General features: G+C 61.3%; 55 protein-coding genes (2 of these 55 only partly in view). 18 read left to right on the forward strand and 37 right to left on the reverse strand.

What is annotated here, in order from left to right; all coding sequences use genetic code 11:
* The 9 genes from ACR0FG_RS09255 to phnF all read right to left on the reverse strand — a co-directional run.
* Nucleotides 1-194: the 5' end (the start) of a 2Fe-2S iron-sulfur cluster-binding protein gene (locus ACR0FG_RS09255; RefSeq protein WP_480892295.1), read on the reverse strand. The gene continues 880 nt to the left of window position 1, outside the view; the window shows 194 of its 1,074 coding nt (coding positions 1-194); its start codon is at nt 192-194; its stop codon lies beyond the left edge, outside the window.
* A gap of 14 nt (nt 195-208) precedes the next feature.
* Entirely contained in the window at nt 209-667 is a 459-nt protein-coding gene (gene paaD / locus ACR0FG_RS09260) for a 1,2-phenylacetyl-CoA epoxidase subunit PaaD (protein WP_480892297.1), read from the reverse strand.
* 96 nt (nt 668-763) lie between these two features.
* A complete protein-coding gene (gene paaC, locus ACR0FG_RS09265; RefSeq protein ID WP_480892299.1) occupies nt 764-1,522 on the reverse strand; it encodes a 1,2-phenylacetyl-CoA epoxidase subunit PaaC in 759 nt (252 codons plus the stop codon).
* The gene (gene paaB, locus ACR0FG_RS09270; RefSeq protein WP_480892302.1) at nt 1,522-1,806 is read right to left on the reverse strand and encodes a 1,2-phenylacetyl-CoA epoxidase subunit PaaB; all 285 of its coding nucleotides are present in this window, start codon (nt 1,804-1,806) and stop codon (nt 1,522-1,524) included. The genes paaC and paaB overlap by 1 nt, the downstream gene beginning before the upstream one ends.
* An 18-nt stretch (nt 1,807-1,824) precedes the next feature.
* Nucleotides 1,825-2,817 (reverse strand): 1,2-phenylacetyl-CoA epoxidase subunit PaaA, encoded by a 993-nt coding sequence (paaA, locus tag ACR0FG_RS09275; protein WP_170713224.1) that lies wholly within the window; start codon nt 2,815-2,817, stop codon nt 1,825-1,827.
* Nucleotides 2,818-2,830: 13 nt separating this feature from the next.
* A complete protein-coding gene (gene pcaF / locus ACR0FG_RS09280) occupies nt 2,831-4,033 on the reverse strand; it encodes a 3-oxoadipyl-CoA thiolase (protein ID WP_480892305.1) in 1,203 nt (400 codons plus the stop codon).
* A 229-nt stretch (nt 4,034-4,262) separates the two neighbouring features.
* A complete protein-coding gene (locus ACR0FG_RS09285; protein ID WP_480892307.1) occupies nt 4,263-5,081 on the reverse strand; it encodes a cyclase family protein in 819 nt (272 codons plus the stop codon).
* 124 nt (nt 5,082-5,205) lie between these two features.
* Nucleotides 5,206-5,895: a ribulose-phosphate 3-epimerase gene (rpe, locus tag ACR0FG_RS09290; RefSeq protein WP_480892309.1), complete on the reverse strand. Its 690-nt coding sequence runs from the start codon at nt 5,893-5,895 to the stop codon at nt 5,206-5,208.
* Nucleotides 5,896-6,065: 170 nt separating this feature from the next.
* Nucleotides 6,066-6,776, reverse strand: coding sequence for a phosphonate metabolism transcriptional regulator PhnF (gene phnF / locus ACR0FG_RS09295; protein WP_480892312.1), 711 nt, complete (start codon nt 6,774-6,776; stop codon nt 6,066-6,068).
* 105 nt (nt 6,777-6,881) lie between these two features.
* Here phnF and phnG point away from each other — a divergent pair, with 105 nt between their 5' ends.
* Genes phnG through ACR0FG_RS09335 form a run of 8 tightly spaced genes read left to right on the forward strand, consistent with a single transcriptional unit; the run spans nt 6,882 to nt 12,129 of the window.
* Nucleotides 6,882-7,340, forward strand: a complete 459-nt coding sequence (gene phnG / locus ACR0FG_RS09300; RefSeq protein ID WP_480892602.1) for a phosphonate C-P lyase system protein PhnG — start codon at nt 6,882-6,884, stop codon at nt 7,338-7,340.
* Nucleotides 7,337-7,912 (forward strand): phosphonate C-P lyase system protein PhnH, encoded by a 576-nt coding sequence (phnH, locus tag ACR0FG_RS09305; protein WP_480892314.1) that lies wholly within the window; start codon nt 7,337-7,339, stop codon nt 7,910-7,912. Before phnG ends, phnH begins: the two co-directional genes overlap by 4 nt.
* A 3-nt stretch (nt 7,913-7,915) precedes the next feature.
* Nucleotides 7,916-9,007 carry a carbon-phosphorus lyase complex subunit gene (locus ACR0FG_RS09310; protein WP_480892317.1) on the forward strand — a complete coding sequence of 364 codons (1,092 nt, stop codon included), beginning with the start codon at nt 7,916-7,918 and terminating at the stop codon, nt 9,005-9,007.
* Nucleotides 9,004-9,264 (forward strand): hypothetical protein, encoded by a 261-nt coding sequence (locus tag ACR0FG_RS09315; protein ID WP_480892319.1) that lies wholly within the window; start codon nt 9,004-9,006, stop codon nt 9,262-9,264. The genes ACR0FG_RS09310 and ACR0FG_RS09315 overlap by 4 nt, the downstream gene beginning before the upstream one ends.
* Nucleotides 9,251-10,111, forward strand: a complete 861-nt coding sequence (locus ACR0FG_RS09320; protein ID WP_480892321.1) for an alpha-D-ribose 1-methylphosphonate 5-phosphate C-P-lyase PhnJ — start codon at nt 9,251-9,253, stop codon at nt 10,109-10,111. Before ACR0FG_RS09315 ends, ACR0FG_RS09320 begins: the two co-directional genes overlap by 14 nt.
* Entirely contained in the window at nt 10,108-10,878 is a 771-nt protein-coding gene (phnK, locus tag ACR0FG_RS09325) for a phosphonate C-P lyase system protein PhnK (protein WP_480892323.1), read from the forward strand. Before ACR0FG_RS09320 ends, phnK begins: the two co-directional genes overlap by 4 nt.
* Nucleotides 10,879-10,900: 22 nt before the next feature.
* Nucleotides 10,901-11,584: a phosphonate C-P lyase system protein PhnL gene (gene phnL / locus ACR0FG_RS09330; protein WP_480892326.1), complete on the forward strand. Its 684-nt coding sequence runs from the start codon at nt 10,901-10,903 to the stop codon at nt 11,582-11,584.
* Nucleotides 11,581-12,129: an AAA family ATPase gene (locus tag ACR0FG_RS09335; RefSeq protein WP_480892327.1), complete on the forward strand. Its 549-nt coding sequence runs from the start codon at nt 11,581-11,583 to the stop codon at nt 12,127-12,129. Before phnL ends, ACR0FG_RS09335 begins: the two co-directional genes overlap by 4 nt.
* Here the strand turns inward: ACR0FG_RS09335 and ACR0FG_RS09340 are convergent.
* Nucleotides 12,111-12,794 (reverse strand): DUF1045 domain-containing protein, encoded by a 684-nt coding sequence (locus ACR0FG_RS09340; RefSeq protein ID WP_480892330.1) that lies wholly within the window; start codon nt 12,792-12,794, stop codon nt 12,111-12,113. The genes ACR0FG_RS09335 and ACR0FG_RS09340 overlap by 19 nt on opposite strands.
* A 53-nt stretch (nt 12,795-12,847) precedes the next feature.
* On the opposite strand from ACR0FG_RS09340, the gene ACR0FG_RS09345 reads away from it, so the two are divergent.
* Nucleotides 12,848-13,990: an alpha-D-ribose 1-methylphosphonate 5-triphosphate diphosphatase gene (locus ACR0FG_RS09345; RefSeq protein WP_480892332.1), complete on the forward strand. Its 1,143-nt coding sequence runs from the start codon at nt 12,848-12,850 to the stop codon at nt 13,988-13,990.
* On the opposite strand, the gene ACR0FG_RS09350 is transcribed toward ACR0FG_RS09345, so the two are convergent.
* Genes ACR0FG_RS09350 through ACR0FG_RS09380 form a run of 7 tightly spaced genes read right to left on the reverse strand, consistent with a single transcriptional unit; the run spans nt 13,991 to nt 20,488 of the window.
* Nucleotides 13,991-14,467, reverse strand: coding sequence for a class I SAM-dependent methyltransferase (locus tag ACR0FG_RS09350; RefSeq protein WP_480892333.1), 477 nt, complete (start codon nt 14,465-14,467; stop codon nt 13,991-13,993).
* A complete protein-coding gene (locus ACR0FG_RS09355) occupies nt 14,464-15,237 on the reverse strand; it encodes a polysaccharide deacetylase family protein (protein ID WP_480892335.1) in 774 nt (257 codons plus the stop codon). Before ACR0FG_RS09355 ends, ACR0FG_RS09350 begins: the two co-directional genes overlap by 4 nt.
* Complete coding sequence (locus ACR0FG_RS09360) at nt 15,234-16,376, reverse strand: glycosyltransferase family protein (protein ID WP_480892337.1); 1,143 nt, start codon at nt 16,374-16,376, stop codon at nt 15,234-15,236. The genes ACR0FG_RS09355 and ACR0FG_RS09360 overlap by 4 nt, the downstream gene beginning before the upstream one ends.
* On the reverse strand, nt 16,376-16,957 hold the full coding sequence (locus ACR0FG_RS09365) for a histidine phosphatase family protein (protein WP_480892339.1): 582 nt from the start codon (nt 16,955-16,957) through the stop codon (nt 16,376-16,378). Before ACR0FG_RS09365 ends, ACR0FG_RS09360 begins: the two co-directional genes overlap by 1 nt.
* Nucleotides 16,954-18,030: a glycosyltransferase family 4 protein gene (locus ACR0FG_RS09370; protein WP_480892342.1), complete on the reverse strand. Its 1,077-nt coding sequence runs from the start codon at nt 18,028-18,030 to the stop codon at nt 16,954-16,956. Before ACR0FG_RS09370 ends, ACR0FG_RS09365 begins: the two co-directional genes overlap by 4 nt.
* Nucleotides 18,030-19,277, reverse strand: a complete 1,248-nt coding sequence (locus ACR0FG_RS09375; RefSeq protein WP_480892345.1) for a glycosyltransferase family 4 protein — start codon at nt 19,275-19,277, stop codon at nt 18,030-18,032. Before ACR0FG_RS09375 ends, ACR0FG_RS09370 begins: the two co-directional genes overlap by 1 nt.
* Nucleotides 19,274-20,488, reverse strand: coding sequence for a hypothetical protein (locus tag ACR0FG_RS09380; protein ID WP_170713181.1), 1,215 nt, complete (start codon nt 20,486-20,488; stop codon nt 19,274-19,276). The genes ACR0FG_RS09375 and ACR0FG_RS09380 overlap by 4 nt, the downstream gene beginning before the upstream one ends.
* Before the next feature lie 311 nt (nt 20,489-20,799).
* Here ACR0FG_RS09380 and ACR0FG_RS09385 point away from each other — a divergent pair, with 311 nt between their 5' ends.
* The gene (locus tag ACR0FG_RS09385; RefSeq protein ID WP_480892347.1) at nt 20,800-23,166 is read left to right on the forward strand and encodes a mechanosensitive ion channel domain-containing protein; all 2,367 of its coding nucleotides are present in this window, start codon (nt 20,800-20,802) and stop codon (nt 23,164-23,166) included.
* 93 nt (nt 23,167-23,259) lie between these two features.
* On the opposite strand, the gene ACR0FG_RS09390 is transcribed toward ACR0FG_RS09385, so the two are convergent.
* From ACR0FG_RS09390 to ACR0FG_RS09410, 5 genes are read right to left on the reverse strand one after another with little or no spacing between them, the layout of a single operon-like run.
* Complete coding sequence (locus ACR0FG_RS09390) at nt 23,260-24,603, reverse strand: CoA transferase (protein WP_480892350.1); 1,344 nt, start codon at nt 24,601-24,603, stop codon at nt 23,260-23,262.
* Complete coding sequence (locus tag ACR0FG_RS09395; protein ID WP_170792855.1) at nt 24,600-25,754, reverse strand: ABC transporter permease; 1,155 nt, start codon at nt 25,752-25,754, stop codon at nt 24,600-24,602. Before ACR0FG_RS09395 ends, ACR0FG_RS09390 begins: the two co-directional genes overlap by 4 nt.
* The gene (locus tag ACR0FG_RS09400) at nt 25,751-26,779 is read right to left on the reverse strand and encodes an ABC transporter permease (protein ID WP_170713170.1); all 1,029 of its coding nucleotides are present in this window, start codon (nt 26,777-26,779) and stop codon (nt 25,751-25,753) included. Before ACR0FG_RS09400 ends, ACR0FG_RS09395 begins: the two co-directional genes overlap by 4 nt.
* Before the next feature lie 15 nt (nt 26,780-26,794).
* Nucleotides 26,795-28,708, reverse strand: a complete 1,914-nt coding sequence (locus tag ACR0FG_RS09405; protein ID WP_480892352.1) for an ABC transporter substrate-binding protein — start codon at nt 28,706-28,708, stop codon at nt 26,795-26,797.
* The gene (locus ACR0FG_RS09410) at nt 28,701-30,473 is read right to left on the reverse strand and encodes an ABC transporter ATP-binding protein (RefSeq protein ID WP_170713165.1); all 1,773 of its coding nucleotides are present in this window, start codon (nt 30,471-30,473) and stop codon (nt 28,701-28,703) included. The genes ACR0FG_RS09405 and ACR0FG_RS09410 overlap by 8 nt, the downstream gene beginning before the upstream one ends.
* 231 nt (nt 30,474-30,704) lie before the next feature.
* Between ACR0FG_RS09410 and ACR0FG_RS09415 the strand changes: the two genes are divergently transcribed.
* The 5 genes from ACR0FG_RS09415 (at nt 30,705) to ACR0FG_RS09435 (ending at nt 36,562) form a co-directional block, all read left to right on the forward strand.
* On the forward strand, nt 30,705-31,202 hold the full coding sequence (locus ACR0FG_RS09415; protein ID WP_480892355.1) for a class I SAM-dependent methyltransferase: 498 nt from the start codon (nt 30,705-30,707) through the stop codon (nt 31,200-31,202).
* Nucleotides 31,203-31,212: 10 nt separating this feature from the next.
* Nucleotides 31,213-31,842, forward strand: coding sequence for a glutathione S-transferase family protein (locus ACR0FG_RS09420; protein ID WP_480892357.1), 630 nt, complete (start codon nt 31,213-31,215; stop codon nt 31,840-31,842).
* A 110-nt stretch (nt 31,843-31,952) separates the two neighbouring features.
* Complete coding sequence (locus tag ACR0FG_RS09425; protein WP_480892359.1) at nt 31,953-34,355, forward strand: GcvT family protein; 2,403 nt, start codon at nt 31,953-31,955, stop codon at nt 34,353-34,355.
* 2 nt (nt 34,356-34,357) lie between these two features.
* Nucleotides 34,358-35,887: a trimethylamine methyltransferase family protein gene (locus ACR0FG_RS09430; RefSeq protein WP_480892362.1), complete on the forward strand. Its 1,530-nt coding sequence runs from the start codon at nt 34,358-34,360 to the stop codon at nt 35,885-35,887.
* On the forward strand, nt 35,888-36,562 hold the full coding sequence (locus tag ACR0FG_RS09435; protein WP_480892364.1) for a TetR/AcrR family transcriptional regulator: 675 nt from the start codon (nt 35,888-35,890) through the stop codon (nt 36,560-36,562).
* Here ACR0FG_RS09435 and ACR0FG_RS09440 read toward each other — a convergent pair.
* A complete protein-coding gene (locus ACR0FG_RS09440; RefSeq protein WP_480892367.1) occupies nt 36,538-39,960 on the reverse strand; it encodes an indolepyruvate ferredoxin oxidoreductase family protein in 3,423 nt (1,140 codons plus the stop codon). The genes ACR0FG_RS09435 and ACR0FG_RS09440 overlap by 25 nt on opposite strands.
* 138 nt (nt 39,961-40,098) lie before the next feature.
* On the opposite strand from ACR0FG_RS09440, the gene ACR0FG_RS09445 reads away from it, so the two are divergent.
* The gene (locus tag ACR0FG_RS09445; protein WP_480892370.1) at nt 40,099-40,560 is read left to right on the forward strand and encodes an Lrp/AsnC family transcriptional regulator; all 462 of its coding nucleotides are present in this window, start codon (nt 40,099-40,101) and stop codon (nt 40,558-40,560) included.
* Nucleotides 40,561-40,563: 3 nt separating this feature from the next.
* Here ACR0FG_RS09445 and ACR0FG_RS09450 read toward each other — a convergent pair whose 3' ends face one another.
* Nucleotides 40,564-40,953 (reverse strand): DUF3307 domain-containing protein, encoded by a 390-nt coding sequence (locus ACR0FG_RS09450; RefSeq protein ID WP_170713150.1) that lies wholly within the window; start codon nt 40,951-40,953, stop codon nt 40,564-40,566.
* 214 nt (nt 40,954-41,167) lie between these two features.
* Between ACR0FG_RS09450 and ACR0FG_RS09455 the strand changes: the two genes are divergently transcribed.
* The gene (locus ACR0FG_RS09455) at nt 41,168-44,164 is read left to right on the forward strand and encodes an ABC transporter transmembrane domain-containing protein (RefSeq protein ID WP_480892605.1); all 2,997 of its coding nucleotides are present in this window, start codon (nt 41,168-41,170) and stop codon (nt 44,162-44,164) included.
* On the opposite strand, the gene ACR0FG_RS09460 is transcribed toward ACR0FG_RS09455, so the two are convergent.
* The 9 genes from ACR0FG_RS09460 to ACR0FG_RS09500 all read right to left on the reverse strand — a co-directional run bounded on the left by ACR0FG_RS09460 (nt 44,161) and on the right by ACR0FG_RS09500 (nt 52,343).
* Nucleotides 44,161-44,457, reverse strand: a complete 297-nt coding sequence (locus ACR0FG_RS09460; protein ID WP_480892607.1) for an ArsR/SmtB family transcription factor — start codon at nt 44,455-44,457, stop codon at nt 44,161-44,163. The genes ACR0FG_RS09455 and ACR0FG_RS09460 overlap by 4 nt on opposite strands.
* Nucleotides 44,458-44,571: 114 nt before the next feature.
* Complete coding sequence (locus ACR0FG_RS09465; protein WP_480892372.1) at nt 44,572-45,804, reverse strand: mandelate racemase/muconate lactonizing enzyme family protein; 1,233 nt, start codon at nt 45,802-45,804, stop codon at nt 44,572-44,574.
* 19 nt (nt 45,805-45,823) lie between these two features.
* On the reverse strand, nt 45,824-46,918 hold the full coding sequence (locus ACR0FG_RS09470) for a Zn-dependent alcohol dehydrogenase (protein ID WP_480892373.1): 1,095 nt from the start codon (nt 46,916-46,918) through the stop codon (nt 45,824-45,826).
* Between the two features lie 66 nt (nt 46,919-46,984).
* Nucleotides 46,985-48,202, reverse strand: coding sequence for a TCR/Tet family MFS transporter (locus ACR0FG_RS09475; protein WP_480892375.1), 1,218 nt, complete (start codon nt 48,200-48,202; stop codon nt 46,985-46,987).
* Nucleotides 48,203-48,286: 84 nt separating this feature from the next.
* Nucleotides 48,287-49,000, reverse strand: coding sequence for an alpha/beta fold hydrolase (locus tag ACR0FG_RS09480; RefSeq protein WP_480892376.1), 714 nt, complete (start codon nt 48,998-49,000; stop codon nt 48,287-48,289).
* A complete protein-coding gene (pcaD, locus tag ACR0FG_RS09485; RefSeq protein WP_480892378.1) occupies nt 48,997-49,800 on the reverse strand; it encodes a 3-oxoadipate enol-lactonase in 804 nt (267 codons plus the stop codon). The genes ACR0FG_RS09480 and pcaD overlap by 4 nt, the downstream gene beginning before the upstream one ends.
* A gap of 58 nt (nt 49,801-49,858) precedes the next feature.
* The gene (locus tag ACR0FG_RS09490) at nt 49,859-50,833 is read right to left on the reverse strand and encodes a threonine ammonia-lyase (protein WP_480892379.1); all 975 of its coding nucleotides are present in this window, start codon (nt 50,831-50,833) and stop codon (nt 49,859-49,861) included.
* The gene (locus tag ACR0FG_RS09495; protein WP_480892381.1) at nt 50,830-51,657 is read right to left on the reverse strand and encodes an alpha/beta fold hydrolase; all 828 of its coding nucleotides are present in this window, start codon (nt 51,655-51,657) and stop codon (nt 50,830-50,832) included. The genes ACR0FG_RS09490 and ACR0FG_RS09495 overlap by 4 nt, the downstream gene beginning before the upstream one ends.
* Nucleotides 51,657-52,343, reverse strand: a complete 687-nt coding sequence (locus ACR0FG_RS09500) for a haloacid dehalogenase type II (RefSeq protein WP_480892382.1) — start codon at nt 52,341-52,343, stop codon at nt 51,657-51,659. Before ACR0FG_RS09500 ends, ACR0FG_RS09495 begins: the two co-directional genes overlap by 1 nt.
* A 126-nt stretch (nt 52,344-52,469) precedes the next feature.
* On the opposite strand from ACR0FG_RS09500, the gene ACR0FG_RS09505 reads away from it, so the two are divergent.
* Entirely contained in the window at nt 52,470-52,898 is a 429-nt protein-coding gene (locus ACR0FG_RS09505; RefSeq protein WP_480892385.1) for an FKBP-type peptidyl-prolyl cis-trans isomerase, read from the forward strand.
* A 5-nt stretch (nt 52,899-52,903) separates the two neighbouring features.
* Here the strand turns inward: ACR0FG_RS09505 and ACR0FG_RS09510 are convergent, their stop codons facing one another.
* The 4 genes in view from ACR0FG_RS09510 to fabA are tightly spaced (at most 59 nt apart) and all read right to left on the reverse strand, a layout consistent with a single transcriptional unit that may run on beyond the window.
* Nucleotides 52,904-53,098, reverse strand: a complete 195-nt coding sequence (locus ACR0FG_RS09510; protein ID WP_480892387.1) for a hypothetical protein — start codon at nt 53,096-53,098, stop codon at nt 52,904-52,906.
* 59 nt (nt 53,099-53,157) lie between these two features.
* Nucleotides 53,158-53,949 (reverse strand): enoyl-ACP reductase FabI, encoded by a 792-nt coding sequence (locus ACR0FG_RS09515; RefSeq protein ID WP_170713126.1) that lies wholly within the window; start codon nt 53,947-53,949, stop codon nt 53,158-53,160.
* Nucleotides 53,950-53,954: 5 nt separating this feature from the next.
* Nucleotides 53,955-55,184, reverse strand: a complete 1,230-nt coding sequence (gene fabB / locus ACR0FG_RS09520; protein WP_170713124.1) for a beta-ketoacyl-ACP synthase I — start codon at nt 55,182-55,184, stop codon at nt 53,955-53,957.
* 47 nt (nt 55,185-55,231) lie between these two features.
* Nucleotides 55,232-55,394 carry the end of a bifunctional 3-hydroxydecanoyl-ACP dehydratase/trans-2-decenoyl-ACP isomerase gene (gene fabA / locus ACR0FG_RS09525; protein WP_170713122.1) on the reverse strand. 347 nt of this gene lie beyond the right edge of the window, so only the last 163 of its 510 coding nucleotides appear in the window; its start codon lies beyond the right edge, outside the window; it ends in the stop codon at nt 55,232-55,234.

Genomic DNA, 55,394 nt, shown 5'->3' on the forward strand with positions numbered 1-55,394 from the left:
TCATCCTTGCCCGCGCAAATCGAGTAGGAGCGGCGCAGTTCCTCGCCATCGAATTCACGGCGGAAGGTCAGATACTGGCCCTGCGTGAACTCGAATTCGCTGGCCGAGCCGTTCACCGGTTTCAGCGTCACCACCACCGCGTCGCGGATGGTCTTGTGAATATCGGTGACTTGCAGATCGTGAAAGCGTGCCATCCGGTGATCCTCCCTCAGATGCACTTGAAATAGTCAAAAGGTTCCAGGCAGTCGGTGCAGCGCCAATGCGCCTTGCACGGGGTCGAGCCGAACTGGCTGACCTTTTCAACCGCTCTGCTGTGGCAGAGCGGGCAGCGTTCGGGGCCGCCTGCGGGCTGGGGTGGGGCGATGCCGTATTCTTCCAGTTTGGCGCGGCCTTTGTTGCTGAGCCAATCGGTGGTCCAGGCAGGGGCGATGCTGGTTTCGATCTGCAGATCGTCAATGCCGTGATCGCGCAGGGCGGTTTCGATGTCCATGCTGATGACCGAGGTCGCCGGACAGCCCGAATATGTTGGCGTGACCGTCACCTTCAATATGTCGCCATCCCAGCGCACGTCGCGCACGATGCCCAGATCAACGACCGAGATCACCGGGATCTCGGGGTCGGGAACGGCATCCAGCCATGTCCAGATCTGTTTTATGCTTGCCTGCATCGTTTCGCGTGCCTTGCTTGTTGTGCGGGTGGCAACCTGGGTGCGGAATTTTGAAAAAATTCCTGTTTGATTTCTTTTGAAGAAATCAATCCAGCGTCACCATTTCGCGCCGGGATAGGCGCGTTGTAACCACTGCATCTGCGTCAGAAGGTGGCCCAGATGTTCCGTATGCATCTGCCCATCGCGCCCGCCTTTGTGGGCAAAGCGGCTGTCGGGAATGATCAACGTGGCTTCGGTCAGAACCCGCCCGACCAGCGCGTCGTACTCCTCGCGCAAATCAGCCGGATTGGGCGCGATCCCGGCTTTGACCATCTCGGCATCCACCGCATCGCCGGCAAACATCTCGCCAACGTAAGGCCACAGATAGTCCAGCGCTTCTTGCATCCGCGTATGGCTTTCCTCGGTCCCGTCGCCCAAGCCCACAACCGTGTCGCCCGAGCGTTCAAGGTGATAGCTGACCTCTTTGCTGGCCTTCGCGGCAATCGCAGCGACCCGTTCATCCGAGGATTTCATCAGACGCCCCAGCATGATCGAATGCCACGCATCGAACAGGAACTGACGCATCAGCGTGCGCCCGAAATCCCCATTCGGCGCCTCTACCAGCAGCACGTTGCGGAAATCCCATGCGTCGCGCAGAAAGGCCAGATCATCGGCGCTTTGGCCACCGCTGACCTCTCCGGCAAGGCCCAGCCACATCTGGGTCTGGCCGATCAGGTCCAGCGCTGTGTTGGCCAGCGCGATGTCTTCTTCCAGTACCGGTGCATGACCGCACCATTCGCTGACGCGATGGCCAAGGATTAGGGTGTTGTCTCCCATCCGCAGCAGGAACTGCTGAAACGCTTCATCCCGTGTCATCACATCGCCCCCACTTCGTCAGGGATGTCGAAGAATGTCGGGTGGCGATAGACCTTGCTTTCGCTGGGTTCATAAAGCGGGCCCTTGTCGCTGGGTGATGAGGCGGCGATGTTGTTGGCCTCGACCACCCAGATCGACACGCCTTCGTTGCGGCGCGTGTAAACATCGCGGGCATTCTTGATCGCCATCTCTGCGTCCGGTGCATGCAGTGAGCCAACATGGCGGTGGCTTAACCCATGCTGACCGCGGATAAAGATTTCCCACAGGGGCCATTCATTGCTCATAGTGTGTCCTCCTCGGGTTTATTCTGCCGCCAGATTGCGGGCGCGTTTCTTGCGGGCATGTGCCAGTAACCCGTCGCGCACCCATTTGCCGTCGTTCCAGGCCTTATTGCGTGCGGCAAGACGGTCTGCATTGCAGGGGCCATTGCCTTTGAGCACGTCATAAAACTCGGACCAGTCCGGATCGGTGTAATCATAGTGACCCCGTTCCTCGTTCCATTTCAGATCGGGATCAGGAATGGTGAGGCCCAGATATTCGGCTTGCGGCACGGTCTGATCTACGAATTTCTGGCGCAGTTCGTCATTTGTGTTGATCTTGATCTTCCAGGCCATGGATTGGGCAGAGTGCACGCTGTTCTTGTCCGAGGGTCCGAACATCATCAGCGACGGATACCACAGCCGGTTCAACGCATCCTGCGCCATTCTGCGCTGTTCGGGCGTGCCCTCGGCCATCTTGCGGATCGCGTCATATCCCTGCCGCTGATGGAACGATTCTTCCTTACAGATACGGATCATCGCACGCGAGTAGGGGCCGAAGGAGGTTCGCTGCAGCGGCACCTGATTCATGATCGCAGCCCCATCAACCAGCCATCCCACAGCGCCGATATCGGCCCAGTTCAGGGTCGGATAATTGAAGATCGACGAGTATTTCATGCGCCCATCCAACAGCATCTCGGTGATCTCGTCGCGGCTGACACCCAGCGTTTCGGCGGCGCAGTACAGATACAGCCCATGCCCGGCCTCATCCTGCACCTTGGCCAGCAGGATCGCCTTGCGTTCCAGCGTGGGTGCGCGCGTGATCCAGTTGCCTTCGGGCAGTTGGCCGACGATCTCGGAATGGGCGTGTTGGCCGATCTGGCGGATCAGGGTTGCGCGGTAGTCATCTGGCATCCAGTCCTTGGGCTCGATCTTGATATCCGCGTCGATCTTGTCCTGAAAGGCGCGTTCCTGCTCGGACATCTCTTCGCGGGACTTTACGCCGGTTCCGGCGGATTTCACCATCTGTGCATACATTCCGGTTTCCTCCTCAGATACGTTCGATAATCATTGCCGCACCCTGGCCGACACCCACGCACATAGTGCACAGTGCATATCGGCCACCGGTCCGGCGCAGTTGATAGGCGGCGGTCATCACCAGCCGCGCGCCCGTCATGCCCAGCGGATGGCCGATGGCAATCGCGCCGCCATTGGGGTTCACATGCGGTGCGTCGTCAGGCACACCCAGTTCGCGTAGCGTGGCCAGCCCTTGTGCGGCAAAAGCCTCGTTCAATTCTATCACATCCATCTGATCGATGCTTAGTTCTGCGCGGGCCAGTACCTTGCGGCTGGCCGGAACCGGGCCAATGCCCATCACGCGCGGTTCGACCCCGGCGACGGACATGCCAACGATGCGGGCAATCGGGGTCAGCCCGTTTTTGGACGCGGCGCTTTCGTTTGCCAGCAGGATCGCCGCTGCACCATCATTAACGCCCGATGCGTTCCCAGCGGTGACGGTCATATCTGGACCGTTTATGCCTTTGAGCTTGCCCAGTGTTTCAACGCTTGTCCCCGGACGCGGATGCTCGTCGTCTTGAACGACGATCGGATCACCCTTGCGCTGCGGGATCGTGACCGGGGTGATCTCCTCCTGAAACACCCCGGTCTGGTGCGCCGTGGCCCAGCGGGCCTGGCTGCGTTCGGCGAAAGCATCCTGGTCTTCGCGGCTGATGCCGTAAGTTTCCGCCACGTTATCTGCTGTTTGAGGCATCGAGTCGATACCATATTTTTGCTGCATCTTCGGGTTCACAAAACGCCAGCCGATTGTCGTGTCGTAAACCGAATTATCGCGGGTAAACGCGCCCGAGGCTTTGGGCATCACAAAGGGCGCGCGGGTCATGCTTTCCACACCGCCGGCGATGGCCATGTCGTAGTCCCCCGCCCGAATTGCCCGCGCAGCCATGCCGACTGCATCCATGCCGCTGGCGCACAGACGATTAACCGTGGTGCCCGGCACATCCACCGGCAGACCCGCCAGCAGGGCGGCCATGCGGGCGACATTCCTGTTGCTCTCTCCGGCCTGATTGGCGTCGCCGTAGATCACGTCGTCCAGACTTGCCCAATCGACCTGAGTGTTCCGGGCAACCAAAGCCGCAATAGGTATCGCGGCCAGATCATCCGTGCGCACCTGGCTCAGGCTACCGCCATATCGACCGATGGGGGTGCGTTGGGCGTCGCAGATAAAGGCGTCCATGCTCAGAACTCTCCGAAGTCAGGTCGCCTCGATTAGGCGACCGATGGGTCGGTTAATACGATTTCACGCGATTCGCGGCAAGAAAAATGTAACACGAAAAATGAAAGATCAGAAAAACGGTAACATGACCTGTGATGTCAGTGTGAAATCAACGCGTCAAAACAGCAGTTTTGCCCGGGCGATCCGATTTATCGCCCGAGCTGCATGACCGGTCATCGCGACCCGCCAATTAAACCATGGCAAAGATCCGCGCAGGGCCGCCCGATCCGCCCCGATGGGCCGGAGCGCCGACGATCAATGTGGCCCCGCTGGCTGGAACCTTGTCGAGATTTGCCAAATTCTCGATCCCATAGCGGTTTGTTGGCAGCCACGCATAATGGGTGGCAAAATCGCCCGACGGGCCATGATCCAGTGACAGGGAATCCACCGCCAGCGCGACAGCTCCGGTTTCATCCATCAGCATCTGCGCCGCTTCGACATGAAAGCCGGGAAAATGCATTTTGCCTTCGTCATCGGCATTGCGGAAATCGGGTGTCGCGGTTTTCGCGCCCCAACCCGAATGCATAGCCACGCAGGCACCATCAGGAATTGGTCCGTTGGCATCGATCCATGCTTTCAGATCGTCCGGGGTAACCTGAGCATCCGCATCCTCGGCAGCCCGCGCAGCAATATCCACAACGCAGAGCGGGCAGACTAGGTTCGAAACCGGGATCTCATCCACCGATTGCCCGTCTGCTGAGAAGTGAAGTGGCGCGTCAATATGGGTTCCGGTGTGCTCGTTTACGGCAAGATTGAACAGGTTGAACCCGTTCTCGGCAAAATTGAACGCTTGATTTGTTTCTATTCCGGGCTGGCCAAAATAAGTGGGGAACGCGTCGTCGTAGACATGGGTCATGTCGACAACTTCGCCGTGACCGGCTGCCATGGCGGGCGTTGTCGCCGCAGTTCCCAGCGCCACGCCCGCGGTCGCTGCGGCCCCGGCCTTGAAAAAGGAACGCCGCGAGATCATGCGATCCTTGACCACATTCATCACACATACATCACACATTGAGTCACTCCCTGTCTGGTTATGGCCCCGTCACCTGAACCGGTTCGGGATCCATCTGGCACGTTAGCACAGGTTTTCACCTAGTGTTCCAACATGCCGGGACAAATGAGAGGTCACATATGTGTTAGCGCAGGGCGTTTTCCGCTGCCGTCCGCACGGCGCGAATATTCTGTCCATAGACATCTGGTGCATCAACCGATCCACCTTTGAACACAGCGGATCCCGCCACCAGAACGTCTGCGCCTGCGGCCGCAACCAGCGGTGCCGTCTGCGGATCAACACCGCCATCGATTTCGATGTGAACGGGACGGTCGCCAATCATCTGCCGCAGGCGGCGCACTTTGGCCGTCATGTCGATGAACTTCTGCCCGCCAAAACCGGGGTTCACTGTCATGACGCAAACCAGATCCGCAAGATCCAGCAAATGCTCGACCGCTTCGGCAGGGGTGCCCGGATTCAGCGCAACGCCCGCCTTCATCCCCGCCGCCCGGATGGCCTGCAAGGTGCGATGCGTGTGCGGTCCGGCCTCGACATGCGCGGTCAGGATGTCGGCTCCGGCGTCGGCATAAGCCTGAATGTAGGGATCGACAGGAGCGATCATCAGATGCACATCCATGACGGTTTTGACATGGGGCCGAAACGCTTTGACGGCAGGTGGACCAAAGGTGAGATTCGGAACAAAATGACCATCCATCACATCAACATGGACCCAATCCGCGCCCTGTGCCTCAATCGCCTGAATCTCCTGCCCGAAATTGGCGAAGTCGGCTGACAGGATCGACGGGGCGATCTTGATGGAACGGTCAAAGCTCATGGCAGGCCTCGTAAGGATTGTAGACTCGGGACGGCGTATATCTGCGATCCCCACCAAAGTGTAGGCCCTACCGCGCAATTCGGTATCGACGAATTGCGGGCTCGACGCGGCGCGTGGCGCAATGGGATCAAGCCCCCGAAGGAGGTCGAGGACAAGCGGGAGTGCTGTAGTCAGCCCTCGTTGATCGTCAGGGTCACGCGGTCGCCGGCAAAAACCGTTTTTCCAAGCTCCACCTGTTGCCCATTGGGGTCGGCATTGACCCCCAGCGAATGCAGAACCGGGGCACCTTCGGTCAGGCGCAAATGCACCGCCTGCGCCGCGCTTGCTGACCGGGCCGTCAGACGCGTGGAAATCCGGGTGTAATCCTCGACGCCACACAGTTGCAGGGCGCGCGTGACCGAGCCGGTTTGGGTCAGGGCCTGCAGGATACCGGGCAAGCGATCGGCTGGAAAGATGCTTTGAAACAGCGCAATCGGCTGCCCGTCGGCCAGAGATAGCCCATCGTACACATGTACCGGATCGCCGGGCAGCAGATCTAGCGCCTCAGCTTCAGTCTCGTCTGCCGCCCTTGTTGTCAGGGCCAGTATTGTCTTGCCCGGAATTTTTCCACTGGCCGAGATGCTTTTGTGGTACCGAACCCGCTTGCCGATGGGATAGTCGGTCGGGCGCGCAGCCACAAACACACCGGCACCGCGGCGGGCGTGAACCAGACCCTGATCTGACATGTCGGCCAGCGCGCGTCGTACGGTGTGGCGGTTGACCCCATGTCGGGCCGCAAGCTGGGCTTCGGTCGGCAGGCGATCCCCAGCCCCATATCGCCCCTCTGCAATATCCGTCGTCAGGCCAATGGCAATGCTTTTCCAGATCGGGGTTTTGCTCAAGTTGCAGGCTTCCACAGCATAACGGATTGCGTCATTCGCGCAGCATCAGTATAATTTGTCTAGTTGTATAGTATAAGCAGACAAATTCGCCAAGGGGTTTCGATGATGGATCAGACAGATGTTTCTAACGCGGCGCGGCGCGTGTGGATGGGTCTTCTGGCGCGGGCACCTCTGGACGCGCTGCAAGCCCTTTGGGGCAAGGCCAGCCTCGAGCCATCCTTTGAGTGGCTGCGCGCGCCCGAAGTTGGGGGCGTAATGGTCAGGGGGCGCACCGGCGCGACCGGTGCGCCTTTCAATCTGGGCGAAATGACCGTCACCCGCTGCACGTTGGTGCTGCAGGACGGAACGGTTGGTCATGGCTATGTGCAGGGCCGGTCCAAGCCGGGGGCCAAGGTGGCCGCGCTTGTGGATGCCCTGATGCAGACAGAGGCGGCCGATCAGGTCCGCGATCACGTCCTCAATCCGCTTGAACAGCAGATGATCGCAGCGAAATCGACGCGGGCGGCCAAGGCGGCCGCCACGCGGGTCGAGTTTTTCACGTTGGCGCGCGGAGAAAACAAATGAATGCGCAAACGCAGTTTTCGGGCGGGTTTCGGAATGCACCGATTGATGCCGCCCACGCCTTTCGCGCTGCCATGACGGCTATGGCCCGCCCGGGTGAGACACACCCAATAACCGGCGCGCAACCACCTGCGCCGCTTTCGGTCGCGGCAGGTACGCTGCTGTTGACACTATGCGATCCCGATACGTCGATCCATCTGGCGGGGCAGACGGACTCGGATGATGTACGCCGTTGGCTTTCCTTTCACACCGGCGCGCCGATTACAGCGGCAGAAAGGGCCGATTTTGCGATTGGAGACTGGAGCGACCTGATGCCTCTGACCCGGTACCGCATCGGAACGCCCGAATACCCGGACCGATCCGCAACCCTGATCGTGGAATGCGCAGAGCTGACCCAAAGCGGAGCCGTGCTGAGCGGGCCGGGCATCAAAGGCACCCGTCGGTTCTGTGTGCCTGACATTGCCGCCTTACAGGCGAATGCGCAGCTTTATCCGCTGGGGTGTGACTTTTTCTTTACCGCAGGCGATCAGGTCGCGGCCGTGCCGCGCAGCACCCAGATAGAGGCCGAGGGTTAGGCGATGTATGTAGCTGTCAAAGGCGGTGAGAAAGCCATCGAAAACGCCCATGCCTGGCTGGCCGAAGAACGTCGCGGATCGCGCGATGTTGCAGAACTCAGCATATCGCAAATCCGCGAGCAGCTGGGCCTTGCGGTCAACCGGGTCATGGCCGAAGGGTCGCTCTATGATCCGGAGCTGGCGGCATTGGCGATCAAACAGGCGCGCGGCGATTTGATCGAAGCGATCTTTCTGATCCGCGCCTATCGCACAACCTTGCCGCGTTTCGGCTATTCGCACCCGGTCGAGACATCCGACATGGCGTGTGACCGCCGCATCTCGGCCACGTTCAAGGACGCGCCGGGAGGGCAGGTTCTTGGGCCGACCTTCGACTACTCCCACCGTTTGCTGGACTTCAAACTGGCGGCAGAAGGAGACCCGGCGAAGGCCCCCGAAGAAACCGCGCAACCCGGTCCGACGCCGCATATCACCGGGTTTCTCAAGGAAGAGGGCATCATACAGGACGAGCCCGACAGTGACGTCCTCCCTAGCGACCTGACGCGCGAGCCGCTGCAGTTCCCGTCGAACCGCCCTTTGCGCCTGCAATCGCTGACGCGCGGAGATGAGGGGTTCGTTCTGGGCATGGCCTATTCAACGCAACGGGGCTACGCCCGCAATCATGCCTTTGTGGGCGAGCTGCGCATCGGCAAGGTCATGGTTGAAATGGACATTCCCGAACTGGGCTTTGCCATCGAGATTGGCGAAGTCGAACTGACCGAGTGCGAAACGGTAAACCAGTTCAAGGGCTCGAAATCCGAACCTCCGCAGTTCACCCGCGGCTACGGTCTGGTGTTCGGCCAGTCAGAGCGCAAAGCCATTTCGATGGCGCTGGTGGATCGTGCGCTGCGTTGGGAAGAACTGGGCGAGGACAATCTGGGCGCGCCTGCACAGGACGAGGAATTTGTTCTGAGCCACGCCGACAATATTCAGGCGACAGGGTTCCTCGAACATATCAAGCTGCCGCATTACGTGGATTTTCAGTCCGAACTGGAACTGGTTCGCAAACTGCGCCGCGAGGCCGGGAAAAGGGGCAAGCCGCAGGAGGCTGCAGAATGAACCTGCCCCACACTCCGAAATCGCTGGCGTCAGCAGTCTTGCAAGGTTGGCGGATTTTCGCCGGCAAGGCGTGGTTCTGGCGCTCCGACCGCGCTCCAGCCCTTGGCCGAGTCGCGTTTCATCGCACGGCGTCGACGCTTTGCGTGTCGGGTGTGACGGATCAAATAGGCGATAATCGCCATAAAGAGCGCGCTTATAACAAAATAGTCCACAAAAACACCAAAAAACAAAGTGATACATCAAATGAATGCGTATAACTTCGCATATTTGGACGAACAAACCAAGCGGATGATCCGGCGGGCCATTTTGAAAGGGCTTGCCGTACCGGGCTATCAGGTGCCGTTTGCCAGCCGCGAGATGCCGATGCCCTATGGCTGGGGGACCGGAGGGGTGCAGGTGTCTGCGGCGATCCTGACACCGGACGATACACTCAAGGTGATTGATCAGGGGGCGGATGATACGACCAATGCAGTATCGATCCGGAAGTTCTTTGAAACCACCGCAGGCATCGAGACCACCGAACAGACTGAAGCGGCAAGTATCATCCAGACCCGCCACCGGATCCCCGAGGCGAAGCTGCGCGAGGATCAGGTTATCGTCTATCAGGTCCCGATCCCCGAGCCGCTGCGCTTTCTCGAACCGCGCGAGTCTGAGACGCGCAAGATGCACAGCCTCGAGGAATATGGGTTGATGCATGTGAAACTCTATGAGGATATAAGCCAGCACGGAGCGATCTCGACCGCTTATGCCTATCCGGTGAAGGTGTCCGGGCGCTATGTGATGGACCCGTCGCCGATCCCGAAGTTTGACAACCCCAAGCTGGAAATGGATGCGATCCAGTTGTTTGGCGCGGGGCGCGAGCAGCGGATTTATGCGGTGCCTCCCTATACCAGGGTGGTAAGCCTCGACTTTGAAGACCACCCGTTTGAACCCACCAAGGCCGACCATCCCTGCGATCTGTGCGGGTCCGGGGACAGCTATCTGGATGAGGTGATCATGGATGACGCGGGCAACCGGATGTTTGTGTGTTCAGACACGGATTACTGCCGGTCGCGGCGCCAAGCCGGGCACGTGGGCCGATTGGCGGCGGGGGATGCGACATGACCCCTCTGTTGCAGGTTCAGGGCATCGAGAAACGCTTTGGCATACGGATCGGGTGCAGCGGGGTCAGCTTTGACCTCTACCCGGGTGAGGTGATGGGCGTTGTCGGGGAAAGCGGCTCGGGCAAATCGACCCTGCTGAACTGTCTGGCAGGGCATCTGGTGCCGGATGCGGGGCAGGTGATCTTTGACACCCGTACACATGGTCCGGTCGATACCGTCACCATGTCCGAGCCCGAACGCCGGATGCTGAGCCGAACCGACTGGGCCTTTGTGCATCAGCACGCACGCGATGGTCTGCGGATGTCAGTCAGCGCCGGCGGCAATATTGGTGAGCGCTTGATGGCGGTTGGTGATCGCCACTATGGGGCGATCCGGGAAACGGCGCTGGATTGGCTGCGGCGGGTCGAGATCGATGCGACCCGTGTCGATGAAGGTCCGACTGCGTTTTCCGGCGGAATGCAGCAACGGTTGCAGATTGCCCGCAATCTTGTGACAGGGCCGCGGCTGGTGTTCATGGATGAACCGACAGGCGGGCTGGATGTTTCGGTTCAGGCGCGTTTGCTGGATCTTCTGCGCGGGCTGGTGCGCGAGATGGGGCTGAGCGCGATCATCGTCACCCACGATCTGGCCGTTGTGCGTCTGCTGGCGGATCGGCTGATGGTGATGAAAGACGGCAATGTCGTCGAAACCGGACTGACCGATCAGGTGCTGGACGATCCGCAAAACGCCTATACGCAACTGCTGGTGTCCAGCGTTCTGCAGGTTTGAGTATTTGGGAAAAGATGAAGTGATGATTGAGCTGAACAATGTCAGTAAAAGCTTTACCCTGCACAATCAGGGCGGTGTGGTCATTCCGGTGCTGGAAAGTGTCTCGCTGCAGGTGACGCCCGGCGAATGCGTTGCGCTGACGGGCAGCTCGGGCGCGGGCAAGTCGACGCTTATGCGTATGATCTATGGAAACTATCTCGCCGGGGCGGGGCAGGTGATCGTGGGTGGTCTGGATGTCGCCCGGGCGCAGCCGCGTGAAATCCTTGCTCTGCGGCGCGAGGTTCTTGGCTATGTCAGCCAGTTCCTGCGCGTGGTCCCTCGGGTGCCCACGCTTGAGGTTGTGGCCGAGCCCTTGCTGGCCGTGGGATGCAACAGGCCGGCAGCGCTGGACAGGGCGGCGCTGTTGCTGGCGCGGCTCAATATCCCGGAACGTCTCTGGGGCCTTAGTCCGACGACCTTTTCGGGCGGCGAACAACAGCGGGTGAATATCGCGCGCGGATTTGTCCATGACTACCCGGCCATGCTGTTGGACGAGCCAACGGCCAGTCTGGATGTGCGGAACCGGGAAACCGTTCTTGCGCTGATCGAGGAGGCCAAGGCGCGCGGTGCGGCGATTGTTGGCATCTTTCATGATGTCGAAGCGCGCAACCGGGTCTGTGAACACGTGGTCGATGTGTCGGATTTCACACCGGGGGCAGCGGCATGAGCCTTGCACCCGTCATCGCGGTCGTGGGCCCTTCGGGCGTGGGCAAGGACAGTGTCATTGCAGCGCTGGCGGCACGTGTGCCGGGGGTCTGCCCCGTGCGGCGGGTCATCACCCGGGCCGACGGGAAGGGAACCGAGGATTTTGACAGGGTCTCGGACGAGGTGTTCGAGCACATGGTTCTGGACGACGCTTTTGTGTTGCACTGGTCGGCGCACGGATTGCTGTATGGCATCCCGCAGACGATCAACGCGCAGCGCCAAGAGGCGCGCGCCGTGCTGGTCAACCTGTCCCGGTCCGTTCTGCTGCAGGCGCAGGCGATTTGGGGAGAGCTGATAGTTGTCTCGCTGACCGCCAACACCGATGTCCTGGCGCGGAGACTGTCCGCCCGTGGGCGCGAATGTGCGGCGGATCGGGCGCTAAGGCTGGGTAGGGCAAAGATCGCTTTGGCGGATGGATTGCGCCACGTTATCGAGGTTGACAACTCCGGTGCTCTGGATGCGACCGTGGACGAAATTCTGGCCTGCCTTCAGTTGGAAAGGGGGTAGCGATGTATCAGATGAAAACGCCCATCCTCGGCCTCGCCCACCAGGCCCAGATCATCGATCCGAAACGGGGCGGGCAACAATGGCGCAAGGTGAGCGTCCAAAGCTGTGTGAACGGTTGCGAGGATCGGTTTGTCCAACCGCCCGCTGAGCGTGATGTGGAAGCGGAAAGCATCCAATACATAAGGATACCCCCAATCGACAAGGTTCCGATCCTGCGCCGGGCTCAGCCCTGCAGAGCGGCGGCGGTTCAGGTCGGCCTCGCTTGCGGGCGCGCGAAAGATGTCGAGATCCCGCACGCAGGCTGCCGCAAGTGCGTTCAGCTGCGTGGTATCTCCCCGCGGTTGCAGGGCGAGGAAGCGGCCCATGCGGGTGATCCCAAGCCCATCCAGCGTGACCGGCGCGTACTTGTTCGCCAAGGCGGTGCAGGCGTCGTGCAAAGCCTCGACCGATTGTCCGTCACGCAGGCGAAACGGGGGTTTCATCGTTGCGTGCAGCCCGTATTTGCGGGGCACTGTGGTCGCCTGAGCCACATCAATCCCGTCCATGGGCGGATGCGCAAGTTCGGTGCCTCTTGCCATGTCCCAGCCCAGCCATCGGGTCGCGAATTGCGCCCAATCCGCGTCGGTCGGTGGCGCATAGTAGATTGCGTATCGCGTGAAGTTCACATTGGCCTCCTGCCTGTGTGGCCGACCCAGAGCTCAGATTGCGTGGAATCCAGATGACAGAAGAATTGATCCTTGCCAATGCCACGCTTGTGTTACCGGATGAAACCGTAACCGGCAGCGTCCGGGTTCAGGATGGTGCTATCGTCGACATTGCTGCGGGCCCGTCTGTTCCCGCAGGCGCAATCGACTGTCAGGGTGACTATATCAGCCCCGGTCTGGTCGAGTTGCACACCGACAATCTGGAACGACACATCCAGCCGCGCCCGCATGTCGACTGGCCCCATGCGGCCGCCATCATCGCTCATGATGCGGAACTGGCCAGCACCGGCATCACCACGGTGTTTGACGCCATGCGGGTGGGCTCGATCCCCACCGGGGCGGGCCGCTACAGGAAATATGCCCGCGGCCTGTCGCGCGAGCTGTGGCAGCTGCGCGAACAGGACACCCTGAAAATCAGCCATTTTCTGCATCTGCGGGCAGAGGTGTGCTCGGAAACGCTGGTTCAAGAATTGGACGAATTTGGCCCCGAAGATCGCGTTGGTCTGGTGTCGATCATGGATCATACCCCCGGCCAGCGCCAGTTTCGCGATTTGGCGCAGTTCGAAGCTTTCATTCGGCGCAAATATGACATGGACGATGCGGTGTTTGCCAAACACGTCGCACAGTTGCGAGACTTGCGTGCGAAGAACGGCGAGGCCCATGAGCTTGAGGCGGTGAAAGCCGCAGGCCGCTTCGGGGCGGTGCTGGCCAGCCATGATGATACAACAGCCGAACAGGTGCGTGTATCGGCGGCGCATGGCATCCGTCTGGCAGAGTTTCCAACCACCGTTGAGGCCGCGCGCGCCTGTCACGATCACGGCATCAAGGTCATGATGGGCGCGCCGAACGTCATTCGCGGCGGATCGCATTCGGGCAATGTCGCAGCCCGTGAACTGGCACAGCTTGGGTTTTTGGACATTCTGTCCTCGGATTACGTGCCCTCGGCGCTATTGCTGTCCGCTGTCCATTTGGGAGAGATCTGGGGCGACATGGCGCGTGGGTTGCAAACTGTGACGCTGGCCCCGGCACAGGCCGCAGGTCTGCACGACAGGGGCGCGTTGCAGCCAGGCGCGCGCGCCGATCTGATCCGGTTCCGGATGTGGCAGGGAGTGCCAGCGCTGACCTCGGTTTGGTGCTGCGGCAGGCGGGTCGCCTGATCAGGCGCGGTAGAACAGATAGCGGTCGGGGGCGATGGTTTCGGGGCCTTTTGTCTGCTTGAACCCGACCAGTGGCTGGCCCGAGATCAACAAAGCGCCGGGTGCCATGACCTGCGCGATCAGCGGGCTCAGGCGGGCTGCTTCGGCCACATCATCGGCCTTGATCCCACGCCCAAAATCATAATGGGCCAGCGCGATTCTGTGGCCCGAACCCGCCAGCTTTTGCAGCATAGGTTCGGCCTCGCCCTGCAGGAAGTCCTCGGGCGGTGGGGTGCTGTCGGGATGGCACTGCAGCACGCGGTCCATCACCCAGATGCGGCGATCAGGCAGGATTTCCCGCAGGTGATCATAGGTGCGGCCATTACCCAGCCCCATATCCAGCACATCGCCGTCCAAACCGCTGATCTGGGCGGCGGCCCAATTCAGCCCGTCGCGTTGGGCGGTCAGGCGCCGCAGCATGGAATCCAATCGGCTCATGCGGGATCTCCTTGGTCTTTCAGTAAATCGGTGGCGGCCCACACATAGCCGGGACCATCCAGCAAACAGCGCAGAATGTCCTGGGTAAACGACCAGATGGCCGGATCGTGAACCAGATGATGTGTTAGAAACCCAAAGGGCTCGGTATTGTCCGCACGTCCCTTGCGCCGATCGCGCAGCAGATCGACGGTTTGGGCAATCAGGAAATCCGGTGCCAACAACCCGCGCGTGCCCTTCCAGTCGATTGGATCGAGATGGGTGTTGATTTGCTCCATCCCTGTTGCCGCCCATCGGGCTTTGCGAGGGGTCGCGGTGGACAGGATGCGAAAGCCGAGGTCAGGCAGATGCTCGACGACCTCGGGCGCGATGCGGTTCCACGGGGGCACAAACATCGGGCACAATCGATCACCGAACATGCCACGCAGGCGTGTGACTCCGCGTTCTGCGTCGGCAACGATGTCCGAAATCGGACGGTGCAGACGAAACTCCGCCTTTTTCTCGGTCGCTGGCGCATGGTTCTGATGCGCCCATCCATGCACAACGGGCACCAACAATGGGGTGCCTTGGACATGACTTGCAAGACTTGCATCCGCATCACGGGGTATCACGGCCAGGTGGACGGGCAGTTCCAGCGCTTCCGCCAGTGTCGTCAGTTTCTCCAATTGCGGTGACGCGGCAACTGCGTCGTCGTCGCGCCACCACAAGGGAAGCTGCAGGTTTTCGACGTGCCAATGCCGCAGCTCGTCTTGCAATGGCTGCCAGTCAATCATCGCTTGGCCTCTGACAATTCGGTCGCGATTTCAACTGTTCGACGGGCCCCGTCAAACCCTCGGGTCATCTGGGCGCGGGGCTCACCGGTTATCACAATGTTCACTGCCTGAAACAGGCTTTCTCCGGTCAGGTCCGCGCTGCGCAGGACCGCGAACGCAGGTTGTTGCTGCAGGCTTGTGGCGCGCAAGGTTTGTTCAACCTCATTGCCGTCATCGAACGGCACCAGAACGGACGAGGTACCACTTTGCAGCAGATCCATAGCTGTGTTGTATCCGCACATGCTGACCGAGGCGGCGGCCAATGGCAGCATCTGCCGGAAATCGGGGCGGACGGGTTCCACAACCACCGGGGCATCTGATGCCTGTTCTGACAGTTCGGCGATGCGCGCCTTTGCGTTCTGTCCGCCAACCAACAGGCGCCAGCGCCGGTTGGTCATCTTTCGGGCGGCCTCGATGGCCGCGTGAAAGATCGGCTGGCCAACCGAGCCGCCGCCTGCACTGACAAGAACCTCTCCGGCCCCGTCTCCGTCTGGATGCGGCTTGGCGGGCGTAGGTGCCACAAACCCGGTGTAGAGCAGTTTGGTGGCAAGCGCATCTGATACTGGCCAGCTAATATTCAGCGGTGTGACAGATGGGTCGGAATGGACAAGAACCCCGTCATAATTTTGCGCGATGATCTCATCTGCGCGTACCGCTTTGGCGGGTTTCGAGGGCGGGGCCAGGATGTCCCGGACCGATGCCAGAATGACCGGAGGGCGCGGCAACTGGCGCGCGGCATTCAGCGCCGCCAGAAACTCGTCGCTCAAGGAACGGCGGCCAAACGGGAACAGTTCCGTGATCAGAACATCCGGTTGAAATTGCGTAACGGCCTGCACCAGAGCTTTGGATCGCGCCTGCATATATTCCGCGTTTGCAGCCTGTCCGCTCTGGTCCAGAAGCCGCGTGAAATTTATCCCGTCCGACCGCAAGGGCGGCAATCCGAAAAGGGTTAGTCCGTCCGTGTCCAGTTGTGGTGCAGGCATCCCGCCCGAGATCACAAAGGTATCATGCCCCTGTTCGACGAAGGCGCGGCCCAAGGTTAGTGCGCGGCTTAGATGGCCGGTTCCCAGCAGATGGGTGACGACGATCATGACCTTCATCAGGTCACCTCACGCAAGGGCAGGCGCACCGGTTCGGCCTGTGCTTTCATCCCGTCCAGATCAACGATGAACAGCCTGTTGCGCTTGACCTTGAAGGGGGCAGGCCCCTGAAAATTCCAACCCCAGGCTGTGGCGAGGATAACGCGCATGATCCCGATATGGCAGACTGCAAGGTTGTCGCCATGCAAGGCATCCAGCCAAGGCGCTAACCGCGCCCATAGCTCTGCCGGGGTTTCCCCGTTTGGTGGGCGGTAGTTCCAGCCCCAATCCTCGATATGGCGGTATCCGCTGTCGGGGTTTTCGATCAGTTCAGCACCGCGCTGCCCTTCCCAATCACCCCAGTTCATCTCGGTCAAGGCATCCGAGGTGCGCGGCGTGGCCCCGGAAACCAGCCGCGCCGTTTCGGCTGCACGCGACAGCGGACTGGACCATAAAACGGCTTGATCCCAAGGGGTTGGCAGCCTGTACCCTGCCAACTCTGCCCGTGCGTCTGCGTCAAGCGGAATGTCACTGCGGCCCTGAATTTTGCCCGCGCGATTCCAATGGGTGTGTCCGTGACGCAGAAGGGCGAGACGGGTCATTGCTGCACCTCAAGCAATGGGCGGATTGTGGACCAGAACCGGTCGGTAGCGGCGGGCATCAAATGGCGCTGGGCGACGTAGGTTCGGGCCTGGGTGCCTTCGGATTTGCGCAGGTCAGGATCATCCAGAAACCTTTGTATTCGTTGAGCAAAACCCAACGCTCCTGCCTCGATCGACGGATAGTCAGAGGGCATAACCACATCGCGCACACCGGGGCGATCCTGTGCAACAACAGGCAGGCCAGCGGCCTGAGCTTCAAGGTAGATCATTCCATAAGCCTCATTCACGCCGGGCCAGATCAGCATTGATGCGGCCTCATAGCAATCCTGCAATTCTGCGCGATCCAACTGACCCAGAAACCGAACCCGGTTTCCGAACGGGGTCATCAAGGCCTCGACCTTGTGACGGGCTGGACCGTCGCCTGCGATGTTGAGAGTCCAGTCGTCATCAAGAAGGTGCAACGAATCGGCAAGTATTTGATAAGAAGCCAGTTTATCGCCGTCCCGCATCATGCCAACCGTCAGCATCGGCCCCTTGGCGGCAGAGGCGCGGGGCAGGTCTGGGGTGGGAAGAAACGGAGGCAGTTCGATCAGAGACTGAGTGCCGAACCGTTCGCGTTCCAGCGTGATCAGGTCGTTGGCCGTGTGATAGAAAATCACCTGCGCGGCGTCACAGGCGTGATGTGCAGCCTGCGCGAAATCGGCCCATGGCCCCGCTAAGCGACTGATTGCGCGAGTACTTTCCAGTTGAACATAGAGAATGCCGCGCGCCTTGCTGACAATCGGCCCCACAAGATCAGGGGCCTTGTAGTAGTTGTGATATGTGACCCACAGATCGGTTTCGGGCGCGAGATCACGGATCAGTCGTGTCGCCTCGGCCTGCGCCATTTCGCGCAGATGAGCCTGCGCTGCAGGGTCTCCGACCCTGTCATAGATGCGCAGGTGCGAGACCAGATCCACTTGGTCGCCCTGCGCTGAAATGGCCGTCATCAGGTTGCGCGCCATCTCGCGGTCGCCCGAAGGTTTCGGGCTGTCGGGGGATTTCATCGGGGCGTAAAAGGCGACCCGTGCCATCAGCCGGTGCCCGAGCACAATGTGGTCAGGCGGTCGGACAAACGGGCGATGCCGGGGGCCATGCGGAACTTGTCCAAAAGCCGCGCGTGGGCGGCGTTGGCCATCCTGGCAGCCTTGGCGGGGTCGTCGGCCAGCATGGTGATGGCATGGGCCAAATCTTCCGGTTTGTCCGATGTCAAAACGCCATGTGTTCCGTTTTGTACAAACTCTGGGATCGCCGAAATCGGGGTGGACAAAATGGCGAGGCGCTGCGATGCGGCCTCCATCAGCACATTCGGCAAGCCGTCACGATCCCCGTCCGAAGCGATGCGGCTGGGCAGAACAAACAGATCGGCGCTGCGCATCTGGGCGATGACCTCGGGCTGATCGCAGGCGCCTTTCCAGGTGATCCGATCCGACAGCCCGCCGGCCAGTGCGCGGGCGCGCAGGTCGGCGTCCAGCGTGCCGCCGCCGATATGGGTCCAGTGCCAGTCGAGCGTTTCGGGCAGCAGGGCGAAGGCGTCCAGCAGGCGATCAAAGCCCTTTTTCTCGACCAGTCGTCCGACCGAGAGCATGTGAAACGGATCAACCGGTTTGCGCAACGCGCGGTCCGGCGCGTCGGGAAAGCGTGACAGGTCGAGGCCGTGATAGATCAGATCGACCCGCGCGGGGTCATCGGACAACTCGCGCAGGTGGTCGGCACCGATGGCGGTGCAGGTTGCACCAAACGCGGCACCGTAGGATGCGGCCTGCAGTTTTTCGCGCTTTTCCCAATCGGGAGAGGTCCAGATATCTTTGGCGTGGGCCGAAAAGCTCCATGGCAGGTCGCGCATGATGGCTGCGTAACGCGCGACCGAGGATGGGGTATGCATGAAATGCGCATAGAGCCCGCGTGTCCCGGCGGGCAGTTCGGCGGCCAGAACGCAAGCCTGACCAAAGCGGCGGATGCGGTTATGGGTCGGGTCGCGGCGCAGGTCTTGCCGCCAGACCTGATAGGCGCGGTTGTAGCCCGGCAGGGCCGTCGCCACCTGACGGGCGGCGTTCAGGCGCGCAGGCTCGTCATACAGATATTCCGGTAGATAATGCACCTGACCTTTGAAGCGGTCGTGCAGCGGGTGCCTTTTGGTGTCAGTCGGGTGGCGCAGGGACCAGATGTCGAACGCGTGGCCCGCGTCCTGCAGCGCGACGAGTTCCTGAGCGATGAATGTCTCGGACAGGCGCGGCCAACCTTTGACCAGCACCGCCAGCTTTGGCTCTGTCGGTGTCATCCGGTGGCGCGCTCTTGCTCAGGGCTCAATAGCGCGTCGATGCGACCGGTGACATAGTCGAGCCCGTCCAGCAAACCGTCCCGAATGGCCTGAGACGGCAGCGGCTGGTTGGGCAGGTCGCGGATGGCCTGGATCATCGCCTGAGTCGTGAGCCCGCCCTGACGTTCGTCGAGCATCCGCACCAAACCCAGATCGCGGGCGCGCGAGGCCCTGATCCATTGTTCCAGACGCGGCGTGGTGCGCGGCACGATGACGGCGCGTTTGTCAAAGGACAAAACCTCGCAAAACGTGTTGTAGCCGCCCATGCAGACAACGCCGGCGGCACCGGCAAACAGGGTTTCGATCTGGGATTCAAAGCCCACCGCCGTCACCCGGCCATTCAGCGCGGCCACGCGGGTTTCGAAATCTTCGCGCAGCTCGCCCGATAGGAACGGGCCGTAGACAAGGATCGCGCGGGGCGACAGGTCGGGGTCGTTTTCATAGGCCGACAGCACAAGGTTGACCATGGCCTTGCCATCGCCGCCACCGCCGGGAGTGATCAGGATATAGGGTTGTTCAGGCGGCTCGCCCACCGGACCAAGATCGCGGCGCAGATAGCCGGTCCAATGGAACCGCGCCTGCGCAGCAGGGCTAAGCGGCAGGCCCATGGTCGGGTCATAGATCGACCGCAGCCCATAGACCCAGATTTCGTGATAAAACCGTTCGGTTGCGGCCAGCGCGTCCTTGCGGGCCCATTCTGCCGCCAGTACCTCGGGTTCATCGAGAACATCGCGCAGGCCCAGCACCAGCTTGGTCCTGCCAGCGCGTTCGAGGTATTCCAGCGTCGGCAGCAATTCTCCGCGAAACCCGGTGGGTTCCTTGTCGACGATCAGTACGTCGGGGTCGAATTGCCGGACCGAGGTCTGAATCAGGCTGGACCGCAGCTCGGTCACTTCGTCGATGCCCATGCCCATGGTTTGCGAGGCATAAGACCCATCGGCCAGCTTGGTCACACCGGGCAGGCGGACGTGATCGACGCGGCGGGGAAAGGTGAATCGCCCCGCCACGGGCGAGCCGGTCAGGATCAGCGCCGATGCGCCGGGGTCGGCCTGTGTCATCGCCGCGGCCAGTGCCCGGGACCGTCGCAAATGCCCCAGACCGAACGTGTCGTGGCTGTAGAACAGAATGCGCGCTGCGCGGTCGGTATTGTTGTCTCTGTCGCCTAGGCCCATGCCTTTGCCTGTTTCAAGTTTCCGTGCAACTTCGCGCATTTGCACCTGTCAACCTACATCGTCTGCCGCCATTTGCACAACGGGCATATTGCCCCGGACCATGCACTCGGCAGTGCGCTTAGATTACCCGAGTTTGCGCGGCGTCGCTGCGCGACATATTCAATTTTTAGCGACTTGGAAACCGTCTATCCCGCATCAGTGCGGCCAAAGCACGGTTGCAGGGGGAAATCGGACCGGGTTGGCAGAGGATTTGAACCTGCCCAAGAGGTTCTGTAATCTGCACGTTAACGTCGAACTGGGTGCAACAGACTATGAAACTTAACCTTCTTGCCGGGCTGATCTGGCTGTCGCTGGCCGCAATGCTGAGTTTTGCAACCGTAGCCGGAGCGCAAACTGGACTGATCCCCGGCTACCCGACGGGAACCACCGAAGAACCGGTGCCCGAAGGTGATCTGGCCGGGGCGATCCGATCCGCCACCGAAGCCGGGGCAAGCGTGATCGTGATCGACAGCACCGGCCAGATCGTGACGACACAGGGCCAGACGAACGCAGAGGCCGAGGATACCGCCGCCGATCCGATGGGCGAGGGTTCGCAACTGATGAAGGCGCAGGAGCGGTTTTCGAAGTTTCGCGAATCTGTCCGGTCGCGGCTTGAGGCGTGGCCCTATTCGGTGTTCGAGGTTCAGTATGTGCTGAGGCAGACCAGTCCCGACGGGCGCATCCAGACCTATTTCGAGGTGCTGGCCTGGAACATTCTGTTCCTGCTGCTGGGCCGCTGGCTGTCGATCGAGCTGTACGGAAAACGCTTTGCCAAGCGCTGGGTGGTGGCGCGGGTCAAAGACAACCCGCAGGGTTTTCGCGACAAGATGCCGTTTCTGGTGTTCCGCTTTCTGATGGGCATTGGCGGCACGGTCTTTGCTATGCTGATGGCGCTGATCGTGGGTTATCTGTTCTTTGGCGAGGCCGAGGATCTGTCGATCCAGTTCACGGTAACGGCCATCTTCTCGGCCTATTTCCTGTCGCGTACGGTTGCGGATCTGTGGCGGATGATCCTGTCGCCTTACCTCAGCCAGTACCGCCTGCCGCCGTTTTCGGACCGGGATGCAAAGCGGCTGTACCTGTGGGCCTCGGCGCTTGCGACCTATGACATTTCAGTCGTGATGTTTTCGACCTGGGTGGCCGATTTCGGACTGAATTACAACGTCTATGCGGTGGTCTATGGCGGGCTGACGCTGTTGGGGGCGTTTGGCAATGTGCTGATGATCCTGTTCAATGCGCGCAGCATTTCCAACGCGATCCGCGGCGGGCGTGCGCCGGATCAGGTGTCGTGGATCTTGCGTTTTATCTCGTTCGCCTGGGCCCCGGTTTTGATCGTGTACATGGTGTTCAGCTGGTTCAAGCTGGCCGTCGATCTGGTGCTGGAGGTTCAGGATTCGGTGCCGATAGTGGCCAGCAGCTATGCGATCTTCATGTCGGTCGTGGTGGCCTATGGCGCGATGAACTATTTGCTGGAGCGCTATTTCGACCGCAACCGGGCCATTGAGGAAATGAACGCCGAGGATGAGGCCGAGGCCGAGGATGAGGTCATCGCCACGCCCGAGGCCGAAAAACGCCGCCATTCTATCGTGACCTACGAAGATCTGGCGCGCCGGGTTGCGGGCATTCTGGCCTTTGTGGTCGGGGCCTACGCGCTGGTCGTGATCTGGAACCCGCAGGCGAACTGGAGCGAGGATCTGCCCATCGAACGCGCGCTGGACGTGATGGTGATCCTGTTCATGGGCTATGTGCTGTTTCACTTTTTCCGCGTCTGGATCGACAGCAAGATCGCGGAAGAGGCGGATGATGGCGGGGCCGAGGCGGAACTGGGCGATGAGGGTGGCGAAGGTGGGCAGAGCCGTCTGGCGACCCTGCTGCCCTTGTTCCGGGGGGCCATTCTGGCCGTGGTTGTCGTCACCATTGCGCTGATCGTGCTGATGGAGCTGGGCATCAATGTCAGCCCGCTGTTTGCGGGTGCCGGTGTGGTTGGTCTGGCCGTTGGTTTCGGATCACAAACGCTGGTGAGGGACATCTTTTCGGGCGCGTTTTTCCTGATGGATGATGCGTTCCGCAAGGGCGAGTACATTGATATCGGAGATGTGAAGGGGACGGTCGAAAAGATCTCGGTCCGGTCGTTTCAGTTGCGCCACCATCTGGGGGCGCTGAACACGATCCCGTTTGGTGAGATCAAGGTGCTGACCAACTATTCCCGCGATTGGGTGATCATGAAACTGCCGTTGCGGGTGACCTATGACACGGACGTCGAGAAGGTGCGCAAGCTGATCAAGAAGCTGGGGCAGGAGTTGCTGAGCGATCCGGTGATCGGCGAGAATTTCATCCAGCCGCTGAAATCGCAGGGTGTGATCGAAATGCAGGATTCGGCGATGATCATCCGGGTCAAGTTCATGACCAAACCGGGCGATCAGTGGCTGGTGCGCAAGAAGGTCTATCAGGAAATCCGCGAGCTGTTTGCCCGCGAAGGCATTCATTTTGCCCATCGCGAGGTCACGGTGCGTCTGGCCGATGGCAAAGACCCCGAAGATCTGACCCCGAAACAGCGCGAGGCCGTGACCGGTGCCGCGCAGGCGGCGATTGACGAGGATTATCTGGACGATATCGGCCCGGCGGGGGATGATCGCTAGGGGAGGCTCTCCCGCCCCTTTGACCTGCATCGCTGGCGCGATGCCAGCCAAAGCGTTGGGCCGGGCCGCGCGTGTCGCGCGGCGGGCTGAGAACTAGGGCCAGTCGGGGTCGGAGGTTCCGAGCTGTGAGGCGGGTAGGGGCCAGCGCATCCGGGCTGCGCCGACGCTGAGCGCGGGTTTGAGGCGGTGGCCTGCGCCCCATCCCGAGGTTTCGGTGTCGGAGGCGTAGTCGTCGGAACCGGGGCTGGTGATGTCTTGCTGATCGCTGGTTTTGGCGAGGCTCGCCAGCAATTCAGCGGTGCGGGCCAGTGACAGATGCGCAGTCATGACGGTGTTGCCCGAGGCGGCCTGCGCCAGCGCGGACAGCACGGCGGCGGCCATCAGGTAGCCGGTGGCATGGTCCAGCGCCTGAACCGGCAGGGGCGTGGGTTTGTCGGCCCCGGCCCACTCCATCCCCGCATGGGCGATGCCCGCGCTCATCTGCACCAGACTGTCAAAGCCGCGCCGGTTGGCCCATGGACCTTGCCAGCCATAGGCATCCAGCGTGACCTCGATCCGGTTGGGGGCCAGCTCGTCGCGTTTGGCTTTGGTCAGGCCCAGCGCATCCAGCGCGCCGGGGCGGTAGCCATGCACAAAGACATCTGCCTGGGACAGCAGGGCTTGCAACCGCTCGAACCCATCGGGCGATTTCAGGTCGAGATAGGCGCAGCGTTTGCCCAGCGAGATATCGGGTATCACGCCGGGTTCGTCCCAGCCCGGTGGATCGATGCGCAGAACGTCGGCCCCAAACCCGGCCAGCGTGCGGGTCGAGACCGGGCCTGCCAGAACGCGGGTCAGATCCAGTACGCGCAACCCGGCCAAGGGGCGCTGGGCTGTGGCTTGTGGCCGGTCGCGCAATGTGACGCTGCGCGGGGATTGCCAGGCGATCAGCGGGTCGCGGGATACGGCGCGGCCTTGCGGGTGGTCTTGCCATTCGGACCGGCTGCGCATGGCGGCGGCAACGCCACCGGAGGCCACGACCGCGCCTTCCAGTTCGGTGCTTGTCCAGTTGCGCACGGCGCGGGTGACGGCGTCGCGGTCTGCGTCTGTGCCCAGAATCTTGAGTGCGGCGGCGCGGTGGCGGGGCAGGTTGGTGTGCAATCTGATCCATCCGTCCGATGTGCGGTAGTCCCCGGCGATGGCGTCCCAGAGGCTGGGCATATCCCAACCATCGGGTTTGAAGGAAAACCCGTACCAGAGCGAGGCCAGACGGTGATCAACGCGCACATCCGGCGCGGTTCCGGTCAGGTTCAGGGCTGTTGTCAGGCGGGCCAGTTCCTGCCCTACGGCGGCAAAACTGAGGGTCGCCAATTCCGACACCGCAAAGGCGCTGGGCCGGTCGCCGGTGCCGGTTGTCTGAAAACTGTCCGGGGCGGGAAGCGAGGCAAGCAGGCTCATTGCTGATAGGGATCGAGGCTGTCGCGCAAGCCGTCGCCGAGGAAGTTGAAGGCCAGAACCACGACGATGATGGGCAGCATGGGGATGGCTGTCCACGGGTAGATCTCGATCGATGCAAGGTTCTGCGCATCGTTCAGCATCACGCCCCAACTGACCGCAGGGGCGCGCAGGCCAAGGCCAAGGAAGGACAGTGCGGTTTCGCCAAGGATCATCGCGGGGATCGACAGGGTGGCCGATGCAATCAGGTGTGACATGAAGTTCGGCAGCAGGTGCTTGCGGATCACCCGGCCCGAGGATGCGCCCATCATCTCAGCCGCGCGCACGTATTCTTCCTCGCGCAGGGACAGGAATTTGGCGCGCACGGATCGGGCGAGGCCGGGCCAGTCGAGGATGCCGAGGATGATCGAGATGATGAAGAAGACCGCGACGGGGCTCCAATTCGAGGGTACTGCGGCCGAGAGGGCGAGCCACAGGGGCAGTTCCGGTAGCGAGCGCAGGATTTCGATCACGCGGTTGATGACCCAGTCGATCTTGCCGCCGAAATATCCGGCCATCGATCCGAAGAGGATACCCAGGAAGAATGACACCGAGATGCCGATCAGGCCCACGGTCAGCGACAGCTGCGCGCCATAGAGGATGCGGCTGAATACATCCCGGCCCAGACGGTCCGAGCCCCAAAGGAACAGGGTGGCGCCTTCGGGCGCGCAGAACAGGTGGGTGTCGGATTTGATCAGACCGGCCAGCTTATATTCGGACCCTTCGCAGAAAAACTTGATCGGGCGGGGGTCATCCTCATCGGGGACGAACTTCCACTGGAAGGTCTCCAGATCGGCCTCGGCCACGATGGGATAGACGTAGGGCCCGATGAATTCGCCCTCGTGGAACCAGTTCACCGATTGCGGCGGGGCGTAGAGGTGTTCTCCGTTCCGGTCGTTGGGGCCGTAGGGCGCGATGAAGCCTGCGAAGGGCAGCATCAGATAGCACAGCAGTAAGAAGATGCCCGAGATCAGGCCCAGCTTGTGGGTGCGGAATTTGCGCCAGACCAGTATCCAGTTGGGCGCGTCCAGATCGGCGCGTTCCAGTTGCTGGATCGAGGCCTGTGGGTCGAACGGGGCGTCGTCGACATAGCGGTTGTCGGGTTTGTCGGTCATGCTTCGCGCCCCTCGTATCGGATGCGCGGGTCAAGCATGACCAGCAGGATGTCAGAGATCATGGTGCCGATCAGGGTCAGCAGGGCCACGAACATCAGGATGAAGGCCGACAGGAACTGGTCCTGCGTTTTCAGTGCCGTCAGCAGGGTCGGGCCGATGGTCTGCAAGCCCAGCACGACCGAGACCAGAACCGAGCCCGAGACCATCGAGGGCAGCAGGTTGCCGATATCGGCCACGAACGGGTTGAAGGCCACGCGCAGGGGATACTTGGTCAGCATCCGCGATGGGGCCATGCCCTTGGCGATGGCGGTTTCCACGTAGGGCTTGCCCAGCTCGTCCAGCATATTTGCTCGCAGGCGCTGCATCATCGCCGAGGCGCCTGACGTGCCGATCACGAAGGTCGGTACGATCAGGTGGACAAGGATGGATTTCAGCTTATCCCAGCTCATCGGTTGGCCCTCAAACGAGGGGTCCATCAACCCGCCGATGGGCAGGTTGAAATAACGGTGGCCGTAGTAGAACAGGATCAGTGCCAGCAGAAAGTTCGGGGTGGCCAGACCCAGATAGCCGACGAAGGCCGAGGTGTAGTCGATCCATGTGCGCGACTTGGCTGCGGCCAGGACACCCAGCGGCAGGGCCACGGCATAGACGAACAGGATTGCGGCCAGATTGACCACGACGGTCAGCCAGAGCGTTTCGCCGACAATCTCGCGCACGGGACGGTCGAATTCGAAAGACCAGCCGTAATTGCCTTGCAGCAACCCCTCGAACCCGTGGGGTCCGGGCCAGAAGCCGATCCAGATCAGGTATTGTTCGGGCAGGGACCGGTCCAGCGAGTATTCCTTGCGCAGAAACTCGGCCTTGGCGACGCCAGCGGATTGGCCCGAGGCCTGCAATTCCGCGATCTGGTTGCTGAGATAGTCGCCGGGGGGCAGGTTGATGATCACGAAGATCAGCACCGAGACCACCAACAGGGTCAGCAGCATCGTGAAAAAGCGATACACCGCATAGCGCAGCATGACCATTTAGCTGCTCCTGACTTAGTCGGCGAAGAAGAACTCGTCCGGGCGGTAGACACCGAAATGCGCGCCGGGTTCCCATGCCCACATGGCCTGTTCCGGGACGTTGCGCAGGCGGTTCGACACGACGATAGGTTGCGGCGCGCCGTTCAGGATGCCGATGGCATAAAGCTGATCGGCGTGGATCTTCAGCATCTCTTCCCAGACGGCCCGACGTTCGTCATCGGTGGTGGCGATTTCCCAATCGTGGGCCAAGGTCATCAGGCGTTCCGCTTCGGGCATGTCGGGCGGTTCGCCCGAGCCACCGCCGGTTTGATAGTACTGCCCCCATTTGGGCCAGGCCAAAAAGACCTGATCGGTCGGGGCGAGATAGGAAGGCGAGGTGTGCAGCTGCGGGATGCCGTCATCCCAGCCGAACCAGACCGAGGCCATGGTATTGCCGGAAAACACCCGGTTGCGCAGAATGTCCCGATCCAGCGGCCGCATCACCAGCTTGACGCCAACATCACGCCAGTTGTCGGTGACGATCTGCAGGGCGTTCTCGACCTCTTGCCGCTCACCCGCGGTTTCGATCACCAGTTCCATCGGGCGACCATCGGGCAGCAGGCGGATGCCGTTGCCGTCGCGTTGGTCAAGGCCGGCCTCATCCAGCAGGGCGTTGGCCTGATCAATGTCGTATTGCGCCCAGGCCTGCGCGTTTTCTTCATTGTAGAAGGGCGAGGCAGGCAGGACCGACATGGCGCCGGGCTGCGCCAGCTTGAAATAGAGCGCCTGATTGATGGTTTTCCGGTCGATCGCCAGTGACAGGGCGCGGCGCACACGTACATCGCGCAGAACCTCGCGCCAGCCGTCATCGTCAAAGTTCAGATTGGGATAGATCGCGATTTGCGAGGCAACCCCGGTTTTCCAAAGCAGCGTTTTGTACCCTCCTTCGGCCTCGCCCTTTTTCAGGATCGAGGCATCGCGGAAGGCCAGACCGCGCCCTTGCAGGTCAGTTTCACCGGCATTTGTCTTGGCGGCGACCAGACCGGGGGCGACGATCTCCATCTCGACCACATCGATATAGGGCAGTTGCACGCCGTTGGTGTCGATGCGGTGATAATAAGGGTTGCGTACAAAGCTGTGGCGGATCTTTTTGCCCGAGCTTGCGTTCAGCCAGGGCTGCAGCGTCGGCAATTCGTGATTGTCGAACTTATAGAGGTTATCGAGCTTGTTATGCAGGGCGGCCCAGCTTTTGACGCGGGCATCTTCGACCTCAAACGCCAGATCGTCGGCGTTGGCGAATTTCTCGTGATATTTCTTCAGAAACTCGGACGGGCGATAGATGAAGGGTGGACGGGCCTGCGCCAGAGATTGCAGGAAATCGGGGTTCGGGTCGGCCCATTCGAAGATGACTGTCTGTTCATCGGGGAAGGTCACGGTAGGGGGTTTGCCTTCGACCATCAGGAAATCAGGCGGGCCGGAGGGGCTGAGCAGTTCGTTATTTGCCACATCCTCCCACCAATAGCGGAAATCTTCGGAGGTGAAGGGCGTGCCATCGGACCATTTGTGGCCGTCGCGCAGGTGCAGGGTAAACTTGCGGTTATCCTCGTTTTCATACGAGGCCAGCAGGTCTGGCGTCAGTTCGTAGTTTTCGTCAAAGCCGACAAGGCGGGCATAGCCGTAGACGACCATTTGGCGGATGTCCTTGGACCGCGTCACCATCGTGCGCAGCGTGCCGCCAGGGGTGCCCATCTCGCGCCCTTTTGCAAGCGGGTCCACGATCAGCGGCTCGGCCGGGATGCGCTCCTGCGCGGGGGGCAGGTTGCCGGCGTCAACCTCGGACTTCCAAAAGGCGCTTTCCTGCACCGCGGGGTTCGATTGCGCCATGGCAGGCAGCAATCCCAGCAGGGCCAGCGAAGAGGCCAGAAACATATGTCGAGTGGTCTTAAACATGGCAACGTACCTTATGGCCAGGTTCCATCTCTGTGAGTGAGGGTATCACGGAGTCGGAGAAACGGAAGGCATCATCCCAACTGTCCGGCGAACCTGCGCCCAAAGCAACCAGTTTCAGGTCGATCGGGCGATTAATGTCAGGTTCCGGCTGCGCCGCTATCAGCGCTTTGGTGTAGGGATGACGGGGATTGTAGAACAAAGTTTCGGGCGGGGCCTGTTCGACGACAAGCCCCTGGCGCATGACCGCGACCTCGTCCGCGATGCGGGCAACGACGGCAAGGTCGTGTGAGATGAACAGGTAGGACAGGTTCAAGCTGTCCTGCAGATTTTCAAGCAGAGTCAGGATTTGTTCCTGTACCGAGACATCCAGCGCCGAGGTCGGCTCGTCACAGACAATCAGCGCCGGGTCGAGCATCATGGCGCGGGCAATCGACAGACGCTGGCGCTGACCGCCGGAAAACGCATGGGGATAGCGTTTGAGCATATCCGCGTTCAATCCAACCCGTTGCAGCATTTCGCCCGCCTTGTCGCGTTGCTCGGCGGTTGTGCCCAGCCGGTGAATCTCAAGCGGTTCGGTCATTGCGTCCTGAATGCGCATCCGGGGGCTGAGCGAGCTGTAGGGGTCCTGAAACACCATCTGCGCCTTGCGCTGGAATGCGGTGCGTTCAGCTTTGGACATCTTGTGGACGGTGATCGGTTCGGCATCGGCGGAGGCGCGGAACAGGACCTGCCCGCCGGGGTCGGGCAGTTCGGCGCCCAGTGCGATGCGGGCCGCCGTGGTCTTGCCCGAGCCGCTTTCGCCCACAATCGCCAATGTCTTGCCGCGCGCCAGTTTCAGGTCGACACCCCGACAGGCATGGATCAGCTTTTCAGCCTTCCAACCTTTGGACGAGCGCATGGAATAGGTTTTTGACACCTCGGTCATTTCAAGGATCAGGTCTTCGTCCGGCATCGGCAGGCCAACCGCGTCCTGATCCGGGATCGCCGGGGCGGCGTCGAAGAGCTGCTTGGTATAGGGGTGCGCGGGTGCGGTCAGGATCGGGGCAGCGGGGCCAGATTCCATCACGCGGCCTTTGTGCATGACCACGACTTGCTCGGCCATGTTGGCGACAACGCCCAGATCATGGGTCACAAGGATCAGGGCCATGCCGGTTTCGCGCTGCAATTCCTTGATCAGCCCAAGAACCTGCGCCTGCGTCGTGACGTCCAGCGCCGTGGTGGGTTCATCCGCGATCAGAAGCTCGGGCTTGGAAACCATCGCCATGGCGATCATCGCGCGCTGGCGCATCCCGCCGGATAGTTCGAACGGATAGCTGTCATAGGCCCGTTGCGGGTCGGGAAAGCCGACGCGTTCAAACTGGGTGATGACCTCTTTGCGGGCCTGTGCCTCGGACGCGCCGCGGTGCAGCCACAGAACTTCGGACACCTGATTGCCGATTTTGTGCAGGGGGGACAGCGACCGCATGGGTTCCTGAAAGATCATCGACACCCGGTTGCCGCGAATGCCGCGCATCTGCTTTTCGCTGATCGCGGTCAGATCGGCGGTGCCTTTTGAATCATTCAGCGTGATCGAGCCGCTGCGTATCTGCGCGGTGCGCGGCAGGATGCGCAGGGCGGCGCGGCAGGAAATCGTCTTGCCGGACCCGGATTCGCCAACCAGTGCAAGCGTTTGCCCTGGCGCAACATCAAAGCTGACATTCTGGACAACGGACGGACCCGCGCCAAAACCTATGCTGAGATCCCGAACGGACAACAGAGCAGTCATGCGGGCAGTCTACCCGGTTGGCCGTGGAAAAACATTGGCTTCGTGGTCTCCCTGAGTTTTTTAGTGCAGTTTCGCGCGGTTGGGGCGCGGTAGTCAAACACCTTCTTGGGTGGAATTGTCGCGGGAATGTGAATTTCCGCCTGTTTGCCTACACAATGAGTTGAGTTTTTGTCATCAATGGCGGCATCGGCCATAGATGTCAGCCGACGACAAATACAAAGGGGTTCGCTTGTGTCCGACAATCAAAGCCGTCTGGATCTGTTCATCGACCGCATGGTGTCGCAACGCGCCTGTCTGGATTTTGCGATTTCCCAGACCGCAGGCCAGCCCGGCCCGGTGTTCGAGCTGGGTTTGGGGAACGGGCGCACCTATCACCACATGATCCAGCACATTCAGGACCGACCGGTTTATGTGTTCGAGCGCGCGGTGGCCTCGCACCCCGATTCCACCCCGCCCGAGGATCGCGTCATATTGGGTGATGTGCGCGAGACCCTGCCTGCGTCGGTCGAGCGGTTTGGTGCAACCGCCAGTCTGATCCATGCGGATCTGGGCGGGCATAACCGGGAAAAGAATGATGCATTTGCGCGGCTCGTCTCACCTTTGATCGAACCCTTGCTGGCACCCGGCGGGCTGATGGTATCCAGCGACCGGATGTATTTCGAAGGGCTGGCCGAGTTGCCCCTGCCACCGGGGGCGGTCGAGGGGCGCTGTTTCATTTATCGCCGATAAGGGGCCAGCCATGCTGTTCTACGATTGCCCGACTGCCCCGAACCCGCGCAGAGCCCGGATGTTCATCGCGGAAAAGGGGCTGGAGATCGAAACCCGCGCGGTCTCTATCGCCCAAGGGGAACAGTTGGGGGCTGCGTTTCTGGCGGTAAACCCGCGTGGAACCCTGCCTGTTCTGGTAACAGATGAAGGATCGGTTCTGACCGAGAACCTTGGCATCGCGGCCTATCTTGAGGCGCGGTTCCCCGAGCCGCCGTTGATGGGGCGCACGCCTGATGAAAAGGGTGCGGTGTTGATGTGGAACAGCATTGTCGAGCAACAGGGCGGCCTGCCGATAGCCGAAACGCTGCGCAATACGCATCCGGCGTTTACGGACCGGGCAATTCCGGGGCCCGAGAATCATGCGCAGATCCCCGAACTGGCGCAACGCGGCGCGGCGCGGGTGGGGCAGTTCTTTGATCTGCTGGAAGAACGGCTTGCCGACAGTCCCTATCTTGCAGGGGACGCGTTGACGCTGGCCGATATCACCGGTTTCGTCTTTGTCGATTTTGCCCGTGTGATCAAACGGCGCATTCCTCAGGAAAACACTGCTACTTTGGCCTGGTTCGACCGGATTGGGGCACGGCCAAGCGCGCAGCTTTAAGGCTGTGTCCTTTGGCTGAATAGTCCGTGCGGCCGGTACTGTACAGAAATGTCTAGACAGAAGTGAACAGTGCCTCTAGCGTCCTCTGCGAGCCATGCAGGGAGGGCGGGATGAAATCTCAGTATCGTGTTGTAGTGATCGGGGGCGGTGTTGTTGGGGCCTCGGTCCTGTATCATCTGGCCAAGTTCGGCTGGTCGGATGTGGTGATGCTGGAACGGCGGCGTCTGGCCTCGGGGTCGTCGTGGCACGCGGCAGGCGGTATTCATGCGCTGAATGCCGATCCGAACATGGCGGCGTTGCAGGCTTATACCATCGATCTGCTGAGTGAGATCGAAAAGGAATCGGGTCAGAATATCGGGTTGCACATGACCGGCGGCCTGACACTGGCGGGCACGCCCGAGCGGTGGGAGTGGTTGCAGGCGAATTACCGCATTTTCCAGTCCATCGGCATTGATGATTGTGAGTTGCTGTCGCCCGAAGAGGCGCAGAAACGCTGCCCGATCATGTCCACCGATGGCGTGCTGGGCGCGATGTGGGCGGATCGCGAGGGGTATATCGACACGACCGGAACCGTACAGGCCTATGCGACTGCCGCCCGGAAGCGCGGCGCGGAATACTACGAAGAAACCAAGGTCGAAAGCCTGACGCAGACGGCAGATGGCTGGGAGGTTGTGACCGACAAGGGCACCATTACCTGTGAGCATGTGGTCAACGCCGCAGGCCTTTGGGCCAAGCAGGTGGGTCGCATGGCCGGAGTGGAGCTGCCAGTTTCTCCGCTGAAGCACCACTATCTGATCACCGACACGGTGCCCGAGGTGGCGCAGGCGGATTTTGAGATGCCGATGACCGTGGATCTGGAAGGCTTTACTTATATGCGGCAGGACCAGAAGGGTGTTCTGGTCGGCATTTACGAGGTCGAGCACGAACATTGGGCCATGGATGGCGCGCCGTGGAACTATGGCGAGGAGCTGTTTCAGGAACAGCTGGATCGGATCGAGAACGAATTGATGCTGGGCTTTGAGCGGTATCCGTCGATCCAGAATGTGGGCATCAAGACTTGGGTGAACGGCGCGTTTACCTTTGCGCCGGACGGGAACCCTCTGGTCGGGCCTGTGCCGGGCAAGCGGGGCTATTGGTCTGCCTGTGCGGTGATGGCCGGGTTCTTGCAGGGCGGCGGCGTCGGCAAGACGCTGGCCGAGTGGATGATCCATGGTGAGCCCGAGGCCGATGCCTGGCCGATGGATGTGGCCCGCTTTGGCGATTTCGCGCAGAACAAGCGGTATATCCGCGAGACCACGGGGCAGTTCTATTCGCGCCGCTTTGTGATGACCTATCCGAACGAGCAATTGCCCGCAGGTCGCCCGCTGAAAATGGCCCCGGCGCATGATGCGATGACCGAGGCCGGGTGCAAATGGGGCGTCAGTTGGGACTTGGAAGTGCCGCTGTATTTTGCGCCGAAAGGGTTTGAGGAAACACCGACGCTCAAGCGGTCAAACGCGCATGATATCGTGGCCGAGGAATGCAAGGTGATCCGCGAGGGTGTGGGCCTGATGGATATCTCGGGCTTTTCGCGGTTTGAGGTCACGGGCCCGAACGCTGAGGCGTGGTTGGATAAGGTCATGGCTTTGAGGCTGCCCGCGCCGGGTCGGGCGAAACTTGCGCCGATGCTGGGCGAGAACGGGCGGCTCAAGGGCGATCTGACCGTGCTGAACTGGGGCGATGGTACCTGGTGGATCATGGGCAGCTATTACCTGCGCGCCTGGCATATGCGCTGGTTTGACGATCACATGATGGACGGCGTCAATGTCCGCGATCTGGGCGAGGAATATTGCGGCTTTGCCGTTGTTGGCCCGAAATCGCAGGCGGTGGTCGAGAAGCTGGCAGAGCAGGATATCGGTGGCCTGAAATTCATGGGGTGTGCAGATTTCGATATCGGTCTGGTCCGCGCCCGCGTCGCGCGCATGTCGGTGACGGGCGAAAAGGGCTATGAGATCAATTGCCGCTATGGCGACCATATCAAACTGCGTCGGATGCTGCTTGAGGCCGGGGCGGATGAGGGCATTCGCGAGTGTGGCTTCAACGCGATGCTGTCGACGCGGCTTGAAAAGAGCTTTGGCATCTGGTCGGCGGAGTTCACGCAGCTTTACACGCCCGGGATGACGGGCATGGACCGCTGGATCGACTGGGACAAGGATTTTGTCGGCAAAGAGGCGGCATTGGCTGAACGCAACGGCAATGGCCCCGCGCAGGTTCAGGTGACGTTGGAGGTGGACGCGCTGGACGCGGATGCCAGCGGGTATGAACCGATCTGGGCGGGTGAGGAACGCGTCGGTTTTGTGACCTCAGGCGGGTATGGGCATTACACCGGCAAGTCGCTGGCCATGGCGCTGGTGAATCGCGACAAGGCGGAGCCGGGGACCGAGCTGTCGGTGCATGTGGTGGGCGTTGAACGGCCTGCGCGGATCATTGCGGCCTCGCCCTATGATCCGCAGGGCAAAGCGATGCGGGGTTAACCATGTCAGCGCGGGATCGAGGACGGCGACGGCGCGGGGTCGAGGCCGCGCCCAGCCGCGAGGTGAACTATCGCCAGTTGCGGAACCCGTTTCCGCAGATGGAGGTGTTTCCGGCGGACCAGATTGCAAACATGCATGACACCGCGCTGCGGACACTGGAGGAACTGGGCGTCAAGGTCTTGTTGCCCGAGGCGACCGCTCTGTTCAAGACGGCGGGCGCGCGTGTGGATGAAGACAGCCAGATGGTCTTTATCGGGCGCGAGATGGTTGAGGCGGCGATAGCTTCGGCCCCGAAATCGATCCCCTGTCGCGCAGGGGCGCGGCATCGGGACTTTACGCTGGAACTGGGGTCTTTGGTGTTTCAGCCGGGGGCCGGGGCACCGAATGCCACCGATCTGGAACGGGGGCGGAGGCCTGCGACCGGGCAGGACTATCTTGAGTTTCTGAAGCTGACGCATCATTTCGACGTGTTCCAGATGATTTCTCCGCAGGTTGAGCCGCAGGATGTGCCGACCAACGTGAGGCACTATTTCACCACGCAGGCGCAGATGGAGTTGACCGACAAGTTCCCGTTCTTCTTTTCGCGCGGGACGCCGCAGGTGATGGACAATTTCGAGATGCTTTCGATCGCGCGGGGCCTGTCGGATGACGAATTCCGCGCAAACCCGCATTGCTACACCATCATCAACACCAACAGCCCGCGCACGCTGGACATTCCGATGGCGCAGGGGCTGATCGATTTTGCGCGGCATGGGCAGATGTCGATCATCACGCCGTTTACCCTTATGGGGGCAATGGCCCCGATCACGGTTGCGGGGGCCATTACGCTGTCTCATGCCGAGGCCTTGGCGGCGTTGACGCTGACGCAACTGGCCCGCCCCGGCGCGCCGGTTTGCTATGGCACATTCACCAGCAACGTGGACATGAAATCGGGCGCGCCCGCCTTCGGGACGCCGTCGCATTTCCAGGCCTCGCTTGCGGCAGGGCAGTTGGCACGGCATTTGGGTCTGCCGTGGCGATCCGCCGCCGGGTCGGCGTCAAACATCAACGATGTACAGGCGGCAAATGAAAACCAGTTTGGCCTTTGGGGGTGCCTGATGGCGGGGGCCACGGTCATCATCCACTCGGCCGGTTGGCTTGAGGGCGGTCTGACGGTGTCGTTCGAGAAAATGATCTGCGACGCCGAGGTGCTGAACATGGTGGCGGAACTCTGCGCCGGGGCGCAGGCCGGAACATCCGAGATCGGCTTTGACACGGCGCTGCGCGAGGTCGAGCCCAGCGGGCACTTTTTCGCCTCAAGCCAGACGATGGAGCGGTACAATACCGAGTTCTATGAACCGCATGTGCACGACTATGCCAATTTCGGAACCTGGACCGAGCGCGGCTCGGTCGATGCCAATCAGCGGGCGACAGGGGTCTGGAAGGACATTCTGGCGAATTTCGAAGCGCCTGCGCAAAGCGACCATTTGGGCGCAATGCATGATTTCATTGCCCGACGTACCGCCGAAGGTGGTGCCCCGCCGGAGAGTTGAATGAACAGCAAACCAATCCTGCATCGCGATGATCCAAAGGCGGAACCTCTGGTCGGTAACGTCAAGGTCACGCGTGACGACTGGCTGAATGTGGCGATGGATGTGCTGATCTCGGACGGGGTTGATCAGATCAAGGTTCTGAATCTGGCCGAGCGGATGGCGGTGTCGCGGTCGTCTTTCTACTGGTACTTCAAATCGCGGCAGGAATTGCTGGACGCATTGTTGGCGCGCTGGCAGGCCACGAACACGGCCGCCCTGATCGCGCAGGCCGAAGCCCCTGCCGAGACGATCACGGGGGCCGTCTGCAATGTGCACCGATGCGTTGTGAACACCGCCTTGTTCGACACCGCGCTGGATTTTGCCGTGCGGGACTGGGCGCGCAAATCCGGCAAGGTGCGGCGCGTTCTGGATCAGTCCGACGCCAAGCGGTTGCAGGCGCTACACGCCATGTTCGCGCGCTATGGCTACCCTGAGATCGAGGCCGAAACCCGGGCGCGCGTGCTGTATTACATGCAGATCGGGTACGATCTGGCGCAGTTGAACGAGCCGATGGACATACGGATTTCGATGGTGCCGCATTATCTATATGTCTTCACCGGCGTCGAACCCCGCCCCGAAGAGGTGGCCGAGTTCAGCGCCTATTCACAGCGTCACTGGTCGGGCGGGGAAAGCTGAGCCATCAACTCGGCAGCACGCGCCTTGGCCGTTTCGGCGGCTTGGATTCGCACCGGGCCATAGCCACGGATTTCGTCTGCGCAGGCCATGATTTTGGTCCAGTGGTCATGGGTTTCGGCGCTGTAGTTCGCAACCATCCGGTCCAGCAGGCGCTGATACCACGCAAGCAGGTCACGATGCATGCGCGCCTCGGCGTGGTAGCCGAACGGGTTCAGGGGTGATCCACGCAGCCTGCGAGCACGCGTGAGCAAGGTCAGGGCGGGGTGCAGCCATGCGCCCATTTTCCATTTGCGAGGCCGCCCCCGGCCATCCTTGCGCCACGCGAGCAGCGGCGGGGCCATATGGTAGGTCAGTTTCGGAGCGCCTTCGAATTTCTCTGCGAGGTCTTTGGCGAAGGCTTTGCCGGTCATCAGGCGGGCGACCTCGAATTCGTCCTTATAAGCCATGAACCGGAACAGGTTGCGTGCGACTGATTGGATCAGATGTTCATCGGCGGTGGGCAGGGCACGCCGGATTTCGGTGAGCCGATCAATGTAGCGCTGGCTGTAGCGATCATCCTGATAGTCGCGCAGGAAATCGGCGCGATGGGTGATCATCTGATCCAGCGTTTCCGGTTGCCGATCCGGTTTAGAGTTCAGGCGATCCGGCTGATGCGCAAAAACGCGACCGATGGCAAAGGCCAGCCGGTTCTTTTCGATGGCAACCCCGTTCAGCAAAATGGCCTGATTCAGTGCGGTTTGCGACACCGGCACCAGCCCCTTTTGCCACGCATAGCCCAGCAGGATCACGTTGGCGAAAACACTGTCGCCCAGCAGGCGTTCAGCGGCGGCGTTGGCATCGAAGGCCGACAAGTTTTCGGTGCCCACGACTTGTTCGATGGCCTGTTCGCGCGCGTCGACCTTAAGCTGGGCGTCGCGGTGCAGAACCAGATCTCCGGTCGGCATCTCGGCGCGGTTCAGCACAACCTGCGTGCCGTGACGGTAATGGGCCGAGGCTTTGGGTGCGGAACTGACCACCACGTCGCAACCGATCACCGCATCCGCCGCGCTTTGATCAATGCGCACCTGATTGAGGGCATCGGGTTTTGAGCCCAGCCGGATATAGCTGAGCACCGTGCCGAATTTCTGGGCAAACCCGGTGAAATCCAGCACCGAGGTGCCTTTGCCCTCAAGATGCGCGGCCATTGTGATGAGGGCTCCGACCGTGACGACGCCGGTGCCGCCGACGCCGGTGACAAGCAGGTCGTAGGGTTTGGTCAGAGGTGGCAGGTCGGGTGCCGGCAATCCGGTTTCCAGCGTGTCCAATTCCAGCGCGGTGTCGCGTTTGCGGCGGGTCGCGCCTTCGACGGTGACGAAGCTGGGGCAGAAGCCGTTGAGGCAGGAGAAGTCCTTGTTGCACGAGCTGAGATTGATCTTGCGTTTGCGGCCAAGCGGGGTTTCGCGGGGCTCGACGCTCAGGCAGTTGGAGGCGACAGAGCAATCGCCGCAGCCTTCGCAGACCAGATCATTGATCCAGACGAATTTGGCCGGGTCGGGCAGGGTGCCCCGTTTGCGGCGGCGGCGCTTTTCCGTGGCGCAGGTCTGTTCATAGATCAGGACGGTGACGCCGGGGATGTCGCGCAGCTCGCTTTGCAGGGCGTCCATTTCGGCGCGGTCATGGAATGTGGTGCGGGTCGGGAAATCGGCGCGGCGGAACTTGGTGATGTCGTCCGAGACCAGCGCGATCCGTTCGACCCCTTCGGCGCGGCAGGTCTGGGCGATCCCGGCGACGCTGACCGGGCCATCGACGGGCTGCCCGCCGGTCATGGCAACCGCGTCGTTGTAAAGGATTTTGTAAGTGATATTTGTGTTCGCTGCCACGGCCTGCCGGATGGCAAGGCTGCCCGAGTGATACCATGTGCCTTCGCCAAGGTTCTGGAAGATATGCTTGCCGCCGTTGAACTGCGAGGCGACCACCTGTGGCACGCCTTCGCCACCCATCTGCGCATAACCCACCGTTTCGCGATCCATCCACGAGGCCATGACATGGCAGCCGATGCCGCTGGCCGCCGTCGAGCCCTCGGGCACTTTGGTCGAGGTGTTGTGGGGACAGCCCGAGCAGAAATAGGGCGTGCGCACGGCACCCGGCACGTTGATCACGGGCGGGGGCGTTTCGGTCAGGGCCTTTGCTTTGGCGGGCAGGCCCTCTTCGGGGAAGAATGTATCCAGCCGCGCGGCGACGATGGGGGCCAGCATCAGGGGGCTGAGTTCGCCGGTCCAAGGGATCAACGGCTCGCCATGGCTGTCGTATTTACCGACCATCTTGTGGGGTTTGTCGCCGGGCCAGTCGTAGAAATATTCCTTGAACTGGCTTTCGATGATGCCGCGCTTTTCCTCGACGACCAGAACCTCGGCCTTGCCTTTCACGAACCGCAGCGCGTTGCGTCGGGCCAGTGGCCAGACCATGCCGACCTTGTAAATGTCGATGCCCAGACGGCGGCAGGCGGGTTCATCCAAGCCCAGCAGACGCAGCGCCTCCATCAGGTCCAGATGGCCCTTGCCGGTGGTGACAAAGCCGAATTTGGCGTTGTCGATGTCATAGATGCGCCGGTCGATGGGGTTGGCTTCGGCAAAAGCGCGCACGGCGCGCAGCTTGTGCTGAATGCGGGTTTCGATCTCGGGCGAGGGCAGGTCGGCGGTGCGCACATGCAGGCCGTTTGGCGGCAGGTCGATTTCGGGCAGGGTGAATTTGCGGTCGGGGTGCAGGTCAACCGACCGGGCGCTTTCAACCGTTTCGCTGATTGCCTTGAAGCCGACCCAAGTGCCGGAAAAGCGCGACAGGGCGAGCCCGTATTCGCCGTATTCCAGATATTCCGCAACCGAGGCCGGGTTCAGGGTGGGCATGAACCACGCCATGAATGCCACATCCGACTGGTGCGGCATGGATGAACTGACACAGCCATGGTCATCACCGGCCACCACCAGCACACCGCCTTTGGGGGCCGAGCCATAGGCGTTGCCATGTTTCAGCGCATCGCCCGAGCGGTCGACGCCGGGGCCTTTGCCGTACCACATGGAAAAGATGCCCTCGACCTCGCAATGAGGGTCCAGTGTGGCTTGCTGCGCGCCCAGGACGGCGGTGGCGCCGAGGTCTTCGTTAACGGCGGGCATAAAGGTGATGCGGTCGGCTTTCAGCCGGTCCTTGGCGCGCCACAGTTCTAGATCCAAGCCGCCCAGCGGTGAACCGCGATAGCCCGAGACAAACCCTGCCGTGTTCAGCCCCGCCTGTTGGTCGCGCCGGGCTTGATCCATCATGATCCGCGCCAGTGCCTGAGTGCCGGTCAGGAAAACCCGGCCCTGCGTTTGCGCATAGCGGTCGTCGAGCTGATAGGTGCGGGGCTTGGGGTCGTGGTGGCTCATATCCAGGGTCCATGGGCTGTCGGGGCGGGGGAATTTTAGCCCGGTTGTGGCGGTATTTCCTGTCTTTAACGGTCGCGATTTTGGCCTTGGTTGGAAAAATTGATCGAAAACCAGCAGGAATCGGATAAATTGACCGTTATGGTGAAACTAGAAGACAAAGACCGCCGGATTCTGACCTTGCTGCAGCAGGACAGCCGGATTTCAAACGCTGATCTCGCTGAGGCAGTGGGTATGTCGGCCTCGGCCCTTTGGCGGCGGGTGCGCGCGCTGGAGGAGGCCGGGGTGATCGAGCGTTACGGAGCCGTCGTGGACCCGGACGCAATGGGACTGGGGTTCGAGGCGATTGTGCATGTGCACCTGACGCGGCACGACCCGGACAAGATCGTGGATTTCATTCGTGCGGTTGAAGCCAGTTCGGAAGTGCAGGAATGCTATGCCACCACCGGACAGGCGGATTACCATTTGCGGGTGCTGTGCCGTGATCTGGCTGGTTACAATGACTTTCTTGAGGCGTTTCTGTTCCGTCTGCCTGCGGTCGCCAGTGCACATACGAACGTCGTGCTGCGCACGATCAAGCGGAACCGGCCCGTCAGCGGCTGAGGGTCAGGTTGCGAATGCGGCCCAGGCCCAGGCCATCGCGATATAGGTCAGATTGTGCATCAGTTGATCCAGTCCGGCTGCCCGCCAGAACTCGGGCTGGCTGGGCTGCAGCTTTTTGCGGTCGGAATAATGTGCCTTGGCAAAATCGATGTGGAAATGAACAATCCACTCGAGTGCCGCGATGATCAGGATGAACTCGACCGGGGCGCGAAACAGGGCGAAAATGATGATCGAGCCCACCACATGCACGGCAGCATGTTGGGCGCGTCCCAAATGAGCATAAGTGCTACGCCCCGATAACATCTTGGGCGTCTGCAAAAAATAGTCGGCAAACATATGTTTGATCTGCAAAAGGCAGAGCAACAGCAATACTGTGCCTATGGTGGCAGGCAAATGAATCCTCCCGATATCGTCCTGAATCGGAGATTAGGGGGTAAATCCGCATCGCGCAAATGAACTTGTTCACATAGGGCAAAAATCGCGCAATTCGGAAATTCATTTGCGTCGCGGGTTGCGATTGCGGTAGATTCAGTTGGACGTATTCAGGCCAAATTCAAGGGCTTGGCGGGCGTATCAGTCACCGGGGGCGGGTTCCATAGAGCGGACGATTTTTCGGTTCATCTGGAAATATTCAAAACGCGATCAGCTGATCCTGCTGGCCGTGACCTCGACGCTGTTTCCCTTGCTGTATCTGACGCTGGAACTGCCCAAGCGGATTATCAATGACGCGATCGGTGCATCGAGCCAGATTGTTACCGTCTGGGGATTCAGTCTGCAGCAGACGACGTTTCTGATGATCCTGTGCTTCGCCTTTCTGGCGGCGGTGCTGGCGCATGGTCTGATGAAAATGCGCATCAACACCATGAAAGGCGTGCTGAGCGAACGGATGCTGCGTCGGTTCCGGTATCAGTTGATCAGCCGCGCGCTGCGCTTTCCGCAGCCCTATTTCGAACGGGTCAGCCAGGGTGAGCTGGTCTCGATGGTGACCGCCGAAAGCGAGCCTATGGGTGGCCTGATGGGCGATGCGATCAGCCAGCCGGTGCTGCAGGCGGGGCAGATGATCACCATCCTGTCGTTCCTGTTTCTGCAGAGCTTCTGGTTCGGTCTGGCCGCCGTTGCCCTGATCCCGTTGCAGGCGTGGCTGATCCCCAAGTTGCAGCGGCAGATCAACCTGCTGAACAAGAAGCGCATTCAAGAGGTGCGCGTGCTGGCCGCGCAGATCGGCGAGAATGCTGCCGGGGCTTCGACCTTGCGGGCCAATGGCGGTTGGCGGTATCGGCGCGCAATGATCTCGGATCAACTGGGGCGTTTGTTCGGGATCCGGTTCGAGATCTACCAGAAAAAGTTCTTTATGAAGTTCATCAACAACTTCATTTCGCAACTGACGCCGTTCATGTTCTATCTGGTCGGCGGTCTGCTGGTGCTGCAGGGCTCGGTCTCGCTTGGGGCGCTTGTGGCCGCGCTGGCGGCGTACAAGGATCTGAGTTCGCCGTGGAAAGAGTTGCTGACCTACTACAACCAGACGCAGGACATGTCGCTGCGTTGGGATGTGGTGGTCGAACGTTTTGCGCCCTCTGGAATGCAGGATGAGGCCCTGTTCGAGGGGGAGCCCGAAACCCGCCCGCGGCTGAGCGGGGATATTGTGCTGAATCAGGTCTCGGTGCGTGACATAGACGGTAATCAGATTCTGGACGATCTGGACCTGACCTTTCCGGCCGGAAAAACCATCGGCATCGCCGCGCCCAGCGAGGAAGATCGCCGCGCCGTGGCCGAGTTGCTGACCCGTGAAATCCTGCCCAGTTCCGGCAGCGTTCAGATTGGCGATCAGAATCTGGCCGGGTTGCATCAGGCGGTTGTTGCGGCGCGGATCGGCTATGCCACATCCCGGCCCGTCATGTTCCAGGGTTCGCTGGGTGACAATGTTATGATGCCGATGCGGTTCAAGCCGGTATCGGACCCTGCCGAGACGCCGGATTTCGCCGAAACTCTGCGCGCGGGCAACAGTAGTGATCCGTTCAAGGCCGATTGGCTGGACCCATCGCTGGCCGATCTGCAAAGCCCGGCGGATTTGCGCGACTGGTGGCTGAAGCTGATCGACGGGATGGGATCTGGGGCGGCGCTGTTTCAGCGCGGGGCGGATCAGGTTTTTGATCCAGGCAGTCACGCAAAGCTGGCGCAAAAGCTGATTGAACTGCGCCCGGTTGTGCAACAGGCTGTGCGTCGCGCTGAACTGGATCATCAGGCGCTGATATTTGATCGCGATGTCTATAATCCCGCGCTGCCGGTGCTGGAGAACCTGTTGTTCGCGACCCCCTGCGTGACCGTAACGCAAGAGTTGCTGGCCCAGCAGACAGTATTTCTTGGTCAATTGCGTGAGTTGGGTCTGGACGAGACCCTGATCGGCCTGACGCGAGATGTGATCGACATGCTGCGGCAGATCTTTGGATTGGATGGCACTGACCATCCCTTGTTCCGCAAGCTGGGGCTGCAGGCGCAGACCTATGAGGCGGCGGTGGAACTGGTCGAGCGTACCCGGCAGGAGGGCGGCTCGGGGCTGGATGACGAACAGTTGGCCAATCTTCTGGCGGTGCCTTTTGTCATCTCGGCAGAACAGATTGGTCCGGCTTTCACTGACGAGTTGAAGAACCGTATCCTGGAGTTGCGCGCCAGCCATTCGGACCGGCTGATGGCGCATCTGGGGGATGTGTTCGTGCCGTTGGATGCAGACCAGTTTGCGCCGGGTCTGACGGTGATGGAGAACGCGCTGTTCGGCAAGGTCAGCCAGATTGGCGGCGCGCGTTCGGACGAGGTGCGTAAGCTGATCGTGGATGTGCTGGCCGAAAACGGTGCGCGCCCGATGGTGGTGGAACTGATCTATGACGTGCCGGTGGCGCTGGGCGGTCAGAACCTGCCTGCGGTCTTTGCCGAACCGCTGGCCTTTACCCGGGCGACCATCAAGAAACCGGACATTCTGATCCTGGAAAATGCGCTGGCCAGCTATGATATGGAAACGCAGGTCGCCGTGTATAAGAACCTGCGGCAGCTATTGCCGGACGCCACGGTGATTTACCTCAACGACCAGTTCCAGAACCCAGATGTGTTCGACATGTATGTCGAAATCCGGCAAGGTCGGGTTGTGACCGATGATGGACCATCCGACGTGGAAGAGGACAGCGCGTCCTCGGCCGATCTGGCGCGCAAGCTGCGGGCGTTGGAGCAGACGCCGTTGTTTTCCGGGCTGGACCGCCGCCAACTGCGCCTGCTGGCCTTTGGTGCGCGCTGGTTCCAGGCTTTGGCGGGAGAGGTCATTTTCCTGAAAGACGACCAGCCGACCGATGGTGCCTATGTGCTGCTTGAAGGCGAGGCGGGGCTGTATCTGCCGCAGCCCGACGGGCCGGACAAACTGATTTTGGCGGTTGGTCCCGGTGCGCTGGTTGGTGAATTGGGCCTGATCCGCAAGGAACCACGCGCGCTGAGCATGGTGGCCGAGACCGATTTGTCCTGCCTGCGCATCGGGGAAGAGGAATTTCTGGCCGTGGTCGAAAACGACGCCGCAACCGCGTTCAAACTGTTGCAGGTGATCGCGGGGTATGTATCCAACTAAGCCGACCCGTCGCCCGGGTCGCAGAACATCGCATAAAGCAGTTCGATCACCCGGGCCACCTTTCCATCGTGCAGGGCATAATAGATCACCTTGCCGTCACGGCGTGTAGTTACCAGATCTTCTTCGCGCAGGCGGGCCAGCATCTGGCTGACAGCGGCCTGTCGCATCCCGAGCAATTGCTCAAGCTCGCCCACGGATCGTTCGCCCGCGTGCAGATGACACAGGATCATCAGCCGCCCTTCATGAGCCAGCGCCTTGAGAAACGCGGTTGCGTTGGCGGCGCTTTCGGTCATGTCGACCGGGGTGGTCGGCGGCAGAGAAGCAGGGCCGGGGGCTTGGGTCGTCACGGGCAGGTCCGGTTGGCAGAGTGGGGTGGGGTCCAATATGCCTTAACGCTGGCGTGGTTGTCACCCCTCGGTTGCAGGGGCGCCGCCCTGAAACGCGTTTCCGTTGACATAGTCGCAGGGGTCTTCCTGCATTTGCAGATGCAGACCGTCGCCTGTGTAGGGATGTGCGCGGGCCAGAGCTTCGTCCACCTCAATCCCGAGGCCGGGTGCGGTTGGCGGGGTCACGAACCCGTTTTCAACGCGAATGGTGCCTTTGATCAGCTGGTCATGAAATGAGGTTTCAATGCTTTCCAGCAGCAGTAGGTTCGGGATCGAGGCGGCCAGATGGATGTTGGCCGCCCATTCGACCGGTCCGGCATAAAGATGTGGGGCCATCTGAGCGTTGAAGACCTCGGCCATAGCGGCGACCTTTTTCATTTCCCATATGCCACCGGCGCGGCCCAGCGCAGGTTGCAGGATTTCGGCGGCCCCGGCACGCAGGACCGCGCCGAATTCGGCCTTGGTGGTCAGCCGCTCACCGGTGGCGACCGGGATGCGGACGTTGCGGGCCACGCGGGCCATATCCTCGATCATGTCGGGGGGCGTGGGTTCCTCGAACCAGAGCGGGGAATAAGGTTCCAGAGCCTGCCCAAGACGGATCGCGCCTGCGGTGTTGAACTGACCATGGGTGCCGAACAGCAGGTCGGCCTTGTCGCCCACGGCCTCGCGGATGGCTTTGCAGAAGGCAACCGACATGGAAATATCCGACATCGCAGGCATGTGCCCGCCCCGGATCGTATAGGGGCCTGCGGGGTCGAATTTGACTGCGGTATAGCCACGCGCGACCACCTGCGCCGCGCTTTCACCGGCCTGTTCGGGCGACGTCCAGAAGTCGGTCAGGTTATGCTGTGGCAGGGGGTAGAGGTAGGTATAGGCGCGGATGCGGTCATTCATGCGCCCGCCCAGCAGCGCATGGATCGGGCGGTTGCGATCCTTGCCCAGAATGTCCCAGCAGGCGATTTCCAGCCCGGAAAACGCGCCCATCACGGTCAGGTCGGGGCGCTGTGTGAACCCGCTGGAATAGGCGCGGCGGAACATCAACTCGATATTTTCGGGATTTTCCCCGGCCATGTGCCGGTCGAACACATCGCGGATCACATGCTGCATGGCGTCCGGCCCGACGGAGGAGGCATAGCATTCGCCCCAGCCGGTGATGCCGGTATCCGTTGTCACCTTGACCAGTATCCAGTACCGCCCACCCCAACCCGGCGCGGGTGGGGCGGTGACGATGATGTCGAGGTTCTGCAGTTTCATCGGCACTCCTTTCGGCGGGTCAGCCCCGGTCAAACATGATCACGTTGCGCTTGGCCGAGCCGGTTTTGGTATCCTCGATTGCTTCGTTGATCTGATCCAGCGACCAGCGGCCCGAGATCAGCTCGTCGAGTTTCAGACGTCCCTGTTCGTAAAGGTCGATCATCCACGGGATGTCGCGCTGAATGACCACATCGCCCATTTTGGACCCGATCAGCCCTTGGGCCACGGCGGCGAGGATCACGGGCTCATAACTGGATTGCGCGCCGGAATGGGGCATTCCGATCATCACCGCCTTGCCGCCCCGCCCCAGATAACGCGGGGCCTGATCATAGGCCGGGATCGCGCCGACGGTGATCAGCACGGCGTCAGCGCCGCGCCCTCCCATCGCTTTGTAGGCGGCTTTCCACGGCTGTTCGAGGGTTCCCAACACGCCGTGCGTCGCGCCGAATTCCCTGGCGATTTCCAATTTCTCTTCCGTCATGTCGACGGCCACGATGCGGCGTGCGCCGGCGATGCGGGCGCCTTGTATGGCGTTGAGGCCAACGCCACCGGCGCCGATCACAACAACATCCTGTCCGGGTCGCACATTGGCGGCGTTGATCGCTGCGCCGACCCCGGTGATGACGCCGCAGGACAGAAGGCTTGCGATATCCTTGGGCATGGTCTGCGGGATTTTTACGATCTGGCGGTGGCTGACCACGACCTTCTCGGCAAAGGCCCCGCAGGCCATCGCCTGTTCCAGCGGTCCACCGTCTGCGGTGCGCAAGGGCCCTTTGACGGTGTCATAGGGGGTTTCGCAGATCGTCGGTTTGCCGCCCGCGCAAGAGGGGCAACTGCCGCAGGCGCGGATCAGGGTGACGACGACCGGATCGCCGATTTTGAAATCACCTACGCCGTCCCCGGTTGCTGTGATGACACCTGCGGCCTCGTGCCCATAGACGGCGGGCAGGAACCCGCCCCAGGCACCGCTGGCGTAGGAAATGTCTGAATGGCAGATTGCTACGGCATCCAGCGTCACCTCAACCTCGCCCATGGCAGGCGGCGCAAGCAGGACATCTTCGATGACCAGTGGTTCGTCAAAAGCGCGACATACGGCGGCTTTGATGGTTTGCATGTCTGTCCCCGTTCCCGTTTCAGGTCACGGTGGACTGTCAGGGTGCGGCCCGCAAGGCGGTTTCCGTCAAAGAGATGTCGTTTTACGCAGCGTAGCGCGCGGGGCGCGCAGAAAAAGCGCCAGCCCCGCGAACATCAGGATCAACGCCAGCAGGAAAGGTGCGCCGGGCAGATAGAACAGCGCGTTCGGGCTGATGAATTCGGCAAACACGCTGGTCATGACAAGTGGCGAAATGATCATCGACAGGGCGTGCAGCGCGGCGAGTACGCCCTGCAACTCTCCCTGTTGCGAATCCGGTGTGGCCTTGGACATCATCGCCTGAAGCGCGGGCGTCACCACCGCACCCAGCGCCGTGACGGGGATCAGCATGAGGGCAATGAACCCGTTGGTCAGAAACGCCAGCAGGGCGAAGCTGAGGATTTCAAAGCCCATGCCCCAGATGATCGTTGTACGCTCACCTAAATACCGCGTGGCGGGGCGGATTAGCCCGCCCTGAACGGCGGCCATGCCGATGCCGTAAACGGCCAGCGACAGGCCGATCATCTGTGGCGACCAGCCGAAGCGTTCCAGCGTGAAATAGGACCAGATGGCCGGGTAGACGTAGATCGAGACTGAGTAGAGGAAATAAACCCATAGCAATGGGCGGATGCCGGGCAGGGCGGCGATGGCGCGCAGCGAGCCTGCCGGGTTTGCGCGCCGCCAGTTGAAGGCGCGCCGGGTTTTGTCGGTCACGGTTTCCGGCATGACCAGAAGGCCGACGATGAACCCCAGCGCCGATAGTCCGGCCGCGGCCCAGAAGGGTGCGCGTGTGCCGAATTCGCTCAGCAACCCGCCCATCAAGGGGCCAAGGACGAAGCCAACCCCGAACGCGGCCCCCAGCAGGCCGAAATTCGCTGCCTTTTCATGGGGTTTCGAGACATCTGCCATGAAAGCCGAGGCCGTCGAATGGGTGGCCGCCGTGATCCCGCCGACGATGCGGCCCGCAAGCAACAGCCAGATGCTGCCTGCAAGCGCCATCACAACATAGTCCAGCGCCATGACGAACAGCGACACCAGCAGGACAGTGCGGCGACCATAGGCGTCGGACAGGTTGCCCAGAACCGGGCCGAACAGGAACTGCATCGCGGCAAAGGCAGTGCTGAGCACGCCGCCCCAGATCGCGGCATCGGCCAGCGTGCCGCCCTGAACCTCGACGATCAGTTGCGGCATGATGGGTAGAACCAGACCGATGCCCATCGCGTCGATCATCACGGTTCCAAGCACAAAGAGAAAAGGCAGACGCATGGGGGTCCGAATTCAGGGTTTCGGACTGGACCTTATCGCCGGGGCAGGCGCGGGGAAAGAGGCCCAGGGCAGCCCGACGTCAAGTCACATGCGCCGCGCGGCACGGTCGATCAACTCGGCCAGTTCTTTGGGGTGCGAAAAGAAGGGCGAGTGCGAGCTGTCGACGGTCAGACGCAGCTCGGGCGCGGCACAGTGGCTCATCTGCTCTTGATATTCGGTGGGCACCGTCCGGTCGTCCAGCGTGCGGATATAGGCCTTGGGCATGGTCGCAAAGTTGTCGCCGGTCGGCAGGGGTGTATCCTGCGGGCGGATCGCTTGCGGGCACAGGCGGGCAAAGGCATAGGCCACGATGTCGGTGGGACAGTCGTGATAGAACAGCGGCTGCACCCGATCCGGCAGAACGCGGTAGGACAGCCCGTCGGCGGATTTTTCCACCGCGTCCGCGATCAGTTGGCGTGGCGCGCGTTTGCGCATCTCGATCATCGAAAGCCCGGATTGGGGGACATAGGCGCTGATGTAGATCAGGCCGCGCATGGCCTTGGGGTTTGCCTCTGCCGCGGCGCTGATCGGGTAGCCACCCCATGAATGCCCAACGATGATGGTGTTTGGGGTTGATGCTTCGAGAATCCTGTCGCGGCAGGTGTCCAGAGTGACCTCGGCGATGGGGGTCGGGTCTGATCCGTGGCTGGGCATGTCGATGGCGCGGGCGCTGTGGCCCAGGGCGGTCAGTTCGGGGATCAGGTCGCGCCAGCACCAGGCGCCGTGGCATGAACCGTGGACCAGCAGAAAATCTGTCACGGGCTGCTCCTTTCGATATGACCGGTCCGGGTCAGGAAATCAGCAAGGATGGCGGCGTATTGCTGTGGTTGTTCGACACAGGGCAGGTGCCCCGCCTTGCGGATCAGTTCAAACTGCGATCCCGGGATCAGGTCGATGGTTTCGCGCACCAGATCGGGCGGGGTCGAGCCGTCCTCGGCCCCGGCGATGCCAAGCGTCGGCAGACGCAGACCGCTGGTGGGCGTGTAGAAATCGGTGCCGGAAATGGCGGCGCAGCAGCCCAGATAGCCGTCGACCGGCTGCCGTGTCATCATGTTGCGCCACAGGGTCATGTCGGGCGTTGCGCGGAAAGCGCGGGAAAACCAGCGTTCCATCGTGGCATCGGCCAGCGCCTCAATCCCGCCGGCGCGGACGGCGGCGATGCGGTCCTGCCAGATGGCGGGCGTTGCGATCTTGGCTGCGGTGTTCGACAGGACCAGTGCGCGGATCTGGTCCATGCGTTTGACCGCCAGACCTTGCGCGATCATGCCGCCGATGGAGAGGCCGACAAAGACGCAGCCGCGCACGTTCAGATGATCCAGCAACTGTTCCGCATCGCGTACCAGCGCGCCCATGGAATAGGGCCCGGGCGGCCCCGACGACAACCCGTGGCCACGCTTGTCATAGCGGATGATGCGCAGCCCATTGGGCAGGTACGGCAGGATGGGATCCCAAAGGCGCAGGTCGGTGCCAAGCGAATTGGCCAGCACCAGCGGCGCACCGTTCGGATCACCGTCAATGCGATAGTGCAGTCTTACGTCGCCAAGCTGGGCGATATTCATCGGTCAATCCCTGTCCGTGGGCGAGCTATGCCTCTATTATACCGGACCTGTGGGGGTGTCAGGTAAGGAATTCCAACGCCTGCGCGAAAACCTGCGGGTCGGTGTTGCCGCCCGAGGCGACGACGATCACCGTATCGCCCTCGATCTCATCCTTGCGGAAGAGGGCCGAGGCCAGCGACACCGCACCGCCGGGTTCCAGAACGATCTTGAGGCGCAGAAAGGCCAGCGCCATGGCGTGCAGCGCCTCTTGTTCCGAGACCGACAGGCCGGGGCCGCAGAGCCGTTTTAGAATCGGGAAGGTGATATCTCCGGGTTGCGGTGTCAGGATGGCGTCGCAGATATTGCCCGAGGTGGCAGTGTTGCTTTGGATATGTCCTGTCAGTAGTGAGCGTTTGACGTCGTCGAACCCCTCGGGCTCGCACGGGCGAGGGCGCAGGCCGGGGGCGTGACCTTCCAGTGCCAGCGCAATGCCCGAGGTCAGCCCACCACCACCGCAGCAGATCAGCACATCGGCTTCGGTGATGCCCATGGCCTGCGTCTGACGGGCGAGTTCGAGCCCGACGGTGCCTTGCCCGGCAATGACCAGCGGTTCGTCATAGGGGCGGATCAGGGTCAGGCCGCGTTCGGCGGCTAAGGCCTCGCCAATCTCTTCGCGGCTTTCGTTGGCGCGGTCGTAAAGCACGACCTCAGCCCCCAAAGCGCGGGTGTTGTCGATCTTTAGCTGCGGCGCGTCCGAAGGCATCACGATGACCGAGGCGATCCCGTGTTGCGCCGCCGCGTAGGCCACGCCCTGCGCGTGATTGCCTGAGGAATAGGCGATCACACCGCGTTGGCGGGTCGCTGTGTCCAAAGCGGAAATGGTAGACCACGCGCCGCGAAACTTGAAGCTGCCAGTGTGTTGCAGGCATTCGGGCTTGATCAGAACCCGGCGCTCGGCGATTTCGTCCAGAAAGGGCGAAGACAGGATCGGGGTTTCGCGGGCGTGGCCCTTTAACCGTCCGGCAGCGGCTTCGATCATTTCCAATGTGCTCATGCGGCGTCCAGTATTTTGCGGATGACGGTTAGCGATTGTGGCTCGTTCAGAAAGGGGACATGGCCCCGGTCTGGCACCTCGGCCGAGATCAGGCCGGGGTGGTGGTCGTGCATCTCGTGCACCGTGGCGGCGCTGAGGAGGTCCGAGTTCTGGCCCCGGATCACGCCGGTTGGAATGGCGCGCAGGGCGTCGAACAGGGGCCACAGGTCCGGGGTTTCACCCGATGCTGCCTGCGCCAGAAGCGCGTCGTGCAGGGCGGGATCATAGCGCAGGGTCAGGCCGGTGGGCGTTTGGGCGTACTGAAATTCCGCCTGTTGTCGCCATATATCCAGCGGGACGCCGGGGAATTGAGGCTCCATGAAATGTTGCAGCGCGGTGGCGGCCTCGTCATAGGTGGTCGCGGTTGGAGCCTTGCCGACATAGTCCATGATCTTGACGATCCCGGCGGGCTCGATCACCGGGCCGACGTCGTTCAGGATGACACCTGCCAGACGATTGCCATGGCCCGCTGCCAGCGCCATAGCGACCAGACCGCCGCGCGAGGTGCCGAGAAGTGTCACCTTTTCCAGCGCTAGGTGATCCAGCAATTCGATCACGTCCTGCGCTTCGCGAAGGATGTTGTAGTTGGTGAAATCGGGGTCATGGTCCGATTGCCCGCGCCCGCGATAGTCCATTGTGATCAGGCGCAGATCAGTGGCGTGCGGGGCAAAGAACGAAAAATCGAGGCTGTTGCGGGTCAGACCGGCAAGGCAGAGCAGGGGCGTGCCGGCCCCTGTGTCCTCAAAAAATATCCGCAGGCCGTCGGAAGTTGTGAAAAACGCCATCAAAGCCCTGCCAAGGCTGGGATCGTGGTCAGGTCTGGCAGGACGTGCGCCGGTTTCCATGGCAGCCTGTCCATTGGTTCACCCGCGCGGTTGACCCATGCGGTGACAAAGCCATAGCCACTGGCCCCGGCAGCGTCCCATCCGTTAGAGCTGACGAACAGAACCTCGTCACGAGCGCAGCCGAACCGTGCTTGCACTAGATCATAGACGCGCGCATGGGGTTTGAAGACGCCAACGCTTTCGACCGACAGCACATCGTCCAGCACATCGCCAATGCCTGCTGATTGCACGGCACCGTCAAGCATTGGCGGCGACCCGTTCGACAAGATGGCCGTCTGCAACCCGCCTGCCTTGAGCGCGGCCAACATTTCGGGCACTTCCGCGTAGGCTTGCAGTTCCCAATAGAGGTCCAGCAGGCGCTGGCGCAGATTTTCGTCTCGATCCAGACCGACTGCCTCTAACGCCCAATCCAGACCATCTTGCGTCACGTCCCAGAAATCGCAGTGGGCGTCGGCCACGGCGCGCAGCCATGTGTATTGCAGCTGTTTCAGACGCCAGTGATTTGCCAGTTCGGGCCATTTATCCCGCAGGGCGTCGCGCCCCGGTTCAGCGGCAGCCTGACGGGCGGCGGCGGCGACATCGAATAGCGTGCCATAAGCGTCAAAGATACAGGTTGTGATGGCCATCTGTTCCTCCGCGGATTTGGGCGCAGGTTGGCACAACCGGATCGGGGGTTAAAGAGGTCAGGGTTTACAATGTCGTGTCAGACCCTAGGGTTGGCCGTTCATCCTTCTTGAGGCCGGAGGCCCCCAATGACCACGATCAAACAAGGCGACACGGTTCGCATCCACTACACCGGAACTTTGCTGGACGGCAAAGTCTTTGACAGTTCCGAGGGCCGCGATCCGCTGGAGTTTGCGGTGGGTTCGGGCCAGATCATTTCTGGTCTGGATACGGCGCTGCCGGGAATGGAGGTTGGTGAGAAGAAACGGGTCGAGGTGCCCTGTACCGAAGCCTATGGGCCGATCAACCCGGGCGCGCGGCAGCAAATCCCGCGCGAGGGGATCCCCGATGACATCCCCCTGGAACCCGGCACGCAGTTGCAGATGCAGACGCCGGACGGTCAGGCGCTGCCGGTCACGGTTGTCGAGGTCGATGAGGCGACGGTTACGCTGGATGCAAATCATCCGCTGGCCGGACAGGATCTGATCTTCGATATCGAGATCGTGTCGATCAACTAAAACAGTTAGTGAAACGGGCCGCGCTGAAACAGCGATTCAAAGGCTGATACGACCTCTGGCTGCGTGAAAAACAGGAACGCGGTCAGTAGGGCGATCAGGGTGACGAGCAACGCGCGTGCACGACCGCCACGCAGCCCGGATTTACGTTGAGAGGCGTCGAAGCGGCCATTGCTGGCTAGGATTTGGTCAACTTTGCTCATGCTGCAAACCCTGCCGGGAAAAGATGGTCAAATCTTGACCCCGGCAGGGAAAGAAATGGTCACATCGCTTCGGGTTGTGGCATTCCCAGAATGTGATAGCCGCCATCGACGCGAATGATCTCGCCCGAGGTATACATGCCTGCGTCCGAGGCCAGATAGACGGCGGTGCCGCCTACCGCCTCGAGCGTTGCGTTCGAGCGCATTGGCGCGTTCTGGTCGCAGAACTTGTAGGTCTTGCGCGCGCCACCGATGGCGGCCCCGGCCAGCGTTTTCATCGGACCGGGCGAGATTGCGTTCACGCGGATACCTTCGGGACCCAGATCGTTGGCCAGATAGCGCGTCGCCGATTCCAGCGCCGCCTTGGCCACGCCCATGACGTTGTAGTTCGGCACAACCTTGTTCGAACCCTGATAGGTCAGGGTCAGCAGCGTGCCGCCATTGTCCTGCATCAGCGGATAGGCGCGGCGCGCAACTTCGATGAAGGAATAGGCCGAGACATCCAGCGAGTGTTTGAAATTCGCGCGTGTGGTGTTCAGAAACCGCCCCGTCAGTTCGGATTTGTCCGAATAGGCGATGGCATGGACCACAAAGTCGATGGTCGGCCAGCGGGCACCAAGTTCGTCAAAGGCGCGATCCAGCGATTCGTCGTCTGTGACGTCCGCATCGACCATGAAATCGCTGCCCAGGCTCTGGGCCAGTGGTTCCAGCCGTTTGCCGAACGCTTCGCCCTGATAGGTGAAGGCCAGTTCCGCGCCTGCTTCGTGCATGGCCTTGGCAATGCCCCACGCGATCGAGCGGTCATTGGCCACGCCCATGATCAGGCCGCGTTTTCCCTTGAGAAGTTCCGACATCGTGTTCACCCGTTATACTTCGACAGAACCATGGACCCGTTGGTGCCGCCAAAGCCGAAGCTGTTGGTCATCACGCTGTCCAAGCCTGCGTTTTCAACTACTTGAGTTGCAATTTCACCGGGCAGGATGCCTTCGGCAAGTGTGTCGACATTGATCGACGGAGTTATAAAGTCATTGTCCAGCATCAGCAGGCAGAAGATCGCCTCGAGCGCACCTGCCGCGCCTTGCGCATGGCCGGTCATGGATTTCGTGGACGAGATTGGCGGTACGTTGCCCTCGCCAAAGATGCGGCGGACGGCTTCGACCTCGCCCACATCTCCGACCGGGGTCGAGGTGCCGTGCGCGTTGATATAGCCCACCTTGCGGCCTTCGGGGACCGTGGCCAAGGCCAGACGCATCGCGCGTTCGCCGCCTTCGCCGGACGGGGCCACCATGTCATGGCCGTCGGAGGTGGCGGCGTAGCCGGTGACCTCGGCGTAAATCTTTGCGCCGCGAGCCAGAGCGTGGTCGAGGTCTTCCAGCACAACGATGCCGCCACCACCCGAGATCACGAACCCGTCGCGGTTCTGGTCGAAGGCGCGCGAGGCTTTGTCAGGTGTGTCGTTATATTTCGACGACATCGCACCCATCGCGTCGAACAGGCACGAGAGCGTCCAGTCCAGTTCCTCGCCGCCGCCTGCGAACATCACATCCTGTTTGCCCAGCATGATCTGTTCCGCCGCGTTGCCGATGCAATGCAGCGAGGTCGAGCAGGCCGAGGTGATCGAATAGTTGATGCCCTTGATCTTGAACGCGGTCGCAAGGTTCGCCGAGATCGTCGAACACATGCATTTCGGCACCGCAAAGGGCCCGATCCGCTTGGTCGCGCCGTTTTTCAGAACCGTCTGATGTGCGGTCAGCATGGCGCTGGTGGACGGGCCACCAGAACCTGCGACCAGACCGGTGCGCGGGTTCACCACCTGATCCTCGGTCAGACCGGAATCGGCAATCGCCTGGCTCATCGCGATATGGGCATAGGCTGCACCGGGGCCCATGAACCGCAGTGTGCGCTTGTCCACATGCTCGGCCACGTCGATCTTGAGCGTTCCGGCGATCTGGCTGCGAAAGCCATGTTCGACCATCTGCTCGTTGGCCTCGATCCCGGATTTGCCTGCTTTGAGCGAGGCCAAGACCTCTTCGGCATTGTTCCCGATGGAGGACACAACCCCCAGACCGGTGACGACGACGCGACGCATAAGCGTACTCCTGTGTTCCGTTTTTGCTGTTTGTCCGAGAACTGGGGTCAGCTTTCGGACAATGCAACCTTCATGTCTTTGACCTGATAGATCACTTCGCCATCGGCTTCGACGCGCCCGTCGGCGACACCCATGGTCAGGCGGCGGGTCTGCACGGCCTTGGTGAAATCAACGTAATAGGTCAGCATCTTGCGATCCGGGCGGACCATG

The organism is Ruegeria sp. E1 (genome assembly GCF_056534225.1).

What these genes read in the sequence shown, in the direction of transcription:
- paaD (WP_480892297.1), bottom strand. Translation starts at nt 667, where the DNA reads ATGCAGGCAAGCATAAAACAGATCTGGACATGGCTGGATGCCGTTCCC.
- paaC (WP_480892299.1), bottom strand. Translation starts at nt 1,522, where the DNA reads ATGACACGGGATGAAGCGTTTCAGCAGTTCCTGCTGCGGATGGGAGAC.
- paaB (WP_480892302.1), bottom strand. Translation starts at nt 1,806, where the DNA reads ATGAGCAATGAATGGCCCCTGTGGGAAATCTTTATCCGCGGTCAGCAT.
- paaA (WP_170713224.1), bottom strand. Translation starts at nt 2,817, where the DNA reads ATGTATGCACAGATGGTGAAATCCGCCGGAACCGGCGTAAAGTCCCGC.
- pcaF (WP_480892305.1), bottom strand. Translation starts at nt 4,033, where the DNA reads ATGGACGCCTTTATCTGCGACGCCCAACGCACCCCCATCGGTCGATAT.
- ACR0FG_RS09285 (WP_480892307.1), bottom strand. Translation starts at nt 5,081, where the DNA reads ATGTGTGATGTATGTGTGATGAATGTGGTCAAGGATCGCATGATCTCG.
- rpe (WP_480892309.1), bottom strand. Translation starts at nt 5,895, where the DNA reads ATGAGCTTTGACCGTTCCATCAAGATCGCCCCGTCGATCCTGTCAGCC.
- phnG (WP_480892602.1), top strand. Translation starts at nt 6,882, where the DNA reads ATGGATCAGACAGATGTTTCTAACGCGGCGCGGCGCGTGTGGATGGGT.
- phnH (WP_480892314.1), top strand. Translation starts at nt 7,337, where the DNA reads ATGAATGCGCAAACGCAGTTTTCGGGCGGGTTTCGGAATGCACCGATT.
- ACR0FG_RS09310 (WP_480892317.1), top strand. Translation starts at nt 7,916, where the DNA reads ATGTATGTAGCTGTCAAAGGCGGTGAGAAAGCCATCGAAAACGCCCAT.
- ACR0FG_RS09315 (WP_480892319.1), top strand. Translation starts at nt 9,004, where the DNA reads ATGAACCTGCCCCACACTCCGAAATCGCTGGCGTCAGCAGTCTTGCAA.
- ACR0FG_RS09320 (WP_480892321.1), top strand. Translation starts at nt 9,251, where the DNA reads ATGAATGCGTATAACTTCGCATATTTGGACGAACAAACCAAGCGGATG.
- phnK (WP_480892323.1), top strand. Translation starts at nt 10,108, where the DNA reads ATGACCCCTCTGTTGCAGGTTCAGGGCATCGAGAAACGCTTTGGCATA.
- phnL (WP_480892326.1), top strand. Translation starts at nt 10,901, where the DNA reads ATGATTGAGCTGAACAATGTCAGTAAAAGCTTTACCCTGCACAATCAG.
- ACR0FG_RS09335 (WP_480892327.1), top strand. Translation starts at nt 11,581, where the DNA reads ATGAGCCTTGCACCCGTCATCGCGGTCGTGGGCCCTTCGGGCGTGGGC.
- ACR0FG_RS09345 (WP_480892332.1), top strand. Translation starts at nt 12,848, where the DNA reads ATGACAGAAGAATTGATCCTTGCCAATGCCACGCTTGTGTTACCGGAT.
- ACR0FG_RS09350 (WP_480892333.1), bottom strand. Translation starts at nt 14,467, where the DNA reads ATGAGCCGATTGGATTCCATGCTGCGGCGCCTGACCGCCCAACGCGAC.
- ACR0FG_RS09355 (WP_480892335.1), bottom strand. Translation starts at nt 15,237, where the DNA reads ATGATTGACTGGCAGCCATTGCAAGACGAGCTGCGGCATTGGCACGTC.
- ACR0FG_RS09360 (WP_480892337.1), bottom strand. Translation starts at nt 16,376, where the DNA reads ATGAAGGTCATGATCGTCGTCACCCATCTGCTGGGAACCGGCCATCTA.
- ACR0FG_RS09365 (WP_480892339.1), bottom strand. Translation starts at nt 16,957, where the DNA reads ATGACCCGTCTCGCCCTTCTGCGTCACGGACACACCCATTGGAATCGC.
- ACR0FG_RS09370 (WP_480892342.1), bottom strand. Translation starts at nt 18,030, where the DNA reads ATGGCACGGGTCGCCTTTTACGCCCCGATGAAATCCCCCGACAGCCCG.
- ACR0FG_RS09375 (WP_480892345.1), bottom strand. Translation starts at nt 19,277, where the DNA reads ATGACACCGACAGAGCCAAAGCTGGCGGTGCTGGTCAAAGGTTGGCCG.
- ACR0FG_RS09380 (WP_170713181.1), bottom strand. Translation starts at nt 20,488, where the DNA reads ATGGGCCTAGGCGACAGAGACAACAATACCGACCGCGCAGCGCGCATT.
- ACR0FG_RS09385 (WP_480892347.1), top strand. Translation starts at nt 20,800, where the DNA reads ATGAAACTTAACCTTCTTGCCGGGCTGATCTGGCTGTCGCTGGCCGCA.
- ACR0FG_RS09390 (WP_480892350.1), bottom strand. Translation starts at nt 24,603, where the DNA reads ATGAGCCTGCTTGCCTCGCTTCCCGCCCCGGACAGTTTTCAGACAACC.
- ACR0FG_RS09395 (WP_170792855.1), bottom strand. Translation starts at nt 25,754, where the DNA reads ATGACCGACAAACCCGACAACCGCTATGTCGACGACGCCCCGTTCGAC.
- ACR0FG_RS09400 (WP_170713170.1), bottom strand. Translation starts at nt 26,779, where the DNA reads ATGGTCATGCTGCGCTATGCGGTGTATCGCTTTTTCACGATGCTGCTG.
- ACR0FG_RS09405 (WP_480892352.1), bottom strand. Translation starts at nt 28,708, where the DNA reads ATGTTTAAGACCACTCGACATATGTTTCTGGCCTCTTCGCTGGCCCTG.
- ACR0FG_RS09410 (WP_170713165.1), bottom strand. Translation starts at nt 30,473, where the DNA reads ATGACTGCTCTGTTGTCCGTTCGGGATCTCAGCATAGGTTTTGGCGCG.
- ACR0FG_RS09420 (WP_480892357.1), top strand. Translation starts at nt 31,213, where the DNA reads ATGCTGTTCTACGATTGCCCGACTGCCCCGAACCCGCGCAGAGCCCGG.
- ACR0FG_RS09425 (WP_480892359.1), top strand. Translation starts at nt 31,953, where the DNA reads ATGAAATCTCAGTATCGTGTTGTAGTGATCGGGGGCGGTGTTGTTGGG.
- ACR0FG_RS09430 (WP_480892362.1), top strand. Translation starts at nt 34,358, where the DNA reads ATGTCAGCGCGGGATCGAGGACGGCGACGGCGCGGGGTCGAGGCCGCG.
- ACR0FG_RS09435 (WP_480892364.1), top strand. Translation starts at nt 35,888, where the DNA reads ATGAACAGCAAACCAATCCTGCATCGCGATGATCCAAAGGCGGAACCT.
- ACR0FG_RS09440 (WP_480892367.1), bottom strand. Translation starts at nt 39,960, where the DNA reads ATGAGCCACCACGACCCCAAGCCCCGCACCTATCAGCTCGACGACCGC.
- ACR0FG_RS09445 (WP_480892370.1), top strand. Translation starts at nt 40,099, where the DNA reads ATGGTGAAACTAGAAGACAAAGACCGCCGGATTCTGACCTTGCTGCAG.
- ACR0FG_RS09460 (WP_480892607.1), bottom strand. Translation starts at nt 44,457, where the DNA reads ATGACCGAAAGCGCCGCCAACGCAACCGCGTTTCTCAAGGCGCTGGCT.
- ACR0FG_RS09465 (WP_480892372.1), bottom strand. Translation starts at nt 45,804, where the DNA reads ATGAAACTGCAGAACCTCGACATCATCGTCACCGCCCCACCCGCGCCG.
- ACR0FG_RS09470 (WP_480892373.1), bottom strand. Translation starts at nt 46,918, where the DNA reads ATGCAAACCATCAAAGCCGCCGTATGTCGCGCTTTTGACGAACCACTG.
- ACR0FG_RS09475 (WP_480892375.1), bottom strand. Translation starts at nt 48,202, where the DNA reads ATGCGTCTGCCTTTTCTCTTTGTGCTTGGAACCGTGATGATCGACGCG.
- pcaD (WP_480892378.1), bottom strand. Translation starts at nt 49,800, where the DNA reads ATGAATATCGCCCAGCTTGGCGACGTAAGACTGCACTATCGCATTGAC.
- ACR0FG_RS09490 (WP_480892379.1), bottom strand. Translation starts at nt 50,833, where the DNA reads ATGAGCACATTGGAAATGATCGAAGCCGCTGCCGGACGGTTAAAGGGC.
- ACR0FG_RS09495 (WP_480892381.1), bottom strand. Translation starts at nt 51,657, where the DNA reads ATGGCGTTTTTCACAACTTCCGACGGCCTGCGGATATTTTTTGAGGAC.
- ACR0FG_RS09500 (WP_480892382.1), bottom strand. Translation starts at nt 52,343, where the DNA reads ATGGCCATCACAACCTGTATCTTTGACGCTTATGGCACGCTATTCGAT.
- ACR0FG_RS09505 (WP_480892385.1), top strand. Translation starts at nt 52,470, where the DNA reads ATGACCACGATCAAACAAGGCGACACGGTTCGCATCCACTACACCGGA.
- ACR0FG_RS09510 (WP_480892387.1), bottom strand. Translation starts at nt 53,098, where the DNA reads ATGAGCAAAGTTGACCAAATCCTAGCCAGCAATGGCCGCTTCGACGCC.
- ACR0FG_RS09515 (WP_170713126.1), bottom strand. Translation starts at nt 53,949, where the DNA reads ATGTCGGAACTTCTCAAGGGAAAACGCGGCCTGATCATGGGCGTGGCC.
- fabB (WP_170713124.1), bottom strand. Translation starts at nt 55,184, where the DNA reads ATGCGTCGCGTCGTCGTCACCGGTCTGGGGGTTGTGTCCTCCATCGGG.